General features: G+C 71.0%; 44 protein-coding genes (1 of these 44 running past the window's edge). 11 read left to right on the forward strand and 33 right to left on the reverse strand.

Annotated features, from left to right (window positions below; translation table 11 throughout):
* The 3 genes from WH07_RS04275 to WH07_RS04285 form a co-directional block, all read right to left on the reverse strand.
* Positions 1 to 1217: sensor histidine kinase (locus WH07_RS04275; protein WP_063775733.1), on the reverse strand; the 1217-nt coding region annotated here is incomplete at its 3' end.
* Complete coding sequence (locus WH07_RS04280; RefSeq protein ID WP_046495550.1) at positions 1214 to 1738, reverse strand: DUF1453 family protein; 525 nt, start codon at positions 1736 to 1738, stop codon at positions 1214 to 1216. The genes WH07_RS04280 and WH07_RS04275, both read right to left, overlap by 4 nt.
* A gap of 153 nt (positions 1739 to 1891) precedes the next feature.
* Positions 1892 to 4012, reverse strand: coding sequence for a DNA gyrase/topoisomerase IV subunit B (locus tag WH07_RS04285; RefSeq protein ID WP_046495430.1), 2121 nt, complete (start codon positions 4010 to 4012; stop codon positions 1892 to 1894).
* Positions 4013 to 4469: 457 nt separating this feature from the next.
* On the opposite strand from WH07_RS04285, the gene WH07_RS04290 reads away from it, so the two are divergent.
* Positions 4470 to 4700: a DUF7455 domain-containing protein gene (locus WH07_RS04290; protein WP_046495432.1), complete on the forward strand. Its 231-nt coding sequence runs from the start codon at positions 4470 to 4472 to the stop codon at positions 4698 to 4700.
* A gap of 111 nt (positions 4701 to 4811) precedes the next feature.
* On the opposite strand, the gene WH07_RS04295 is transcribed toward WH07_RS04290, so the two are convergent.
* The 7 genes from WH07_RS04295 to WH07_RS04325 all read right to left on the reverse strand — a co-directional run bounded on the left by WH07_RS04295 (position 4812) and on the right by WH07_RS04325 (position 15317).
* Positions 4812 to 5660 (reverse strand): serine protease, encoded by an 849-nt coding sequence (locus WH07_RS04295; protein ID WP_046495434.1) that lies wholly within the window; start codon positions 5658 to 5660, stop codon positions 4812 to 4814.
* Between the two features lie 211 nt (positions 5661 to 5871).
* Positions 5872 to 7422: an RNA polymerase sigma factor gene (locus tag WH07_RS04300; protein ID WP_046495437.1), complete on the reverse strand. Its 1551-nt coding sequence runs from the start codon at positions 7420 to 7422 to the stop codon at positions 5872 to 5874.
* Between the two features lie 341 nt (positions 7423 to 7763).
* Positions 7764 to 8705 (reverse strand): FadR/GntR family transcriptional regulator, encoded by a 942-nt coding sequence (locus tag WH07_RS04305; protein ID WP_269801346.1) that lies wholly within the window; start codon positions 8703 to 8705, stop codon positions 7764 to 7766.
* Between the two features lie 106 nt (positions 8706 to 8811).
* The gene (locus WH07_RS04310) at positions 8812 to 10761 is read right to left on the reverse strand and encodes an ABC transporter ATP-binding protein (protein ID WP_046495443.1); all 1950 of its coding nucleotides are present in this window, start codon (positions 10759 to 10761) and stop codon (positions 8812 to 8814) included.
* A gap of 239 nt (positions 10762 to 11000) precedes the next feature.
* Positions 11001 to 11765: an NUDIX hydrolase gene (locus WH07_RS04315; RefSeq protein WP_046495446.1), complete on the reverse strand. Its 765-nt coding sequence runs from the start codon at positions 11763 to 11765 to the stop codon at positions 11001 to 11003.
* A 119-nt stretch (positions 11766 to 11884) separates the two neighbouring features.
* Positions 11885 to 13912, reverse strand: coding sequence for a glycogen debranching N-terminal domain-containing protein (locus WH07_RS04320; protein ID WP_046495448.1), 2028 nt, complete (start codon positions 13910 to 13912; stop codon positions 11885 to 11887).
* Between the two features lie 115 nt (positions 13913 to 14027).
* Positions 14028 to 15317, reverse strand: a complete 1290-nt coding sequence (locus WH07_RS04325; protein ID WP_046495452.1) for a DUF4192 domain-containing protein — start codon at positions 15315 to 15317, stop codon at positions 14028 to 14030.
* Between the two features lie 110 nt (positions 15318 to 15427).
* Between WH07_RS04325 and WH07_RS04330 the strand changes: the two genes are divergently transcribed.
* The gene (locus WH07_RS04330; protein WP_046495455.1) at positions 15428 to 17599 is read left to right on the forward strand and encodes a RecQ family ATP-dependent DNA helicase; all 2172 of its coding nucleotides are present in this window, start codon (positions 15428 to 15430) and stop codon (positions 17597 to 17599) included.
* Between the two features lie 213 nt (positions 17600 to 17812).
* The gene (locus WH07_RS04335; protein ID WP_046495458.1) at positions 17813 to 18442 is read left to right on the forward strand and encodes a hypothetical protein; all 630 of its coding nucleotides are present in this window, start codon (positions 17813 to 17815) and stop codon (positions 18440 to 18442) included.
* A 224-nt stretch (positions 18443 to 18666) separates the two neighbouring features.
* Here WH07_RS04335 and WH07_RS04340 read toward each other — a convergent pair whose 3' ends face one another.
* The 3 genes from WH07_RS04340 to WH07_RS04350 all read right to left on the reverse strand — a co-directional run bounded on the left by WH07_RS04340 (position 18667) and on the right by WH07_RS04350 (position 20887).
* Positions 18667 to 19305, reverse strand: coding sequence for a hypothetical protein (locus WH07_RS04340; protein WP_046495460.1), 639 nt, complete (start codon positions 19303 to 19305; stop codon positions 18667 to 18669).
* 151 nt (positions 19306 to 19456) lie between these two features.
* Positions 19457 to 20167: a ribonuclease HII gene (locus tag WH07_RS04345; protein ID WP_046495463.1), complete on the reverse strand. Its 711-nt coding sequence runs from the start codon at positions 20165 to 20167 to the stop codon at positions 19457 to 19459.
* A 90-nt stretch (positions 20168 to 20257) separates the two neighbouring features.
* Positions 20258 to 20887: a TetR/AcrR family transcriptional regulator gene (locus WH07_RS04350; protein WP_046495465.1), complete on the reverse strand. Its 630-nt coding sequence runs from the start codon at positions 20885 to 20887 to the stop codon at positions 20258 to 20260.
* A gap of 137 nt (positions 20888 to 21024) precedes the next feature.
* Between WH07_RS04350 and WH07_RS04355 the strand changes: the two genes are divergently transcribed.
* Positions 21025 to 22581 (forward strand): MFS transporter, encoded by a 1557-nt coding sequence (locus tag WH07_RS04355; protein WP_046495468.1) that lies wholly within the window; start codon positions 21025 to 21027, stop codon positions 22579 to 22581.
* Between the two features lie 84 nt (positions 22582 to 22665).
* Here the strand turns inward: WH07_RS04355 and WH07_RS04360 are convergent, their stop codons facing one another.
* The 4 genes from WH07_RS04360 to WH07_RS04375 all read right to left on the reverse strand — a co-directional run bounded on the left by WH07_RS04360 (position 22666) and on the right by WH07_RS04375 (position 27034).
* Positions 22666 to 24498, reverse strand: a complete 1833-nt coding sequence (locus WH07_RS04360; RefSeq protein ID WP_063775734.1) for a DUF4153 domain-containing protein — start codon at positions 24496 to 24498, stop codon at positions 22666 to 22668.
* Positions 24499 to 24715: 217 nt separating this feature from the next.
* The gene (locus WH07_RS04365) at positions 24716 to 25657 is read right to left on the reverse strand and encodes an ADP-ribosylglycohydrolase family protein (RefSeq protein WP_046495470.1); all 942 of its coding nucleotides are present in this window, start codon (positions 25655 to 25657) and stop codon (positions 24716 to 24718) included.
* Positions 25658 to 25686: 29 nt separating this feature from the next.
* Positions 25687 to 26346 carry a histidine phosphatase family protein gene (locus WH07_RS04370; protein ID WP_046495473.1) on the reverse strand — a complete coding sequence of 220 codons (660 nt, stop codon included), beginning with the start codon at positions 26344 to 26346 and terminating at the stop codon, positions 25687 to 25689.
* An 82-nt stretch (positions 26347 to 26428) separates the two neighbouring features.
* Positions 26429 to 27034: a YdbC family protein gene (locus WH07_RS04375; RefSeq protein ID WP_046495476.1), complete on the reverse strand. Its 606-nt coding sequence runs from the start codon at positions 27032 to 27034 to the stop codon at positions 26429 to 26431.
* A gap of 215 nt (positions 27035 to 27249) precedes the next feature.
* On the opposite strand from WH07_RS04375, the gene WH07_RS04380 reads away from it, so the two are divergent.
* Together WH07_RS04380 and WH07_RS04385 are read left to right on the forward strand one after the other, a co-directional pair.
* Entirely contained in the window at positions 27250 to 27786 is a 537-nt protein-coding gene (locus WH07_RS04380; RefSeq protein ID WP_046495478.1) for a TerD family protein, read from the forward strand.
* Positions 27787 to 27814: 28 nt separating this feature from the next.
* Entirely contained in the window at positions 27815 to 28492 is a 678-nt protein-coding gene (locus WH07_RS04385; protein WP_079022941.1) for a 2-phosphosulfolactate phosphatase, read from the forward strand.
* A 130-nt stretch (positions 28493 to 28622) separates the two neighbouring features.
* Here the strand turns inward: WH07_RS04385 and WH07_RS04390 are convergent, their stop codons facing one another.
* The gene (locus tag WH07_RS04390) at positions 28623 to 31529 is read right to left on the reverse strand and encodes a vitamin B12-dependent ribonucleotide reductase (RefSeq protein ID WP_046495554.1); all 2907 of its coding nucleotides are present in this window, start codon (positions 31527 to 31529) and stop codon (positions 28623 to 28625) included.
* Positions 31530 to 31672: 143 nt separating this feature from the next.
* Positions 31673 to 32182: a transcriptional regulator NrdR gene (gene nrdR, locus WH07_RS04395; protein ID WP_046495486.1), complete on the reverse strand. Its 510-nt coding sequence runs from the start codon at positions 32180 to 32182 to the stop codon at positions 31673 to 31675.
* 499 nt (positions 32183 to 32681) lie between these two features.
* Here nrdR and lexA point away from each other — a divergent pair, with 499 nt between their 5' ends.
* A complete protein-coding gene (gene lexA / locus WH07_RS04400; protein ID WP_046495488.1) occupies positions 32682 to 33467 on the forward strand; it encodes a transcriptional repressor LexA in 786 nt (261 codons plus the stop codon).
* Between the two features lie 217 nt (positions 33468 to 33684).
* Here the strand turns inward: lexA and WH07_RS04405 are convergent, their stop codons facing one another.
* From WH07_RS04405 to WH07_RS04425, 5 genes are all read right to left on the reverse strand, one after another.
* Positions 33685 to 35655, reverse strand: a complete 1971-nt coding sequence (locus WH07_RS04405) for an ATP-dependent DNA helicase (RefSeq protein WP_046495490.1) — start codon at positions 35653 to 35655, stop codon at positions 33685 to 33687.
* 39 nt (positions 35656 to 35694) lie between these two features.
* Positions 35695 to 37587 carry an IucA/IucC family protein gene (locus tag WH07_RS04410; protein ID WP_079022942.1) on the reverse strand — a complete coding sequence of 631 codons (1893 nt, stop codon included), beginning with the start codon at positions 37585 to 37587 and terminating at the stop codon, positions 35695 to 35697.
* 115 nt (positions 37588 to 37702) lie between these two features.
* Positions 37703 to 38440, reverse strand: a complete 738-nt coding sequence (locus WH07_RS04415) for a GNAT family N-acetyltransferase (protein ID WP_046495493.1) — start codon at positions 38438 to 38440, stop codon at positions 37703 to 37705.
* A gap of 138 nt (positions 38441 to 38578) precedes the next feature.
* Complete coding sequence (locus WH07_RS04420; protein WP_046495496.1) at positions 38579 to 40492, reverse strand: IucA/IucC family protein; 1914 nt, start codon at positions 40490 to 40492, stop codon at positions 38579 to 38581.
* Between the two features lie 155 nt (positions 40493 to 40647).
* Complete coding sequence (locus WH07_RS04425; protein WP_046495499.1) at positions 40648 to 42012, reverse strand: diaminobutyrate--2-oxoglutarate transaminase family protein; 1365 nt, start codon at positions 42010 to 42012, stop codon at positions 40648 to 40650.
* Positions 42013 to 42347: 335 nt separating this feature from the next.
* Here WH07_RS04425 and WH07_RS04430 point away from each other — a divergent pair, with 335 nt between their 5' ends.
* Positions 42348 to 43559: a trypsin-like serine peptidase gene (locus WH07_RS04430; RefSeq protein WP_198533717.1), complete on the forward strand. Its 1212-nt coding sequence runs from the start codon at positions 42348 to 42350 to the stop codon at positions 43557 to 43559.
* A 103-nt stretch (positions 43560 to 43662) separates the two neighbouring features.
* Here the strand turns inward: WH07_RS04430 and hflX are convergent, their stop codons facing one another.
* From hflX to miaA, 6 genes are all read right to left on the reverse strand, one after another.
* A complete protein-coding gene (gene hflX / locus WH07_RS04435; protein ID WP_046495501.1) occupies positions 43663 to 45153 on the reverse strand; it encodes a GTPase HflX in 1491 nt (496 codons plus the stop codon).
* 158 nt (positions 45154 to 45311) lie between these two features.
* A complete protein-coding gene (locus tag WH07_RS04440; RefSeq protein ID WP_046495502.1) occupies positions 45312 to 46835 on the reverse strand; it encodes a M1 family metallopeptidase in 1524 nt (507 codons plus the stop codon).
* Positions 46836 to 46962: 127 nt separating this feature from the next.
* Positions 46963 to 49074, reverse strand: a complete 2112-nt coding sequence (locus WH07_RS04445) for a RelA/SpoT family protein (RefSeq protein ID WP_046495505.1) — start codon at positions 49072 to 49074, stop codon at positions 46963 to 46965.
* Between the two features lie 190 nt (positions 49075 to 49264).
* Positions 49265 to 50176 carry a diaminopimelate epimerase gene (gene dapF / locus WH07_RS04450; RefSeq protein ID WP_046495508.1) on the reverse strand — a complete coding sequence of 304 codons (912 nt, stop codon included), beginning with the start codon at positions 50174 to 50176 and terminating at the stop codon, positions 49265 to 49267.
* Positions 50177 to 50289: 113 nt separating this feature from the next.
* Positions 50290 to 50727: a hypothetical protein gene (locus WH07_RS04455; protein WP_046495512.1), complete on the reverse strand. Its 438-nt coding sequence runs from the start codon at positions 50725 to 50727 to the stop codon at positions 50290 to 50292.
* Between the two features lie 125 nt (positions 50728 to 50852).
* Positions 50853 to 51791 (reverse strand): tRNA (adenosine(37)-N6)-dimethylallyltransferase MiaA, encoded by a 939-nt coding sequence (gene miaA / locus WH07_RS04460; RefSeq protein WP_046495515.1) that lies wholly within the window; start codon positions 51789 to 51791, stop codon positions 50853 to 50855.
* Between the two features lie 225 nt (positions 51792 to 52016).
* On the opposite strand from miaA, the gene WH07_RS04465 reads away from it, so the two are divergent.
* Both WH07_RS04465 and WH07_RS04470 read left to right on the forward strand, forming a co-directional pair.
* A complete protein-coding gene (locus WH07_RS04465) occupies positions 52017 to 52256 on the forward strand; it encodes a gliding motility protein (protein WP_232788713.1) in 240 nt (79 codons plus the stop codon).
* A gap of 97 nt (positions 52257 to 52353) precedes the next feature.
* Positions 52354 to 52602, forward strand: a complete 249-nt coding sequence (locus tag WH07_RS04470; RefSeq protein WP_046495519.1) for an antitoxin — start codon at positions 52354 to 52356, stop codon at positions 52600 to 52602.
* Positions 52603 to 52896: 294 nt separating this feature from the next.
* Here the strand turns inward: WH07_RS04470 and WH07_RS04475 are convergent, their stop codons facing one another.
* Both WH07_RS04475 and miaB read right to left on the reverse strand, forming a co-directional pair.
* Positions 52897 to 53673 carry a class III extradiol dioxygenase subunit B-like domain-containing protein gene (locus WH07_RS04475; RefSeq protein WP_046495522.1) on the reverse strand — a complete coding sequence of 259 codons (777 nt, stop codon included), beginning with the start codon at positions 53671 to 53673 and terminating at the stop codon, positions 52897 to 52899.
* 41 nt (positions 53674 to 53714) lie between these two features.
* Positions 53715 to 55202 (reverse strand): tRNA (N6-isopentenyl adenosine(37)-C2)-methylthiotransferase MiaB, encoded by a 1488-nt coding sequence (gene miaB / locus WH07_RS04480; protein WP_046495561.1) that lies wholly within the window; start codon positions 55200 to 55202, stop codon positions 53715 to 53717.
* A 133-nt stretch (positions 55203 to 55335) separates the two neighbouring features.
* Between miaB and WH07_RS04485 the strand changes: the two genes are divergently transcribed.
* Positions 55336 to 56337, forward strand: a complete 1002-nt coding sequence (locus tag WH07_RS04485; RefSeq protein ID WP_046495524.1) for a TAXI family TRAP transporter solute-binding subunit — start codon at positions 55336 to 55338, stop codon at positions 56335 to 56337.
* Between the two features lie 88 nt (positions 56338 to 56425).
* Here the strand turns inward: WH07_RS04485 and WH07_RS04490 are convergent, their stop codons facing one another.
* Positions 56426 to 57671, reverse strand: the 3' portion of a protein-coding gene (locus WH07_RS04490; protein ID WP_046495528.1) for a sensor histidine kinase. Its footprint extends 146 nt past the window's final position; only the last 1246 of its 1392 coding nucleotides appear in the window; its start codon lies beyond the right edge, outside the window; the stop codon is at positions 56426 to 56428.

Genomic DNA, 57671 nt, shown 5'->3' on the forward strand with positions numbered 1-57671 from the left:
CGCCCGGAGCCCTCCGGTCCTTCCGGACCCTCCAGGTGCTCCGGCTCTCCCGCACCGCCCGCGTGCCCGGGCCCGGCACCCCGGAGGCCTCGCGGTCCGGCCTCCAGGCTCCCGCCGAGCAGTTCGGCGCGCTCCCTCATCCCCAGCAGACCGTACCCGGAGCCGGACGCCCCCAGCCCGGCCGGGCCCGCCCCCTTCCCGCCGGAGTCCCGTACGTCCAGCGTCACCTCGTCAGGACCGTACGTGAGCACCATCCGCACACGCGCCCCCGGCGCGTGTTTCCGTACGTTGGTGAGCGCCTCCTGCGCCACCCTCCGTACCGTCTGCGAGGCCTCCGCCGGCAGCGGCCTGGGTGTCCCCTCGACCACGGCCTCGGCACCGTCCACCGCGGCCAGCTCCCGCAGGTACTCGCCGAGCGGGGGCATCTCCCCGCGCAGCGCGGAGAGCGCCTGGCGGGTCTCGGCGAGCCCTTCGCGCGCCATGGAGCGCGCGGCCACCACCCGCTCCAGCATCTGGTCGCGGAACGCTCCCGGAGGCTCCTTCTCGATCCGCAGCCTGGCGGCCTCCAGGTGCACGAGCTGCGCGGAGAGGCTGTGTGCGAGGACGTCATGGATGTCGCGCGCGATCCTGGCCCGCTCGGCGAGGGCGGCCGACTCGGCCTCTGCGGCACGGGCGGCCCGCTCCTGGGCCAGCAGCCGCTGGGCGCTGCCGCGCGCCTCCGCGTCGAGCCGCAGCACATAGCCGCCGAGGAGCAGCCCAGCGGTGGTGATCGCCGCGCCCGGCCAGGACTCGTGGTTGACCGCGGTGTACCCGCCGAGGGCGGCGAAGGTGACGGGCAGAGCGGCGGCGAGCGGCAGCCGTTCCATGGCGGAGACGCCGCAGCCGCACCAGATCACGACCGCGGGAGCCTCGAACCCGGCCTGGTGCGAGGCGATGGCCCCGCCCATCAGCAGGACCAGCAGGCCGACCGACGGCCAGAGCTGATGCCGCAGGGTGGTGCGGAAGAAGGCCCAGGCACAGCCCACAGCGGTGAGCACGCCCGCCACGACCGCCGGCACCGTCCAGCCGTCCACATCGCGGCGGCCGAGGATCGCCCACAGCAGGCCCACCAGGGCGACGGTCCGTATCGTACGGGCCAGCCAGCGCCGGGCCTCAGTACGGCCCTGCCGGGAGAGGGCCTCCCGGGAGGGCCAGTTCGTCCAGACGTCGGCTGTCACACACGGTCCTTCCAGGGCTCGGTTCCCGCCGCGGCGGCGTCCGGGCCGTCACCGTACGGCGGACGGGCGGTACGCGCCCGCATCACCAGCATGCCCCTGCGGACCAGTACGGAGGCGGCGAGCGCGAGGAGCAGCGCTCCGGTCCCCTGGTGGACGTCGGCCAGTGCGCCGATGCCCACCAGGCCGACCCGCAGCGCGATCCCGCCGATCCACACCGCGATCGTGGCCTTGGTGCCCCGGCTCCAGAATGTGCCGTCCTGGCCGGTCCACAGCGTGCTGGTCCTGGCCCAGCCGACGCCCATCGCCAGGCCGACCAGCAGCTCGGCTCCGAGCAGCAGCACCGACAGCGACCGGTGGTGCTGGTCGAGGAGACCGGGCTCACGCAGCGCGACGACCACCAGGACGACCGGCAGGACCAGCCAGCGCCGCCCGTCGGCGGTGACCCGCTGCGGCCTGAGCTGGCGTGCGGCGATCAGTGCGACAGCGGCGATGATCACCAGGACATTGACAAGCGCGGACATGGAGTGCCTCCGGGGACGGGGAAGGCCGACATGGCAGGTCGGCGCCGTCGACAGTACGGAGAAAGCCCAGGCCGGAGCATCGGCGTACAGGTTGATCAGAGGTGGAGCCGTGGTCTCCACCCTGGGGTGGAGACCACGGCTCCGGACAGCACGTCAGGCGTCGATGCGCGAGCGGTCCAGCGTCGCCGCCGAGCTGGTGATGAACTCCTTGCGGGGCGCCACCTCATTGCCCATCAGCAGATCGAAGATCTGCTCGGACGACTCCAGGTCCCCGATGTTGATCCGCCGCAGCGTGCGGTGGCGCGGGTCCATCGTGGTCTCCGCGAGCTGGTCGGCGTCCATCTCGCCCAGGCCCTTGTAGCGCTGGATGGAGTCCTTGAACCGGATGTTCTTGCGCTGGTACTCCAGCAGCGTCTGGCGCAGCTCGTTGTCCGAGTACGTGTACACGTACTTGTCCTGGCCGCGCTTGGGCTGCACCAGCTCGATCCGGTGCAGCGGCGGTACGGCGGCGAAGACCCGGCCCGCCTCCACCATGGGCCGCATATAGCGCTGGAAGAGCGTGAGCAGCAGACAGCGGATATGGGCGCCGTCGACATCGGCGTCGACCAGCAGCACGATCTTGCCGTAGCGGGCCGCGTCGATATCGAACGTACGACCGGAGCCCGCTCCTATGACCTGGATGATCGCCCCGCACTCGGCGTTCTTGAGCATGTCCGAAACCGATGACTTCTGGACATTGAGGATCTTGCCGCGGATCGGCAGCAGCGCCTGGAACTCGCTGTTCCTGGCGAGCTTGGCCGTACCGAGCGCGGAGTCCCCCTCCACGATGAACAGCTCGCTGCGGTCCACGTCGTCACTGCGGCAGTCGGCGAGCTTGGCCGGCAGCGAGGAGGTCTCCAGCGCGGTCTTCCTGCGCTGCGCCTCCTTGTGCTGACGGGCCGCGATCCTCGTACGGGCCGCGGCCACGGCCTTCTCCAGCACGGCCCTGGCCTGCGCCTTGGCATCGCGCTTCGTGGAGGTCAGGAACTCCTTCAGCTCCTTGGCGACGACATTGGAGACGATCCGGTTGGCCGCCGACGTGCCGAGGACCTCCTTGGTCTGGCCCTCGAACTGCGGCTCCGCGAGCCGCACCGTGACCACGGCGGTCAGGCCCTCCAGGGCGTCGTCCTTGACGATGTCGTCCTCGGCGACGCGCAGCATCTTGGCCGAGCGCAGCGCCTCGTTGACCGTCCGGGTCAGGGAGCGCTCGAATCCGCTCACATGGGTGCCCCCCTTGGGCGTCGCGATGATGTTGACGAACGACCTGACCGTGGTCTCGTATCCGGTGCCCCAGCGCAGGGCGATGTCGACGCCCAGCTCGCGGGTGACCTCGGTGGGCGTCATGTGCCCGCGGTCGTCCAGGACCGGCACGGTCTCCTTGAAGGTGCCCTGCCCGGTCAGCCGCAGCACGTCGCAGACGGCCTTGTCCTGCGCCAGATATTCGCAGAATTCGCTGATCCCGCCGTCGAAGCGGAAGGTCTCCTCGGACGGACCCCCGCCCTCGGCGCCCGCGCGCTCGTCCCTGACGACGATGGTCAGCCCGGGCACCAGGAAGGCGGTCTGGCGGGCGCGCTGGTGGAGCGTCTCCAGGGAGAGCTTGGCGTCCTTGAGGAAGATCTGCCGGTCCGCCCAGTAGCGCACACGCGTGCCCGTACGGGTCCGGGGCACCCGCTTGCCCTTGATCAGCCCGTTCGCCGGATCGAAGGGGCTGTCCGGGCCCGGCTCGGTGAAGATGCCGGGGACCCCGCGCCGGAAGCTGATCGAGTGCGTCGCGCTGTTGCGGTCCACCTCGACATCGAGCCGGGCCGAGAGCGCGTTCACCACGGAGGCGCCCACGCCGTGCAGACCGCCGGAGGCCGCGTACGAGCCGCCGCCGAACTTTCCGCCGGCGTGCAGCTTGGTCATCACGACCTCGATGCCGGACAGGCCGGTCTTGGGCTCGACATCGACCGGGATGCCCCGGCCGTTGTCCTTGACCTCGACCGAGCCGTCCTCGTGGAGGATCACCTCGATGTGGTCGCAGTACCCGCCCAGGGCCTCGTCCACGGAGTTGTCGATGATCTCCCAGAGGCAGTGCATCAGGCCACGGCTGTCGGTCGAGCCGATATACATTCCGGGGCGCTTGCGGACCGCTTCGAGCCCCTCAAGGACGAGCAGGTGCCGCGCGGTGTAGTTGGAGCCGTCACGGTCTGCGGTCAGCAGCGCAGTGGACGGCACGGACGTCTCGGCGGTCACGCGGTTCGCTCCTCGCTGAATTTGAGATGTGGCCCCGTGGGGTAAAGGCCCGGCGTCTGTCACCGGTCAGAGGGTACAGAGGCCTGGTAGAGCCGTTGTCACGCTACCCTCGCGATTTCTCATGCTAGTCCAAGGTCGTATAGGTGTTCGATCCCTCGCGAGGGTGAAGCACACATCACGTTCCCTTCCAGGCATGAACCATTTAGGCTCCGGGCACGTCCTCATCAACAACCGGCAAGCCAGCCGGTGAGGGCGCTCCCCACTGACAAGCACTGTCAAGCGAAGCGAAACCCGTAGAGCGAAGCCCAGCCAGCAATACGGCTCATTCGCCGCCAACCACCAGCAGCCGACCAGCGCGGAAAGAAGTTTTCGAGGAAAAGCCGAGAGCGGGAACGTTTTCGGCCTGGTTGGATGTTGACCCTGGTACGACAGCTCGTCGAGCTAGAGAAGAGGCGACGTGACTACTGTTCTGACCCCCGCGAGCCCGCTGACCGCGGCTGACCGCTGCGACCGCTGCGGCGCGCAGGCCTATCTGCGCGTCGTCCTGATCAGCGGTGGTGAACTGCTCTTCTGCGCCCACCATGGACGTAAGTTCGAGCCGGAACTCAAGAAGATCGCCGCGGAAATACAGGATGAGACCGACCGGCTGACGGCTGTTCCGGCCGGCGGCGGTGAAGAGGAGCGCTGACACCTCGCATCCACGACGAGCCAGGGGCCGGCGTACACCGGCCGACGGGCGGCCATCCCGGTACTGCGGGATGGCCGCCCGTTCTCTTCAGCGCGGTACGGGCGGCCATCTTCAGCGGGACGCGGGCACTCCCACCGCGGCCGCGACCGACTTGTTCCCCGTGGTGATCCTGGTGTAGACGCCGGGACTGTCCTGGCGCCCGCAGCCGCTGCCCCACGAGACCAGCCCGATAAGCCGTCCCTGGGCCACCAGCGGCCCCCCGCTGTCCCCCTGGCACGCGTCGTGCCCGCCCTGGGGATCGCCCGCACAGAGCATCGTGGCGGGGTCGTAGCGGCCCCCTGAGCCGCCCGGGTACGCCTTCTCGCAGTTCGCGTCCGACAGCACCGTCACAGGCGCCGAGCGCAGCGTACTGGCATAGTCCCCGTTCCCCGAGGTGTCGCCCCAGCCGTAGACGGCCGCGGCCGTACCGGGAGTGGCGGCGGAATCCCGCGGCTCCGCGGGCCGGATGGCATACCGCCCCGGCAGCGACCGCTCCAGGGTCAGCACGGCCAGATCCGCCGCGTTGGTCGCCTGGTCGTACCCCGGATCCACCTGTACGGACCGTACGGACACGACATGCCCGCCCCTGCCGCGCAGCCGGTCCCGCCCCGCGATGACGCTCAGGTCGCGCACCCGTCCCGGAGGCCCTCCGAGCACATCCGGGCTCATACAGTGCGCGGCCGTCAGCACTTTCGTCGGAGCCACCACCACGCCTCCGCAGAACTGGCCCGCCCGCGTACCGCCGAAACGGTCACGGCTGGACACGGCCACGGCCCAGGGGCTGTCGGCGGCCCGTACCGGCTCGCCCCCGATGACCACACTCTCGGCGGCCGCGGGCAGGGGTGAGACGAGCAGCGGCAGCGCCCCCGCCGCGATCACGGTCACTCCTCCCGTCAGCACGCGGGCAAGGGAACGGCGCATACGGGCTCCTGACTCTCCGGTGAAGGTGTATCTACCCAGAGTCAGCCCCTGACGCGCCTCCCGCACCCCGCGCGCAGAGTGAAGGCCCGGATCCCTGGAGGCATCCGGGCCTTCGAACGCGCTTCAGTGCGCCCCTGAAAGTGACCTGATCGGGACCGGGCGGATCAAGTGCCGTCCGAGCACGCCAGGCGGATCAGGCTCCAGCGGCGAACTAGTCGAGATAGTCGCGCAGAACCTGCGAACGCGACGGGTGGCGCAGCTTCGACATGGTCTTCGACTCGATCTGCCGGATCCGCTCCCGCGTCACGCCGTAGACCTTGCCGATCTCGTCCAGCGTCTTGGGCTGGCCGTCCGTGAGGCCGAAGCGCATGGAGACCACGCCCGCCTCACGCTCGGAGAGGGTGTCGAGGACCGAGTGCAGCTGCTCCTGGAGAAGCGTGAAGCTCACCGCGTCGGCCGGGACGACCGCCTCGGAGTCCTCGATCAGGTCTCCGAACTCGCTGTCGCCGTCCTCGCCCAGCGGGGTGTGCAGCGAGATCGGCTCACGGCCGTACTTCTGGACCTCGATGACCTTCTCGGGGGTCATGTCGAGTTCCTTGGCCAGCTCCTCCGGGGTGGGCTCGCGACCCAGGTCCTGAAGCATCTGGCGCTGCACACGCGCGAGCTTGTTGATGACCTCGACCATGTGCACCGGGATACGGATGGTGCGCGCCTGGTCGGCCATGGCGCGGGTGATCGCCTGCCGGATCCACCAGGTGGCGTACGTGGAGAACTTGTAGCCCTTGGTGTAGTCGAACTTCTCGACCGCGCGGATCAGACCGAGGTTGCCCTCCTGGATCAGGTCCAGGAAGAGCATGCCGCGGCCGGTGTACCGCTTGGCCAGCGAGACCACGAGCCGGAGGTTGGCCTCCAGCAGATGGTTCTTGGCGCGGCGGCCGTCCTCGGCGATGATCTCCAGCTCACGCTTGAGCTTGGGCGCGAGCTTGTCTGAGTTGGCCAGCTTGTCCTCGGCGAAGAGCCCGGCCTCGATGCGCTTGGCGAGTTCGACCTCCTGCTCGGCGTTGAGGAGCGGGACCTTGCCGATCTGCTTCAGATAGTCCTTGACCGGGTCGGCGGTGGCACCGGCGACGGCGACCTGCTGGGCCGGCGCGTCGTCCTCGTCGTCGTCGGAGAGGACGAAGCCCTTGTTCTCGCCCTCGGTCTCCTCCTCCTCGACCTTGCCGCCCTGGATCTCATCGGTCGGCTCTTCGCCGTCCGGGGCCTCGTCGGCGTCCTTCTTGCCCGTGGCCTTCTTGGCGGTCGTCTTCTTGGCGGCGGTCTTCTTGACCGTCGCCTTCTTGGCCACGGTCTTCTTCGCGGCGGTCTTCTTCGCGGGTACGGCGGCCTCGTCGGCAGCCGTGTCCACGCTCTCCACCACGGGAGCGGCGGTGGCTGCCGCGACGGTCTTCGCCGTGGCCGTCTTGGTCGCGACAGTCTTGGTGGCGGTGCGCTTGACCGGGCTCTTCGCTGCGACGCTCTTACGGGTGCGCTTGGGCGACTCCGCGGCACTGACCATCAGCGTCACACCCTCTTCCTCGAGGATCTGGTTGAGGCTGCGCAGAACATTCTTCCACTGGGTTGGCGGAATCTGGTCGGCCTCGAAGGCCCGACGCACGTCATCGCCGGCGATCTGCCCATCAGCCTTTCCCCGCTCGATGAGCGCCATCACAGACTCGGACTCGGCGATCTCCGGCGGGAGCGTACGGGATGTGCTGGCCGACACGAACAACCTCTCGGAACGATGGAAACGGCTTCCGGCCCCGCCCAGGATCGGGCCGGAGCCGACGACCGTCGGCTGGGGATGTGCCGACGGCGCGGGCTAGGACCTCAGAGGGTGAATACAGCGCCACGCACGGCGGTCGTATTCCCTCCTCGGCTGTCACCTCTTAGGTCATCGCCCTGCCTCAAGGAGTGTTACGCCCATTCCACGTGGCCCGAGTCACACCCCATTTGCGACAAAGCACACAGAAGCGGGATCTAGGGCCTCACAATCGCGTCGCCGGACCCCCCGGGTCCGGCGACACACGATGCGTACATCCCCGTACGTCCTGGTCCTGGCGGCGGTCAGTGCTCGCGCGGCGCGGGCACGACGCGCTCCACATCCGGCTGGACCGTGAGCAGTTGGCGCATGGCCGACTCCGCGGCGTGCGCGTCGCCGGAGGCGAGGGCGTCGGTGATCCGGGCGTGGTGAGCGAGCGAAGCCTCGGTGGGACGGTCGCATCCGGTGACCGGACCGCCGGAGACCTGGAGGGCGGCGGAGACGATGCCGGAGAGGTGCTCCAGCATGCGGTTGCCGGCGAGCTGGATCAGCAGGGAGTGATATTCGGCGTCCGCGCGGGCGAAGGTGATCGAGTCGCCCTGGGCCAGGGAGTGGCCCATGATCTCGACCATCTCGGCGAGCCGCTGCTGCACCTCCGTCCGTCCGTGGCCGGCGGCCAGCCGCGCGGCGAGGGGCTCGATCGTCCAGCGCAGCTCGCTCAGCTCACGGCGCTGGTCGTCGCGCTGCGGCCCGAAGGCGCGCCACTCGATGATGTCGGGGTCCAGCAGATTCCAGTCGCTCACCGGGCGGACGCGCGTACCCACATTGGGCCGGGCGCTCACGAGGCCCTTGGCCTCGAGAACGCGCAGCGACTCCCGCACCACCGTGCGGGAGACCTCGAAGCGCTGGCCGATCTCCTCCGGTACGAGCGGCCGGTCGGCGCCCAGGTCTCCGGAGACGATCATCTGGCCGAGCTGCTGGACGAGTTGGCCGTGCAGTCCGCGGCCGCGGCTGCTCGCCGTACGCCGTCCCACCCGGCCCAGATCGGTGTCGGCGCCCTCCCAGACGGGAGCTGCCGCGCGGTCGGCGCCTGGCGCCTCCGCGAAGGGGTAGCGGTCGAGTTCACCCGGGTCGGCGAGGCCCGGCTCGACGGAACGGGCGGCGGTCATCATGGTGTGCGCAAGGGTACTCACGCATCCTTTGTCGGCGTTGCTTCCACGAGCCTTGAGGTCTTTGGTGAAAAGCACACGAAAGGGTGATCGGCGCTCGCCCCTCGATTGACGCCTTATCGGAAAGAAGCGGGCTTTCTCAGGGGAGTTGTGAGCAGGAAGGCACGCTCCGGTCGCTCCGCGATCACCAACGGGCCCTGCGGCGAAGGCCGGTGAGCAGATACGCGCAGAGAAGGACCGACACCGACAGGACCAGCGCGGCGGCGAGCGGCCGGGCGAGGAGCCCCGCCACGGCCGTCAGCCAGTGGTCGGCGCGGGTGGGCCACTGGAGCCACGCCAGTTCACGGAGCCTGGCCGGGAGTCCGGCCGTCGAACGCGCGGACGGGCCCGCGAACGCCGTCCGCAACAGCGGTACGGCCAGGGTCGGTACGGCAACGACGACGGCCACTCCGGCGACGGTGACGCGGAAGACCCCGGCGCCGAGGAGCCCGGCCCAGGCACAGCCGACGGCCAGCCCGGCCCACCCGGCACCCAGCGCGGGCCAGTTGTCCGGTACGGGCGCGGCGGCATGGCCGTACACGAGGCGCAGCGCGGCGCCGTCGACCGCCACCACCAGGAAGGCGAGGATCAGGGCCGAGGCGGCGGTCACCGCGAGCTTGGCGAGGAGCAGGGCGAGACGGCGGGGGACGGTGCCCCGGGCGCCGGCGAGCGCGGGATAGCGGAATTCGTCGCCGAAGGTGAGCGCGCCGAGCAGTCCGGCGCCGAGCACGGCGGGCGGCAGCGGCAGGATCGCGGGCCAGGCCACCAGCAGCCTGTGCGGCGGAGTCCCGCCGGCGCGGGCGAGGAACAGGGCGAGGAGAACGGACACGAGGACGACCGCGGCCACGATCAGGGGTGTCGTACGGATCCCGAACATGCGGTGGAGTTCGTAGCGCAACGGCCTGAGCGGACTGCGGACCGGACGCGGTGACAGCGGCGGCACCGGGCGTGGCAGGGGCCCCGGGCCGTCGGACGCGGGTCCGGGCGTGGACGTGGACGTGGACGTGGAGGCGGTCGCGGAGTTGGTGACGGGGTTGGTCCGGGGAGCGGCCCGGAGTTCGGCGGGCGGGGCGATCACCGCCCGGGTCGGTGCCGTGTCCGCCTCGGAGGCCGGAGCGGGAACGGTGCCACTGCCCTGGCCCGACGCGGGCAGCGAGACCGGCCGGGGAAGCGGAATGGGCGCGAGGGCGGCTGCGAGGGCGGGATGGTGAACGGGCTCCGGTCCGGTGTCCCCGAACTCGTCGGCGAGCTGATGGACGAGGACGCCGTGGCGGAAGGCGGTCTCACCGATCTCGGGGCAGCTGCTGCCGTAGACGGTGAGCCGGCTGCCCGCCTCGGCGACCACTTCGACCGAGCGCCGCTCCGCGCGGGCCTCGCGGCTCAGCGCGTCGGCGAGGCGCGCGGCGTGCGGTGTCCTGACCGCGACGCGCGGACGCAGTCTGGTACGCGCGAACTCCGCGCCGTCCTGGTCCGCGACCAGGCGGCCGTCGTCGATGGTGACGACATGATCGGCGGTACGGGCGGCCTCCTTGGGGTCGCTGGTCGTGTAGAGAACGGTGCCGCCCCGGGCCGCATGGGCGCGGAGCAGCCCGAACAGCCAGGTGCTCTCACGCAACGAGAGACCTGCGGACGGCGCGTCGAGCAGCAGCGCGTGCGGGTCGCCCAACAGCGCGGTGGCGAGCCCGAGTCTGCGGTCCATGCCGAGCGAGAGCGTGCCGAGCCGTTCGCCGCGCAGTCCGTCGAGGCCCACGGCACCGAGGAGTTCGTCGGCGCGCGCGGCGGGGACGCCCGCCGCGGCGCCGAGCATTCTGAGCTGACCTCTGACGGTCCGTCCGGGATGGCCGGGCACAGCACCGAGGAGCACCCCGACCTCGCGCGCCGGGTGGGCGACGCGATGGAGCGGCAGGCCGCGGAAGTAGGTGATCCCACGGCCGGGTTGGAGTTCGAGCATCAGCCTGAGGGCGGTGGTCTTGCCCGCGCCGGAGGCACCGAGCAGCGCGGTGACGGAGCCGGACCGGGCCTCGAAGGTCAGATCGTCCACGGCGGAGGTGAGGTCTCGACGGGGGGTGCTGGTCAGTCCGATGGCCTGGAGCATCGCTTCTCTCGCGGGGAGGTGAGACCGCTCGGCGGCAGGGGCTAGTACCGCAGCAAGATAACTCGACATGTCCGACTTGTGACGCATGAGGCGCACCCGGGTGTCCCGGTGTCCGCGCTTCGCGTCCAACCACGCGGCTTCCACCGGAACCTGAACTGACGGCCCGTCAGGCCGACGCGTGCCCGCTCTGCCTGTTCCGTCCGTTCTGTCTGGCGTGTCGGTGCCGCCCGTACCGCAGGTCAGACCTCGGGGCGCAGCATCGGCGGATTCAGTACGGTCGCCCCGCCAGCCCGGAAGAGCTGGGCCGGCCTGCCGCCCTGCCGGGTGGTGGTCCCCCCGGACGGGACCAGGAAGCCCGGGGTGCCCGTCACTTTGCGGTGGAAGTTACGGGGATCCAGCGCCACGCCCCACACCGCCTCGTACACCCTGCGCAGCTCGCCGACGGTGAACTCGGGCGGGCAGAACGCGGTGGCGAGCGAGGAGTACTCGATCTTGGAGCGGGCCCGCTCCACCCCGTCCGCGAGGATCCGGGCGTGGTCGAAGGCGAGCTGGGCGGGCTGTTCGTCCTCGCGGGCGAAACCACCCTCCTGGTTGAGCAGCTCCGCGACGGGAGCCCAGCGCGCGCTGTTGGCATCGCCGCCGGCCCTGGGCGCGGGAAGGTCGGGCGAGAGCGCGAGATGCGCCACGCTGACCACCCGCATCCGGGGGTCCCTCCCGGGCTCCCCATAGGTCGCGAGCTGTTCGAGATGAGCCCCGTTACCGGGCTCCGGGGAGAGTGGGTCGTGTGCGCAGAGCCCGGTCTCCTCGGACAGTTCCCGTGCCGCCGCCTCGGCCAGATCCTCGTCGCCCCGGACAAAGCCGCCGGGCAGCGCCCACCGCCCCTGGAAGGGCGGCTCCCCGCGCCGTACGACCAGCGCGCAGAGCGCGTGGCGCCGGACGGTGAGCACGACCAGGTCGACGGTGACAGCGAAAGCCGGGAAGGCCGACGGGTCGTAGGGCGACATGCGATGATCATAGTCGTCTGCTTGACGATAAACACTCCTTGTGTCATTAACCCAGGGGCACTTCTTTGCCCTTTCTCCGATCTTCGAGTTCACGGACCGGCGGGACCCGCCGAGCCGTCTCACACCCCGAGCTGGAGCCCGTCGGCCGCTTCCTCGACCATGCCGAGCCCGAGCCGGCTGACCCGTACGGAGAAGGGCTCCCCCGCGACCCGCAGGCCGCTGAGCTGGACCGCTCCGAGCGGGGCGGTGCGCATCGGGTGCAGCGCGACCGTGCCACCGGGGGCGTCGGGACGGATACCGACGAGCGCGGTGAGCACATGGATCCCCGCCGCCGCGGCCACCGCGGCGGGCCGGCACGCAGCGGGATGCGGCACGGGCGCACCCCCGGCGGTCCGCTGCTCCCCCGCGTACATCTCCGGCAGCCGGTGGCCGAAAGCCTCCGCCGCGTCCAGCAGCCCGCGCAGCAGCGAGACGGCTTCCTTCTCGTGCCCGGCCGCCGCCAGACCTCCGATCGCGACGGCCGTCTCATGCACCCGCACCGCCCCGGCCCGGTGGCCGAACGGGTTGTGGCCCGGCTCCTTGGCCGCGAGTCCGCGCAGCCCCCAGCCGGTGTCGAGCGCGGGACTGCCGAGCAGCCGGGCCACCTGTTCGGTCCTGGCGCCGTCGAGGAGACCCGGGGCCGCTCTCCCCTCGCCGAGCAGCCCGGTGTCCAGGAGATGCGCGGAGTTGGCGCTCGGATGCGGAAGGAGCCGTCCGTCGGAGAGACGCGCCGCGGCCGGCCGGCCCCCCGCCCGGTCGTCGAACCAGAACGTCTCGCCGAACCGCCGCCGCAGCGCCTCCGCCCACTCCCGCCAGCCGTCGGCCCCCGGCCGGCCGCAGGCGTCCAGCAGATCCGCCCCGAGCAGGGCCGCCCGGTGTGCGTGGGCCTGGGTCTCGACGCGCTGCGGCCCGGTGGGGCCCGGCTCCCCCAGCAGATCACCGTCGTCCGAGGCGGCACGCAGCCACTGGAGACAACGCTCCGCGGCCGGGAGCAGCTCGGCCAGCTCCTTTTCGGGGAGCCCCCAACGGCGTGCCTCCGCGAGGACGACGGGAAAGGCGAGGGTCGCCTCGACGCCGGTGCAGCTCGGCGGCAGATGAGGACCGGCGTCGCGCAGCGGTCCGCGGAGCCGCCCGAAGTCCCTTCCCTGCTCCCTGAACTGCGTGCGGGCGAGGGTACGGAGCGTCGCCGCGGCCAGCCGGGTGCCGAGCGGGAGCGCCATCCGTACAGCCCAGAGCGCTTCCGCAGCGGGCGGTCCGCAGCGCCAAGGCACGCCTGCCGCGGGATGGAGGTCCGCGGGGCCGCCGGGACCCCGGAGCAGCAGCCCCCGCAGATCGCCGAGGCTCGCGGCGAACAGCGGCCGCACCCGGAGGTCGTCCCCCTCGGCCGCCGCCGCGGGCAGGGGATCGCTCCCCGTCCGGCCCGTGGGCCGCACGGGCCGGTCGGAGCGGATCCGCAGTTCGATGGTGTGGGCGGCTCCGGGCCCCAGCTCCACTTCCCAGCGCAGCAGTCCCGCCGAGGCCAGCGAGTCCTGCGGGGCCGGGGACGCGGTGACGACGGCGTACCGGCCGTCCGGCGCCGACCAGCGAAGACCCGCCGCATGGACACCTGCGGGCAGTTCGGGGCCCGCCCGGCCGGCGCCGATCGCGGCCAGCTCCGCGAGATCGGTGCCGAAGGAGATCTCCACCGGAATCCTGCGCGGCCGCCGGGCGGAGCTGTGCAGGGTGATCCGCTCGGTGCCGTCGGCGTCCCGCAGCCGCTCGACACTGATCTCCGGATCGGGCCCGGCGTCCTCGGGGGTACGGACCACCGCCCGGAACCGCGCCCGGTCGGCGGCGACGAGCCTGCCCTGCAGCGGGATCGGGTCCCGTCCCGCGATCCGCAGCCGGCACCGGGAGAGCAGGCGCCGGCCCGACTGGTAGAAGCCCTCGATCCCCTCGCCGGTGAGCTGTCCGTGCTCGGCCGAGACCGCGAGGCAGGGCAGCGCGACGCACAGCAGAGCGTGGTGCACGACGGGCGGCCCTGCGGGCGGCGCGGCCCGCCTCCCCGCCGGCCCGGCGGGGGTGATACGCGGCGGCTCGCTGTTCGGGGAGGGGGCGGTGAGGGCCATGGGTGGTCAGTTCTGCCTTCTGTGCGCTCCGGAGGGCGGCCGTCGCCGCGGCGGTGCGGCTCGTACGGCTTCGCCACAGAGGTGAACGCCCGCCCGGCCGAACGGGTCACGGCCGTCATCGCCCGCTCCTTGTCCCGCGCCTGCCGTCGCGCCGGCCTGTCCGGCCCCGCGCCGCCGTCCTTTCGGGGCGCCGTGCGGCCTGGAGTGTTTTACGCCGCTCGGGCGGACGCGCGGAACGGGACGCATGCCGTCCGGCAGCCGCGCGTGGACCCGGCAGTGCTCGTGCGACACGCTGCTCGCGCAGACAGCGGCGCAGCGCCTCGGGGTCAAGTCCTTCGTTGCAGGCCTGGTGGAGCAACTGGGCGAAGACGTACTGCGGGTCGAGGCGCAGGGCCAGCCCGAGCGCGACCCGGGCGCCGGGTTCGTCACCGGTGGACCACGAGACCCAGCCGGCCAGGGTCAGCGGCGCGGTGGCGAATTCGTTGTAGGGGCCGACGCAGCGCCGGGCCAGGGCGCGCCAGAGCCTCAGGGCCAGCTCAGCCTGCGGACCTTCCATCCACTCGGCAGCCCGGTCCCGTGTCGTACGGTCCTGGAGTCCGAGGATGACGGCGGCCGCCTCCTGATGGCTGATGAGCCGGTCGTCCTCGGCGTCCATGGCCGTCTGTCCCGCCCGTGGCGCCTCCGCGAGCCGCTTCATCAGCTCGCGCGCCGCCCGCAAGGTCTCCGCACCGACCTTTTCCTGGCTCCGTTCGACCAGGATCCTGGGCACGAGGGCCGCGCTCGCCTCGTCGAGCGCGCGCTCCTGTTCCTTGGCGGCCGGTGTCCCCCAGGAGGTCAGGCGGGCCTCCATCTCCCTGAGCGACCCGCGGACATGCACACCGGCGTAGGCGGCGGCCGCGGCCATCACCGACGTACCGGGCAGGGCCAGTCCGGTGCCCTCGGGCGGACAGCAGCGCACATCGGGGCAGCAGTACGACCAGAAACGGCCGTCGGACACACAGAGCACCTCGTACACGGGCACATCGAGGCTCCCGCAGGCGGTGCGCAGCCGCTGCGCGAGGGGGCGGAGCCGCTCCATCACCTGCCGGCCAGTCTCCCCTTCCGCCGGGTCCTGGCAGAGAAAGGCGACAACTCCGTCCGGGCGGGCGCCCCGCCGTGCGCTTCCCTCGATCAGACAGTCGGCGAGCTGCTCGGCCACCGGCGGCCACTCCTTCGGCGAACTCGGGATGCCCAGCCTGAGCCGTCCGCCGAAACTTCCGTGCTCGCCGTGGAGCGCGACCATGACGACGGAATCGGTGGGGTGGAAGCCGAACAAGTACGGGAGGGCGTCGGCGAGTTCGGCGGCACTGCGCAGGGTCATCTGCTGCCGGCCGGTGGATGAGGTCGATTCGTGGTGGTTGTTCATGGCACGACCGTCCCGTGCCCGGCCGGATCCCGCGACCCCTGTGGATAACTTTGTCCACAGCCCGGCGGCCGTGTTCGCGCTCTGTCCGAGCCATCGGGTTGCATGGGTGCATGACCAACGCAGACCGCACGGCTCTCCGGGCCTCCGCCGATTCCGTTCTCGCCCGCCTCGTCGGTGACGCCACCGGCGCCGCCACGCTGCGCGAGGACCAGTGGCGGGCCATCGAGGCGCTTGTCGCCGACAAGCGCAGGGCGCTGGTCGTCCAGCGGACGGGGTGGGGCAAGTCCGCGGTGTATTTCGTGGCGACCTCACTGCTGCGGGAGCGCGGCGCGGGCCCGACCGTGATCGTCTCACCGCTGCTCGCGCTCATGCGCAATCAGGTGGAGGCCGCCGCGCGCGCCGGGATCCGCGCGCGGACGATCAATTCGTCGAACGTGGAGGAGTGGGACACGGTCCAGGACGAGGTGGCGGCGGGCGAGGTCGATGTCCTGCTGGTCAGTCCCGAGCGGTTGAACAATCCGGACTTCCGGGACCAGGTCCTGCCCCGGCTCGCCGCGGCCACCGGGCTGCTGGTGGTGGACGAGGCGCACTGCATCTCCGACTGGGGCCACGACTTCCGTCCCGACTACCGGCGGCTGCGCACGATGCTCGCGGAGTTGCCGTCGGGGGTCCCGGTTCTCGCCACCACGGCCACGGCCAATTCCCGGGTGACCGCCGATGTCGCCGAGCAGTTGGGCACGGGGGCGGGGACGGACGCGCTGGTGCTGCGCGGTCCGCTTGACCGGGAGAGTCTCAGTCTGCATGTGCTCCGGCTGCCGGACGCGGCACACCGGCTGGCGTGGCTGGCCGACCATCTCGGCGAGCTGCCCGGCTCCGGGATCATCTATACCCTGACGGTCGCCGCGGCCGAGGAGGTCACCGCGTATCTGCGGCAGTGCGGGCACACGGTCGCCTCGTACACGGGGCGCACGGAGAACGCGGACCGGCAGCAGGCCGAGGACGATCTCCTGGCGAACAGGGTGAAGGCGCTGGTCGCCACCTCCGCGCTGGGCATGGGCTTCGACAAGCCGGACCTGGGATTCGTGGTGCATCTCGGCTCGCCGTCCTCCCCCATCGCCTATTACCAGCAGGTGGGCCGAGCCGGCCGTGGGGTGGAGCACGCCGAGGTGCTGCTGCTGCCGGGCAGGGAGGACGAGGCCATCTGGCAGTACTTCGCATCGGTCGCCTTCCCGCCCGAGGAGCTGGTCCGGCGCACGCTCGATGTCCTGGGCCAGGCCGGGCGGCCGCTGTCGCTGCCCGCGCTGGAGCCCCTGGTCGAGCTGCGGCGTACGCGTCTGGAGACGATGCTCAAGGTCCTCGATGTGGACGGAGCGGTGCACCGGGTGAAGGGCGGCTGGACGTCGACGGGCCGCCCGTGGGTGTACGACACCGAGCGGTATGCCTGGGTGTCGCGGCAGCGTGAGGCCGAACAGCAGGCGATGCGGGACTACGCGTCGACGGCCGGCTGCCGGATGGAGTTCCTGCGGCGGCAGTTGGACGACGAGGAAGCCGCTCCGTGCGGGCGCTGCGACAACTGCGCGGGGGTGCGGTTCGAGGACAAGGTGACCGCCGCCGCCCTGGACGCCGCGCGCGGTGAGCTGGGCAGGCCGGGTGTGGAGGTGGAGCCGCGCCGGATGTGGCCGACCGGGCTCCCGGCGGTCGGTGTGGCACTGAAGGGGCGCATCCCACCCGGCGAACAGTCCTTCGCGGGGCGGGCGTTGGGGCGGCTGTCCGACATCGGCTGGGGCAACAGGCTGCGGCCGATGCTGGCATCACATGCCCCGGACGGCCCGGTGCCCGACGATGTGGTGACCGCTGTGGTGAGCGTGCTCGCCGACTGGGCCAAGGGGCCGGGCGGTTGGGCCTCCGGTGCCGCCGACGCGTCTCCCCGGCCAGTCGGGGTCGTCACCGTGGCCTCGCACAGCAGGCCCAGGCTCATCGGCTCGCTCGGCGGCCGCATCGCGCAGGCCGGCAGAATTCCGCTGCTCGGTACGGTCGAGTACGCGCCGGAGGCCGCCGACACCCGTATCTCCCGTACCAACAGCGCGCAGCGAGTGCGCGCGCTGCACGAGACGCTGACCGTACCCGCCGAACTGGCCGCGGCGCTCGCGTCGGCGGGCGGTCCCGTTCTGCTGGTCGACGGCCTCTCCGACAGCGGCTGGACTCTCGCGGTGGCCGCCCGGCTGCTGCGGAAAGCCGGAGCAGAGGGGGTGTTTCCGCTGGTCCTCGCCGTTCAGGCCTGATACAGGACACCGGCCGCACGGCTCTGGCCAGGGATATGACCGCCATACCTGCCCAAACCCGTCAACGGCGCCAATTGCTCGTTGCCGCGCGCCCCCGTGCCAGCGAGAATTGAACAACCCCGCACGATCCGCTCGCGGTTCGCGAGGGCCATGCCGTGGTACGCCCCCGTCCGCCCCTGCCCGCACTGTGGGCGCGTACGCGAAGGGAGGATCGTGACCTTCGGATTCGCTCCGTCCGCAGCCACTTCGCTCAGCAGACCGGCCGACTCCGCCAACCGCCCCGCCAGGATGCTCGAACTGGACGAATGGGCGGACGCGGGGATTCCGCTGCTCCGCAATCCCCGCGAGGTGGTGAGCGGTCTGCACAGCAGGCACCGGCCGAAACCGGCGACCGCGGTGGTGGCCGTCCTGGACCATGCGGAACGGCTGATCGCCAGCGCCTCGTTCACCCCGCGGGCGGCGCCGGTGGACGGCTGGGAGTTCCGCAACGCGCTGCTGGCCCATCTGCGGCGGGTCATCCCGCACGATCTGCGCCGTCGCACCCCCGTGCGTACCGCCGTACTGCTCTACTGCCGTGAGGGCGACGAGCGCTGGACGGAGGAGGACGGAGCCTGGATGTGGGGGCTGCGGGACGCCTGCACGCTGCACGGCCTGCGGTGCGGCGCGTACATCACCCTGACACACGGCGGCTGGCAGGTGCTGGGCGAGGGCCGTGGGGGCCGTCGGCCGAGCTCCGGGTCCCCGCCCGCCGATCTTTCGGAGACGGTGCTGGAGGCCGCCTCGTCCCTGGTGCGCGGCGGCGGTGGCGGCGTCGAGCCACTGCGGCACACGGCCGCCCGCTGAGCTGCCGGGACGGAGCGGCGCCGGACAGCGGCGAATCGAGCGGCCCCGACGGCTTCCGAGCACAGAGCACCACAGTGCGCAGAGCATCACAGGCGCGCATGGAGACCACAACGGCCCGGCCACCCCCTGAACGGGCAGCCGGGTCACGACCGGGTCGTACGGCGTACGACGGCGGGCGCACGTACCACGCCCGCGCATCCCGCGCCGTACGGCTGTCGTACGGCTCAGACCCCCGCGCCGAGCGCGGCGTTGATCCGTGCGGCGTCACCGCACACGACCAGCAGCGCGGTGGCACGCTGCCGGGCCAGCGGCAGGACCCGGGCGGCGACCTCGTCCCCGCCTCCGTTCACCGCCACGACCACAACGGGCCGGGACTCCGCACGGGTCACGGCGGCGGCGCCGGCGAAGAACACGTCTTCACGGGCGTCGTGCTGGGCCCAGTAGGAGGCTTCGCCGAAGGACAGCTCATGGGTGGCCCACGGATGCTGTTCCCCGGTGGTGAGGACGAGGATCTCGCCGGGCGCCCGGCCCGAGTCGAGCAGCAGGTCCACCGCCTCCTCGGCAGCGTCGAGCGCCCCGTCCTCCGGAGCCGGGATGAGCTGGATCTGAGGAGCGGAAGGAGTAGTGGGCCCGGACGCCTTGGGCTGCCCGGCGGAGCTGTGCGAGCGCTGCGCCGGCGGCGCGGGCTTCGCGGTACCGGGCCCCGGGCGACCGGGACGCGGCGTGGCCGCGGAGCGCGGCCCGGGAACGGGACGCGGACCGGGTACAGGACGAGGGGTCGGCGCCGTACGGCCGGTGGCCGGGGTGGCGCCAGAACCCTGGGCTCTCTCGTGAATCTGAGGCTCCTGAGGGATGAGAGGCATGGCTGGATGTCTATCAAACGCCGACGCCAGGGGCATCGGCGGGTGGGCGCATTCGCGCCCTGGCCCGCGGCCTGCGGGCGCGCGGGCGGGAGGTCACCGGGTGTTCCGGGAATCGAGCAGATCGGTCGTCGGACGTGCCGGGTTCGAACGGTCAGAAGTCGAAGCCGAGTTGGCCCCCGCTTTCCATGGCCGCGGCCTCCGCGGGGATCCGGATCTTCTTCAGGTGCCGCCACCGGGGCAGCGCGTCGAGATAGGACCACGAGAGCCGGTGGTGCGGTGTCGGCCCCCGCTCCTCCAGCGCCGCCTTGTGCACCGGCGAGGGATAGCCGGCGTTGGCGCCGAAGGCGAACGGTACGTACTCCTCGGAACCCGCGCCCAGTTCGGCCATCAGCGCGTCCCTGCGTACCTTGGCGATGACCGAGGCGGCCGCCACCGGGACACAGGTCTGGTCGCCCTTGATGACCGTACGCACCTGCCAGGCCCCTCCCAGATAGTCGTGCTTGCCGTCGAGGATCACCGCGTCGGGCCGTACCGGCAGCGCCTCAAGGGCGCGTACGGCGGCGAGCCTCAGCGCCGCGGTCATCCCCAGGGCGTCGATCTCCTCCGGAGAGGCGTGCCCGAGCGCGTGCGAGGTGACCCACTTCTCCAGCTCACCGGCCAGCTCCGTACGGCGCTTGGGGCTGATCAGCTTGGAGTCGGTGAGACCGGCCGGAGGTCTGCGCAGTCCGGTGATGGCCGCGCACACCGTGACCGGCCCGGCCCACGCTCCGCGTCCCACTTCGTCGACGCCTGCGACGACTCTGGCGTCGGTGGTGGCGCGCAGCGAGCGCTCAACGGTGTGCGTGGGTGGTTCGTACGGCATGGCACCTGCAAGGTTACGCCGCCGGAACGCCGTGCAACAGACCGGGTACCGGCCGTCCTCAACAGCCGTGTCCGGCCCGCGTCCCCGGGTTCACCGGGCCGTGGGCGGCCGGAGGAGCGGCACCAGGATCTGATCGATCATCTCGGCGATCTCGCCATCCTCCCATTCGCTCCCGCACACCTTGGTGCGGAACATCATCAGCGCCGGTATCACCTGGAGGACGAGTTCGCCGGTGGCGTCGGGCCGTACGTCACCTCGCTGGATTCCGCGGTCCACCACCTGGCCGAGGAGGCGGTTGGAGGGCTCGATGAAATTGCTGTTGATGAGTTCCTGGAAACGTTCGGCGCTGGCCGGGTCGCATTCGTGAAGGACCGCACGGAGTGCGAATCCGGGCTGCGAGAACATCGCGTCCCGCACGCTCCGGCAGAGCTGGTAAAGGTCCTCGCGGATGCTCCCGTGGTCGGCCGCCTCGTCGAACGGCGGCAGCCCCGCCAGGAGTGCGTCGGCGACCAGGTCCTCCTTGGACGGCCAGCGGCGGTACACCGCGGCCTTGCCCGTCTGGGCCCCGGCGGCGACGCCCTCCATGGTCAGGCCGTTCCAGCCGACCGTACTCAACTGCTCCAGCGCGGCGTCGAGGATGGCCCGTTCCAGTACGGGACCACGACGGCGCAGGGACGCCGACTGCGACCGAGCGGTGGCCGCGGAGCGCGAAGACATCATCGGTAACTCTCCATCGTTGGCTGACACTCCGGGGCGGCAGCGTTCAGTGAACGCTTGCGTTCACTGAAGGGGATTCACTACCGTGGACGCGACAGTGAACGGGTGCGTTCACTAATTCACTCGTGGGGGATCCAACAGTGACAACCTCTCAACTCGAAAAACAGAGCGGACCACGGGGCGCGGCCGGTCGCACAGGGCGCCCAGGGATCGCCCTCGCCGTCATCGCCGCCTGCCAGCTCATGGTCGTACTCGACGCGACGATTGTGAATATCGCGCTTCCACATATCCAGAACGCTCTCAGCTTCTCGACCACGGACCTCTCCTGGGTGCTGAGCGCGTACACGCTGACCTTCGGCGGTCTGCTGCTGCTCGGCGGCCGGGCCGGCGACATCCTGGGCCGCCGCCGGGTGTTCATGGCCGGCATCCTGATCTTCACCCTGGCATCCCTCCTCGGCGGCTTCGCCCAGGAGCCCTGGCAGTTGCTGGCCGCCCGGGTGCTCCAGGGAGTCGGCGGCGCGATCGCCTCGCCCACCTCGCTCGCCCTGATCACCACCACCTTCGCCGAGGGGCCCGAGCGGAACAGGGCATTCGGTGTCTTCGCCGCGGTCTCAGCGGGCGGTGGCGCCATAGGCCTGCTGGCGGGCGGCATGCTCACCGAGTGGCTCGACTGGCGCTGGGTGTTCTTCGTCAATGTACCGATCGGTGTGCTGATCGCGGTCCTCGCGCCGAGGTACATCAATGAGTCCGAGCGCCATCCGGGACGTTTCGACCTCGCCGGTGCCGCGACCTCCACGCTCGGTATGGCATCGCTGGTGTACGGATTCATCAGGGCCTCCGAGGAGGGCTGGCGGGACACACTGACCGTGTCGGCGTTCGTCGCGTCGGTGGTGCTGCTCGCGATGTTCGCGGTGATCGAGTCGCGGGCGAAGGAGCCCATCACTCCGCTCCGGATGTTCGCCGACCGGAACCGTTCGGGCACGTACGTCATCATGCTGAGCCTGGCCGCCGCGATGTTCGGGATGTTCTTCTTCATCGTACTTTTCGTACAGAACGTGCTCTCGTACAGCCCGATCAAGTCCGGTCTGGCCTTCCTTCCCGTGACGGTCGCGATCATCGTGGGCGCGGGGCTGTCCCAGCGGTTGCTGCCGGTGCTCGGGCCCAAGCCGTTCATGGTGACGGGTTCGGCCATCACCGGCGTCGGCCTGTTCTGGCTGACACTGATCAGCCCGGACAGCTCGTATCCGAGCGGGGTGCTCGGGCCGCTGCTGCTCTTCGGCTTCGGCATGGGGCTGAACTTCGTGACGCTCACCCTGACCGCGGTCTCCGGAGTCGCGCAGCACGAGGCGGGCGCGGCCTCCGGGCTGCTCAACGCGAGCCAGCAGGTGGGCGGTTCGCTGGGGCTCTCCATCCTGGTCACGGTGTTCGGTACGGCCAGCCGCAACGAGGCGGAGCGGCAACTGCCGTCCTTCATGGCGCAGGCGAGCCCGGAGCAGAAGGCGGAGCTGGCCAAGACCCAGGAACTGCCGGGGCGCTGGGGCCACGAGGTGCTGACCCAGGGCATCTCGACCGCTTTCGTCGCGGCGGTGGTCATGGTGGCGGTGGCGCTGCTGACGGCGGCGCTGGTGATCCGGGTGCGCAAGAGCGATCTGGAGGCGCTGAGCGGCAGGGCGGAGGCGGCGGGTCCGGTCGCCTAGTCAGGGCTGCGGCTGACCAGCACTGGGGCCTGGATCCGGGTCAGGGGCGGGGGGCCGGACCCGGATCCAGGCCGTACGAAAACGTCACAGCCCGTCGAAGCCACCGAGGTCGCTGTCCAGGTAGCCCCAGCCGGCGCAGATGACGGAGTGGTCGACCGGCCGCTCCGCCAGGATGTCGCGGGCCCGCCGTTCGGCCAGGCTCGTCGCGTACCAGGGCTGGTCGCCCTCCGACAGATTCCGGTCAATACCGGTCAGAGCGCAGGAGCGCAGCGGCTCGGGCAGCCGGTCCAGGGCGGGCACCGCATCGGCGGACAGTTCCTGGAAGTACTCGACGTCGATCTTCTCCGTACGTTCGTACCGCTGGACGTTCTGCTCGGCGACCAGCGTGTCCGGCGAGAGCAGCCCGTACACGAGGACGGCCGCGGCAGCGCTCGCGGCGACGGCGCGCGGCAGCCAGCGTCCGCCCACGGCCCCCGCCACCAGGATCAGAACGATCACCAGGGCGAGCCACAGCTCCATCGCCGCCACCGTGACACGCAGCCGTGTCAGTCCGTACGCCTCGACGTACAGGTCCATCCGGCGCAGCGCGGAGGCGGTCACGACCAGCGTCAGCGCACAGAGGACGCCGAGCACGGTACGGACCAGCGCGAGGTCGCGGGCACCGTCGCGCGGGGCCCAGCGACGGGCCAGCCCGATGACGAGCAGGACGAGGACGGTGACCCACAGAAGCTGCCAGAAGCCCTGCCGCGCGTACTCGGAACGCGTGAGTCCGGTCTGCTCGAAGACCTTACGGTAACCGCCGAAGAGCACGGCGAGCTGGACGGCGATGAAAGCCGCGAACAGAAGGTTCAGGACGATCAGCGGAAGCGCCCATTCCATCCGGGCGCGGGCCTTGCCGGGCCGAACGGTGATGCGGTCCCAGCGCAGCGGCGCGGCGGCGGTGTGCGCGGCGGCGAGGGCGCCGAGGAGTCCGACGCCGAACAACAGGAAGCGCCAGGGCCCGTCCTCGACCGACACCTCGGGGGTCAGACCGCCGAGCAGATCGGCGAACGCCGCGTCGGCGCCCGCGAAGAGCGAACCGAACACCACCAGCAGCACGACCGCGACGACGAGCGCGCGGATCACGGGCAGCCAGTGCCGCGGCGACTGTCCGGCGCGCTCGCGCAGACCGCGCAGGCCCCAGGCCATGGCGGTGCCGATCGACCCGAGCAGGCCGAACGGGCCGAACACCACGCCCGGCCACGTGCGGGCCCCGTGCAGTGCCAGCGACCCCAGCGCCATCGCAGTGGTGATCGCGAGGAAGGTGGGCAGACCGGCGTCGCTCAGGGCGGGGACGACCAGCAGTGCCACACCGCCGAGGGCCCAGACCAGCGTCCAGGGGCGCGGGCGGCGGCCTGCCGCCTGCGCGGCGAAGTAGGCGCCGAGGGCGGCGGGGACCGTCACGATCAGCAGATTCAGCCCGGCTCCCTCGCCCAGCAGCAGGGCGCTGAGCAGGGCGGTCGCCAGGACCGACCAGAGTGTGGCGACGCGGATGCGGGCCGGGGCGGCGGGACTGATCGCGGTGAGCCAGGCGGGCGGCTCGGGGCGCTGCGGCTGCCACTGCTGCCAGTCGGGCGCAGGCGGCGGGCCCTGGGGCTGCTTGCGGTACGGGGACGAGGCGGCGGATGCCCGCGCTGCCGCGCGCGGCAGGGCGGCTTCGGATGCAGCGCTCGCCGCCTCGGGTTTCGGTGCGACGCTCGCTGCCCCGGGTTTCGCCGCGGTGGCCGCAGCCGCGGGTTCCGAGGCACTGGCCGCAGCCGCGGATTTCGGACCGACGCCCGCGGCCTCGGCTTTCGGCGCGGCGCTCTGGGCGACCAGGTCTCGCGGCTCCTGTTCGCTGCCCGCGGTCCGCCGGTCGTCCGGCTCCTCGGCCGGCATGGGTATGGACGGTGAATCTGTCACGGGACCCCCTCCCGACCGGGCCCCGTCGCGGTGGAGTGGTGCGTACGACCCGGTGTCTCGTCGGCATGCGCCCGTCGAAGATCATCAAGGCGGCGTGGCGGACAGAGTAACCACGTACCCGAGAGGGTCCCGTACTCCTCAGGGTCGCCTGTGGCAGGACCGTGACAAACGCATGCCCCGGGTGGTCGCCCGGTTACGCCCGAGGACCGTCAGTCATGCCCGAGGACAGCCAGCCGGGAAGCTCTTCCGTACGCTCCCGCCAGAGCTCGGGCGGCGCCCCTGCGGTGCTCGCGGCGATCACTCCCCCGACGATGGCGCAGTTCGTATCGACATCTCCGCCCACCTGGGCCGTTGCCCAGAAGCCCCGTTCGAAATCGCCGAGGGCGCGCGCCGCCGACCAGAGGGCGAACGGCACGGTGTCCTGCGCGCTGGTGCGCCGTCCGCAGCCGAGGACGGCGGCGACGGTGCCCGCGTCGTCGTAGTCGAGCATGTCCCGCGCCCTGCGCAGCCCCGCCCCCACCGCGCTGCGCGGTACGAGTGCCACCACACCGTCGAGCAGGGCCTCCGGCGAGGGCGGTCCCGCGGGGTCGGCGGCGAGGGCGGCGGCGGCCGCCACCGCCATGGCGCCCGCCACCGCCTCGCGGTGCTGATGTGTGGTGTACGCGGAGATCTCGGCCTGGTGCGTGGCCTGTTCCGGATCGTCCGCGTACCAGGCGCCGAGCGGCGCGATGCGCATGGCGGCTCCGTTGCCCCACGAGCCCTGCCCGTTGAAGAGCCCGGCGGCCAGCTCGCGCCAGTCGCCGCCCTCCCGGACCAGCCGGAGCATCCGGTTGACGGCGGGCCCGTAACCCCGGTCGAAGTCATGCCGCTCGGCGAAGGAGCGTGCGAGCGTGTCCTGATCTATACGGCCGAGCGCGGCGAGTACGGCAACGACCGACGCGCCCATTTCGGTGTCATCGGTCCACTGCCAGAGTCCGGGCGGCAGCTCCCGTAGCTTCAGCAGGGGATAGTTGGACGGTACGAAGAACTGGGAACCGAGGGCGTCGCCCACGGAGAGTCCGCGCAGGCTGGCCAGGGCACGTTCGAGACGCCCCTCGGGTGTGGAGTCACCCGCGAGTGTGAAGTCAGCGGTCATCGCGCTGACACTTTAATCGCACGGTCGCGCTAGCCGATATGGCCGTACGGTTCCGGGGTCCGCCACTGCTCGAACGGCCGGTCCAGCGTGTATCTGCCGTCCGCGCCGAGCAGCAGCATCCGGGTCTCCGCGTTGCAGGGGTTCGACAGTGACTCGAACTCGGCGACCGACCAGTGGAACCACCGCATACAGAAGAGCCGCATCGTCAACCCGTGGGTGACGAGCAGCACATTCTTCGGAGAGTCGGGCGCTTCGAAGCTCCGGTGGAGGGACTCCAGGAACGAGCCGACCCGGTCGTACACATCCGCGCCGGACTCCCCCTGTGCGAAGCGGTAGAAAAAGTGCCCGTACGCGTCGCGGTAGGCCTTCTGGAGCTGTACGTCGTCGTGGTCCTGCCAGTTGCCCCAGTCCTGCTCGCGCAGCCGCGGCTCCTCCCGTATCCGTATCTGTTCCGGATCGAAGCCGAAGGCCTGGAACGTCTCGTGCGTACGGCGGTACGGGGAGACATAGACGCTGACCTGCTCCCGGCCGAAGAGCTCGCGCAGCCGTACGCCGGTCTCCTCGGCCTGCTGTCTCCCCTTCTCGGTGAGCCTCAGGGCGTGGTCGGGCCGACGTTCGTACACCGAGTCATCTGCGTTGCCTTCCGACTCTCCGTGCCGGACAAGGACAATGCGCCGCGGTCGTGCCATGCCATGACCCTAGAGCGGCCCGGAATCCGGGTGCCGCTCGGGGCGTACCACCGGGGCGCGCGCACCGTCGGCGCGCGCGGGGTCACACCGTCCAGCCCGGTTCGAGATCGACGACATCCCCGGCCAGCGCCGCCACATCCGCGGCCGTCTGCGCGCGCAGGGTCAGCCGCTCGACGCGTTCGACCCGGTACTTTCCGTGCTCGGCCGCGGACTGCCACATCGACAGCACGATGAACTCGTGGCCGGGGGCCTCGCCGAACAGCCCGCGCACCATCCCGGGCGATCCGGCCATCGCCGGGTTCCACACCTTCTCCTGCATCAGCGCGAAGTGCTCGACACGGTCCTCGTGGACCTTGCAGTGCGCGACCCGGACCACATCCGCGTCGGTGAACCGTGGCTCGAAGCCGGTCTTCACATCGAAGCGGTAATCGAATAGTTTCGCCTGGACGTCCCGGTACGTCCCCGACTGCGCGGCGGCCAGCCGGTCGTGCGAGCGGGCCATGAAGGAGTCGTAGAACGCGCGGCTCTCCCAGAACGCGAAGACATGGGCGACGCCCGGCTTCGTCCGGCTCCATCCCCCGCTCTGCCCCCGGAACCCCGGCTCACCGAGCAACCCCGCCCATTTGCGCTGCCCGCGTTCAAACCCTCGTCGGTCGACCACGGTGCAGCGCGTCCACTTGACCAGCACCGCGCCATCGTACGGGGCGGAGCGTGGCGCGGGTCACTCTCCGGAAGAGTGCGTGCCACCCGGCCCGGCGGTACGCACACGGGTACGAGGCGAGTATCGGCCAACGTGGCGTCAACCGGACTGATCGCGGCGCCTGTTGTCAGTGTCCCGGTCTAGCCTTGCAGTATGTGGGCCTCAGACCGGCCCGGTTCCGATGAGGACGAGGGGGAGGACCAGTGAGCAGCAGTCTCAACCGAGGGGTGGCGAAGATCGAGGTCACGCTGAAGTGGGACCCCAGTCCCCTGGGCGCGCCCCCGCACGATCTCGACCTCGTCGCCGCGACCTACACGGCGAAGGACCCGAACGGGAAGCCTGCCTATCTCGTCTACTTCGGAAGCCGCTCACCGGACGGCACGATCACTCTGGACCGGGAGAGCAGGACCGGCCAGGGCTTCGGCGCCGACGAGGAGATGACGCTGGAGCTGGACCGGCTGTCGCCCGCGTACCACCGGGTGGTGGTGGGGGTGGCCATCCAACAGCGCGACGGGCGGCGGACGTTCGGCGACATAACCAATACCAAGGCGCGTGTCCTGGAGGGATACACCGAGCTGGCCGAGCACGACTTCACAGGCGTCCCCTCCGCCACTGCGGCCACCTTCGCGGAGTTCACCCGGGACGCCTCGGGCGCATGGCAGTTCAGTACAGCCGTCCGTGGTTTTGACACCGACCCCCAGTCCTTCGGCACCCTGATGGGCACCACCGGCACCGTCTGACACCCCGGCACGCGCGAACATGATCGGCATGAACGCTCGTTTCCTTGGCATCGCCGAGCTGGGCGAAGCCCCGGCCGTGGCGGTCGTGATCGACGTCATGCGTGCCTTCACGGTGGCTGCCTGGGCCTTTGCCCAGGGGGCGGAAAAGATCGTTCTTGCTGAGTCGCTGGACGAAGCCCTGGCGCTCAAGGCTCGGCATCCGGATTGGGTGGCGCTCAAGGACGGTCCGCCGGCGCCCGGGTTCGACATGGTCAACTCGCCGGGGCTGCTGCGGTCTGTTGACCTTCGCGGGCGGACCGTTGTGCAGAAGATCACGGCAGGGACGGTCGGCGCCCTCGCGGTCCAGGAGGCGTCGCTGGTGCTGTGCGCCGGCTTCGTGGTGGCGGAGGCAACGGCTCGGCTCTTGCGGACACGCGGGTGTGACGATGTCACGTTCGTGGTCACCGGCGAAGACGGTCACGCCGATGAAGATCTGGCGTGCGCCCAGTACATCGCTCGGAGGGCCACCGAGGCCGAGACGGATGCCGCTGAGTTCCTCCGCCGTGCCGGCGAGTCCCGTGCCGCCGCCGAGTTGGCGGAGGGTGTGCGTCAAGGCGTCCATCCTGATGATGTCGCACTCTGCCTTGAGCTGGACCGGTTTACTTTTGGCATGGTGGCGGCCTTGGAGGACTCGCTCATGGTCCTTCGTCCGTGCGCCGTGCCTTAACTGACGCACAAAGCCTCGATCTGATCGCCGTCTCCGCAGACTCAGCACGCCGGAGAGGGTGCCGGCCCACGGCCGGCACCCTCTCTCAAACGCGGATCAGCGTCCTCAGCAGCCGCAATTCCGCCCCGTTTTAGCTGCAGCCGCTCGTCGATCCGCAGCCCTCGCAGATGTAGCAGGACCCCGCCCGCTGCATCTTCGTACCGCAGGAGAAGCACAGCGGCGCGTCGGCGCTGATGCCGAGCTGCATCTCGACCAGTTCGGCGGAGGTGTGCGCCTCCTTGGGGGCCGGGATCGCGGCCGGGCCCGCGACATCGGCGGCGGAGACCGCGGAGACCGCCTTCAGCGTCTCCGCCGGACGCGGAGTGGACTGGACGAGACTCTCGGTGTCCAGGGTGTCCTCGTCCAGGGACGGCTCGTACGAACCGGTGTCCAGGTGGCGCTGGCGCTCCTCCGCGGAGTGGATCCCGAGGGCCGAGCGGGTCTCGAAGGGCAGGAAGTCCAGGGCGAGCCGGCGGAAGATGTAGTCGACGATCGACTGCGCCATCCGGACATCCGGGTCGTCCGTCATCCCGGCCGGCTCGAACCGCATATTGGTGAACTTGGAGACATAGGTCTCCAGCGGCACGCCGTACTGAAGTCCGACCGAGACGGCGATGGAGAAGGCGTCCATCATGCCCGCGAGGGTCGAGCCCTGCTTGGACATCTTCAGGAAGACCTCACCGAGACCGTCGTCGGGGTAGGAGTTGGCGGTCATATAGCCCTCGGCGCCACCCACCGTGAAGGAAGTGGTCAGACCGGGACGGCCCTTGGGAAGGCGCTTGCGGACCGGGCGGTACTCGATGACCTTCTCCACCGCCTGGCGGATGGTCTCCTCGGCCTTCTCGGCGACCTTCTCCTCCTCCTTCTTCTTGGCGGAGAGGGGCTGGCCGACCTTGCAGTTGTCGCGGTAGATGGCGAGGGCCTTGACGCCCATCTTCCACGCCTCGAAGTAGACCTCTTCGACGTCCTCGACGGTGGCGCTCTCCGGCAGGTTCACCGTCTTGGACAGCGCGCCGCTGATCCACGGCTGGATGGCCGCCATCATCCGGACATGGCCCATGGCGGAGATGGAGCGCTCGCCCATCGCGCAGTCGAAGACCTCGTAGTGCTCGGGCTTCAGTCCGGGCGCGTCGATCACATTGCCGTGCTCGGCGATGTGGGCGACGATCGCCTCCGCCTGCTCGGGCTGGTAGCCGAGGCGGCGCAGCGCCTGCGGCACCGTGCCGTTGACGATCTGCATCGAGCCGCCGCCGACCAGCTTCTTGAACTTGACCAGGGCGAGGTCGGGCTCCAGACCGGTGGTGTCGCAGGACATCGCGAGACCGATGGTGCCGGTGGGAGCGATGACCGAGGCCTGGGCGTTGCGGAAGCCGTTCTTCTCACCGAGGCGCAGGACGTCCTGCCAGGCCTCCGTGGCGGCGGCCCAGACCGGGGTGTCCAGGTCGTCCATGCGGACGGCCGTGGCGTTGGCGTCGGAGTGCTGCCGCATGACGCGCTTGTGCGGCTCGGCATTGCGGGCGTAGCCCTCGTACGGACCGACGACCGCGGCCAGTTCGGCCGAGCGGCGGTACGCGGTGCCGGTCATCAGTGACGTGATGGCGCCGGCCAGCGCGCGGCCGCCGTCGGAGTCGTAGGCGTGGCCCGTGGCCATCAGCAGGGCACCGAGGTTGGCGTAGCCGATGCCGAGCTGGCGGAAGGCGCGGGTGTTCTCACCGATCTTCCGGGTCGGGAAGTCCGCGAAGCAGATGGAGATGTCCATCGCGGTGATGACCAGCTCGACGACTTTGGCGAAGCGCTCGGACTCGAAGGACTGGTTGCCCTGGCTGTCGTCCTTCAGGAACTTCATCAGGTTCAGGGAGGCCAGGTTGCACGAGGTGTTGTCCAGGTGCATGTACTCGCTGCACGGGTTCGAGCCGTTGATCCGGCCGGACTCGGGGCAGGTGTGCCAGCGGTTGATCGTGTCGTCGTACTGGATGCCCGGGTCGGCGCAGGCCCAGGCCGCCTCGGCCATCTTGCGGAAGAGGGACTTGGCCTCGACCTCTTCGATGACATCGCCGGTCATCCGGGCCCGCAGCCCGAACTTGCCGCCGTTCTCGACGGCCTTCATGAACTCGTCGTTCACCCGGACCGAGTTGTTGGCGTTCTGGTACTGGACGGAGGTGATGTCGTCACCGCCCAGGTCCATGTCGAAGCCCGCGTCGCGCAGGGCGCGGATCTTCTCCTCCTCCTTGACCTTGGTCTGGATGAAGTCCTCGATGTCCGGGTGGTCGACATCGAGGATGACCATCTTGGCCGCGCGGCGGGTGGCGCCACCGGACTTGATCGTTCCTGCGGACGCGTCGGCGCCGCGCATGAAGGAGACCGGGCCCGAGGCATTGCCCCCGGAGGAGAGCAGTTCCTTGGAGGAGCGGATACGGGAGAGGTTCAGACCGGCGCCGGAGCCGCCCTTGAAGATCATCCCCTCTTCCTTGTACCAGTCCAGGATCGAGTCCATGGAGTCGTCGACGGAGAGGATGAAGCAGGCCGAGACCTGCTGCGGCTGCGGGGTGCCGACGTTGAACCACACGGGCGAGTTGAAGCTGAAGATCTGGTGCAGGAGGGCGTACGCCAGCTCGTGCTCGAAGATCTCGGCGTCGGCGGGCGAGGAGAAGTAGTGATAGTCCTCGCCGGCCTTGCGGTACGTCTTCACGATCCGGTCGATGAGCTGCTTGAGCCCGGTCTCGCGCTGCGGGGTGCCGACGGCCCCGCGGAAGTACTTGCTGGTGACGATGTTGACCGCGTTCAGCGACCAGAAGTCGGGGAACTCGACGCCACGCTGCTCGAAATTGACCGAGCCGTCGCGCCAATTGGTCATGACGACGTCACGGCGCTCCCAGACCACCTCGTCGTACGGATGCACGCCGGGTGTCGTGTGGATCCGCTCGATACGCAGCCCCTTGCCGGCCTTGGTCCCCTTGGTTCGGGAACCACGTGCCGGGCCGCTCGTCGTCTCTGTCATGCCGCCTCCCATATACGTACAAAAACACCCTGAAGTGCCATGCTCTTCCCGTGGCACGGGGTCTGTGTCCAAAAGCCCCGGGAACGCCTGAGGCGCCCGTGACAGGTCCTGGTTGCCGCGGAGCGGCCGGGTGCGGCCGGCCCTCAGTCCGCGGCGGTGGCGGGCACGGGGACCTCGTGGGTCCCGTCGGCACCGCACTCCTCTACGGGAGGCCGCTCACGCAGTTCCGCGATGGCGGCCTCGAAGTCTTCGAGCGAATCGAACGCCCGGTAGACGGATGCGAAGCGCAGGTACGCGACAAGGTCGAGTTCCCGCAGTGGGCCGAGTATGGCCAGCCCCACGTCGTGGGTGGTCAGCTCGGCGCTCCCGGTCGCGCGCACCGCCTCCTCGACCCGTTGGCCGAGCTGGGCGAGGGCGTCCTCGGTGACCGGCCGTCCCTGGCACGCCTTGCGCACACCGGAGATGACCTTGGTACGGCTGAAGGGCTCGGTCACACCGCTGCGCTTGATCACCATCAGTGAGGCGGTCTCCACCGTCGTGAAACGGCGGGAGCAGTCGGGGCACTGGCGCCGACGCCGGATCGACGTCCCGTCGTCGGTGGTGCGGCTGTCGACGACACGGCTGTCGGGGTGCCTGCAGAAGGGGCAGTGCATGGCTCCGAACCCTCCTTCACGGCGCGACTGAATAGCCTCGTGAGGGCCCGGAAAGAGCCCCTCGAAGCAGTCCCCAGCATAGGCGATGCCCTCGGCCCCGAACGACCGGGACCACAACTTCTGGGCGGTTGTGACAATCCAACCACTACATCTGGGGCCGGACGGCATCCTAAGCCCCGGAGCGTGTCGCCCGCTGAGGCGGGTGCGGCGGTCCCGCGCGGGCCGGCCATGAGCGTACGGGAAGGGCCCGGCGGCCAGGATCCGGGACCGCCGGAGTCCTACACGCCGGACGGACGCGACCGCGCCCTGGGCCCCGGCGCCATGGTCCCGGGCGGTACCGTGACGACGGGCCGCCCACGGCCACAAGCCGGGCCCATACACCGAGTCCGTCACTTACGGCAGTCACTCTTCGATTTTTCACTCGAACGTGTGTTTGGCGCAACCTTTCGAAAGCTACTACCGTTGTCCAGCTAGGGAGAACATTTCGAGAGGGGCCGACGTGACCACCACCGCAGACAGTGCCACCATCACTGCCCAGGACCGCTCCCAGAGCCGACTCGAGCCGGTGCATGCCATGAATGACGGGATCATGAACCCGGAGGGGCCCAAGCCCGCCCGTTCGCTGCCCGGACGACCTCCAGGAATCAGGGCGGACAGCTCGGGGCTCACCGACCGGCAGCGCAGGGTCATCGAAGTGATCCGGGACTCCGTGCAGCGGCGTGGATACCCGCCTTCGATGCGGGAGATCGGCCAGGCCGTGGGGCTCTCCAGCACCTCGTCGGTGGCCCATCAGCTCATGGCCCTGGAGCGCAAGGGCTTCCTGCGCCGCGACCCGCACCGGCCCAGGGCCTATGAGGTGCGCGGCTCTGACCAGCCGAGCACCCAGCCGACGGACACGACCGGCAAGCCCGCCGCGTCCTATGTCCCGCTGGTCGGCCGGATCGCCGCCGGCGGACCGATCCTCGCCGAGGAGTCGGTCGAGGACGTCTTCCCGCTTCCCCGCCAGTTGGTCGGCGACGGAGAGCTGTTCGTCCTCAAGGTCGTCGGTGACTCGATGATCGAAGCCGCGATCTGTGACGGGGACTGGGTGACGGTCCGCCGCCAGCCGGTCGCGGAGAACGGGGACATCGTCGCCGCGATGCTGGACGGCGAGGCGACGGTCAAGCGCTTCCGCCGCGAGGACGGCCATGTCTGGCTGCTGCCGCACAATGTGGCGTATCAACCGATCCCCGGTGACGAGGCGACGATCCTCGGCAAGGTGGTCGCGGTCCTGCGCCGGGTGTGACACCTCCACCGGCTCCGACCGGGCCCCGGGACCCTCTGCGCCGGTCCCGGGGCCTGCTGTTTGCCCCGGAACCACGCCCCCGCCGCCCCGGCTGAGGAGCGGCGGCGGAGGCGGTCACTCTCCGGTCGCCATGCCCTGAAACACCCGGTCCCGGATCATCACGCCCCGGATCATCACGCTCCAAATCACCGGGCCCCGGATCACCGGGCTCGGATCGTCACGCCCCGGCGGCCTGCGCCGCGGCATCGATCGCCGCGAGGGACCTCCGTACCGTCTGGCCGTCCGTCGTGTACCAGAAATCGGGCAGTGAGGCGCGCAGGAAGCTGCCGTACCGCGCGTTGGCCAGCCTCGGGTCCAGTACGGCCACGACGCCGCGGTCCCCGCTCGCCCGTACGAGCCGCCCGGCGCCCTGGGCCATCAGCAGGGCGGCATGCGTCGCGGCCACCGCCATGAACCCATTGCCGCCGCCCTCCTCCACCGCCTTCTGCCGAGCGCTCATCAGCGGATCGTCCGGGCGCGGGAAGGGAATCCGGTCCATCACCACAAGCTGGGAGCTGGGCCCCGGCACGTCGACGCCCTGCCACAGCGACAGCGTGCCGAACAGACAGGTCTTCGGATCGGCGGCGAAGGCCTTGATCAGCTCACCCAGTGTCTCCTCGCCCTGGAGCAGGATCGGCGCGTCCAGCCTGCCGCGCAGCTCCTCGGCGGCGGCCTGGGCCGCCCGCATCGAGGAGAACAGGCCGAGCGTACGGCCACCGGCCGCCTCCACCAGGCCCGCCAGCTCATCCATCATGTCGCCGCGCGACCCCTCACGCCCCGGGGTGGCGAGATGGCGGGCGACATAGAGGATGCCCTGCTTGCGGTAGTCGAAGGGCGAGCCGACATCGATGCCCTTCCACTGCGGGATGTCGTCCCCCTCCGTCCCCTCCGGCGCCAGCCCCAGCGAGGCGCCCACTCCGTTGAAGTCACCGCCGAGCTTGAGCGTGGCGGAGGTGAGGACGACGGAGCGGTCGGCGAAGAGCTTCTCCCTCAGCAGCCCGGACACCGAGAGCGGAGCCACCCGCAGCGAGGCCCCGAAGCGGTCGTGCCGCTCGTACCAGACGACGTCGTACTCGGCCCCGTTGGCGATCCGCTCCGCCACGGCGTGTACGGACTCGACCGACGCCAGCGCCTGCTTCCGTACGACGTCCTCGTCCTGCACGGACTTGTCCCGGGTCGAGCCCAGCGCCGAGATCACCGTACGGGCCGCGTCGCGCAGCGCCATCAGGGCATAGCCGAGATCCTCGGGGACCTCTTCGAGCCGCCCGGGCAGGGCCAGCTCCATCAGCCGCTCGAAGCCCTCGGCCGCCGTCTGGAGGGCGTCCGCCGCCTTCTCGTTCACCAGCTTCGCCGAGCGGCGCACGGCGCGGTTCACCTGCCCCGGAGTCAGCTCGCCGGTGGCCGCGCCGGTGACCCGGGAGACCAGCTCATGGGCCTCGTCGACGATCAGCACCTCGTGCTGCGGAAGCACCGGCGCGCCTTCTATGGCGTCGATCGCGAGCAGGGCGTGGTTGGTCACGACGACCTCGGCGACCTTGGCCCGCTCCCGCGCGAGTTCCGCGAAGCACTCCGCGCCATAGGCGCACTTCGTCGCGCCCAGGCACTCCCGCGACGAGACCGACACCTGCGACCAGGCGCGGTCCGAGACGCCGGGCGTCAGATCGTCCCGGTCGCCCGTCTCGGTCTCGTCCGCCCAGTCCCGCATCCGCAGCAGGTCCATGCCCAGCTTGCTGGACGGCGCGGCGGCCTCGAACTGGTCGAAGAGCCCGTCCTCCTCGTCCTGCGGCACCCCCTCGCGCAGCCGGTGCAGACAGAGGTAGTTGGACCGGCCCTTGAGCATGGCGAACTCGGGCCGTCTGCGCAGCAGCGGATGCAGCGCCTCGACCGTGCGCGGAAGGTCGCGCTCCACGAGCTGGCGCTGGAGCGCGAGGGTCGCGGTGGCCACCACGACCCGCTCTCCGTGCGCCAGGGCGGGCACGAGATAACCGAGTGACTTTCCGGTGCCGGTGCCCGCCTGGACCAGCAGGTGGGACGAGGTGTCGATGGCCTCGGCGACGGCTTCGGCCATGGTGACCTGGCCGGGCCGTTCCACGCCGCCGACGGAGCTGACGGCGGCGTGGAGGAGTTCGGGGAGTGATGGCTTCGTCATAGCCCGACCCACCCTACGGCTCACCACTGACAACAGCGATCACTCGCGGCGGCTCCCGGCCGCCAGCGGATTGGGGACCGTACCGTGCACGGCGGCGTGCGGCCGCTCGGACCGGTCGCGGTATCCGTCGAGGTGGAGGCGGTTGCGGTTGAGGCAGAGCCGCTCGATACGCGGGGTGAGCAGGTCGAACGTGGCGAAGCGCTCCTTCAGCTCCGGGAACCGCGTGTGGTGCCGCAGGATCTCCGCCCGTACGAGGGACCAGAACTCGCCCTCGGGCACCCCTAGTTGCTCCTCGCACAGGGGTGCCAGATAGCGGAAGACCCCGACGAAGAGCCCTGAATGGATGAACTGGGTGAGGAAGCTCGGCTCCTCGGTCAGCAGGATGTCCTTCACGTCGCGGGGCATCGTGTCGTGCTCGGGCAGCGGCTGCGCGCTGATGTTCACATCGTCCACGAAATCCTTGATCGCCAGCCGTACGGGGACGTCCTGGCCATCGAAGACGACGATGGCGTTCTCGCCGTGCGGGGAGAAAACGGTTCCGTAGCGGTAGAGGAAGTGCAGCAGCGGCGGGAGCAGCGCCGCGAAGAGCCGCTGGAGCCAGTCCTCGGGCGTGAGACCGGAGCGGGAAACGAGTTCGGCGGTGAACGCCCTTCCCTCCGGATCCGTATGGATGAGGGAGGCAAGCGTACGGGCACGCTCCCCGGGGGCGAGCCGGGTCTCCAGGGGCTCGCGCCAGATCGCGCCGAGCAGTTCCTTGTACTGGTAGGGGACTTCCGGGAGCTGGTCGTACAGCGGGTGCTCGACCGTCACCGAGGCGACCTCGCCCAGCAGGATCACCCCGCATTCGTCGCGCAGGAACGGGTCGGCGTCATGGATGCCGTGGACCCACGCGGTGACGGCGGGCGCGGCGAGAGTGCGCTCGGTGGGCAGTCCGCGCCAGACCAGGGTGTTGAGGATGGACAGGGGCAGTTTGACGGTGTGCCGGTCGGGCCGTCCGATGTTGAGGAACGTACGGATGGACTGCTGCGGCAGGCGGAGATCACCGTCGGTCGGGAGCGGGACGATCGCTCCCCCGGCTATGGCGGGCGCGTAGAGCGGGAGCAGGACCTCGTCCCACTGCCAGGGGTGTACGGGCAGATAGAGATAGGCGGCCGGGTCCAGGCCCCGGTCCCGGAGGACGGTGTCGAAGCGCTCGCGGACCGCCGCGTCAAGTTCCCCGGCGTAGAGCAGGTCGGGGCTGTCCAGGGCCGGGACTCCCCGGTAGGCGGCAAGGGCGGTGCTGACCGCGATCCAGGGCAGGGGCGCCGGTCTGCGGGCCTCGGGCGCCCAGCGCGCCGCATCGGTGGCGGAGAAGCCGACGCGGCCCTTGTTGAGGACGAGCCAGGGGTGGCCGGTCTGGTGTCCTTCGAGGTCGGCGTAGCCGAGATCGGCGAGGCGTGCCGCGGAGAGGGCGGTGTGGCCGAGCCGGGCGTCCGCGGCGAGGGTCGTGGTGAGTTCGCGGACGAGATGGCCGAGGGTCTCGCCGTCGAGCCCGAGCACCCGGCGGGCGAGCGGCAGAAAGCCCAGCGGATCGGTGAACGGCTGGTTCCGGTAGCGGATGGAGCCGGGGTCGACGCGCCAGTCGCCATAGGCACCGCGGGTGGCACGGAAGAGGAGCGATTCTCCGGCGTCGAGGGTGAGGGCGTAGTGGCCGGCGGCACCGGGGACGGGCACCGGTTCGACGATCTCCTCGTACGCGAATTCCCCGAGCAGTTTGGCGAGAAGCCGGCCGGCGGCCCGGTCCCAGGCCCGGGGGTTCAGCTCCGGTGGGGAGAACAAGGGCGCGGTGGAGCCGGGCGGGGCGGTGGAGTCACCGGCGGCCGTGGAGTTGTGGACAGGAGCGGTGGAGTCGTGGCTGACAGGGGAGTCGTGGGTGGCAGGGGACTTCGGCACGAGGACTCCTCGGGACGGAACCGGTGTGGATCGAGCGGTGTATCCACAGCCGCCGGAAGCGGCTGAGAGCGAGGGCGGGCGGCGGCAGGCGCAGACGGGCCGGGCCGAGGACGGTTCAGAGCCGGTCGCGCAGGGCGCGGTCGCGCACCATGAGGGCGGCTCGTTTGCCGGGCAGATCGACCTCCGAGAAGAAGCGGAAGCCGGCGCTCAGGAAGGCGGAGACGGACGGGGTGTTGCGCAGGTCGGGTTCGGCGATGACGCGCCCGCAGCGGGGCCGGTGGTCGAGGATGAGATCGGAGACGGCTCTGAGCAGGACGGTCCCGACCCCGCGCCCGCGGTCGGCGACGCCCCCGAGCAGGAGATGGATCCCGGTGTCGTGCGGACGGGCAGGGTAGTGGCGGGCGAGCGGGTCCAGGTCCGCGCGGTAGATCTCCCAGTAGCTCATCGGAATCCCGCCCAGAACACCGAGGCACGGGACGCTTCGGCCGTCGCCGTCGAGCTGGGGACGCAGATGGGCGGCGGTCACGGATTCCGGCCCCGCCAGCTCCCAGAAAGCGGCCACGGCGGGATCGTTCATCCAGCGGCTGACCAGCGACAGATCGCGCTCGATACACACGGGTACGAGCCGGAAGACACCGGCGGACGTGGGGGTGGCACCCCAGCCGCCCGGCGTGTCGAGCAGATCACCGGCCACCGCGGCGGGGGCGGCCTGCGGCGGTACGACCGCCTGCCCGCCCCCTCCGAACAGTGCGGTCAGCTCATCGAGCCGTAGGTCGACGGTGTCCTCGGTGCCCCCGCCGTGGTGCGGGGTGGGGCCGGCTCCACTGCCGGTGCTCGCGTCGGCGGGAGGCATGGGGCGCTCTCCTCTCAGCAGTTCGGACGGGTCGCGCTCCTTCGGCGCCGGACCGGTGACGGATCAATGGCGGATCAGCCGCGGATCAATGGCGAGTCGGTCGCGTACGAAGCACATGTCGGTGGCATACGAAGAACATCATTGGCGCAGTGGGTTCGTGATGGTGACATACACGGACTGGGTATCAACAGGCCCCACCAGTTCGTCGAGACCGTGCAGCCGGGTCAGCAGATTGGCCTTGCAGCGCAGAGTGGCGGGCTCCAGCAGCCGTCCGGGCAGCGGCGAGCCCAGCTCCGCCGCTCCGGCCAGAAACTGCCTGAAGGCGGCGAGAAGGACACGCTCGTCGGCGAGCCCCTGCGCACCGAACGCGCCGATCAGGCCGAAGACGTTGTTGATGCCGAGGTAGTAGGCGAAGCGCTCGTCGGTGACCTCGTCGGAGACGAAGGTGTCGCTGGCGGAGCCGATCCCGGGAAGGCGGCGCTCCAGCGAGGCGCGGTGGGACTCGCGGAAGTAGTAGCCCTGGTTGTCGCGGTAGCGGCCCCCGGTGGGCCAGCCGTCCGTGTCGAGGAGCACCAGGGTGTTCTGCTGATGGGCCTCCAGGGCGATCCCTGCCGTACCGTCCAGCCAGAGCACCGGGCGTACGACCTGGTCCAGATAGCGCAGAAACCACTCGGCGGACACGGCGGCACGCGACCGGCCGGTGCGGGCCGCCAGTGTACGGACGATCTCCGCGAGCCGCGAGTGGGTGCCCGCACGCCCGGGATACGGGCGCGGAGCGGTCAGCCCGGCGATACAGACGGCGTCGTCCCCGGGCGCGAACGGATTGTGGCGCACCATCACATCGAGCCCGCCGACCGGTTCCCCCTCCGGGGTGTCGACGGCGAGCCAGGCGGGGTCCCGGACGATGTCGAAGCCGGGGTGCGCGGCCTGCCACTCCTTGCCGAGCCCGCTGCGGAGCAGCCGGTGCACCTCGACGCCCCGGTGGAGTTCCTTGCGAAGGTTCTCACGGCGCGAGTTGGTGATCCGTACGCCGAGCGAGAGCTTGAGCATGGTGGGAACGCCGGACCGGTGGACCGTACGGATCGAGGAGGTGGGGTGCCAGGGCGCACCATGGGGTCCCAGGTCGTGCAGGAGGCCGGCGTCCAGGAGCGCGGCCACCGCGGGCCGGTGCTTCAACTCGCGTGCCTGCCAGGGGTGGAGGGGCAGCGGGACGGTGTCGCCGGGCAGGGGTACGTCCCCGATGAGGCGGGTGGTGAGCAGTTCCGCGGGGATGACGCGGCCCTGTTCGGTCCAGGCCGAGCCGGTGGCGAGTACGGACCGGTGGACGGCCATCCAGTGCAGCGGGAAGGAGCCGCGCAACTCGGGTGAGTAGAGGCGGGCTTCGGCCTCGGAGAGTCCTTCGCGGCTCTTGGGTGTGGGGTGCAGGGGGTGGCCGAGGATGAGCGACTGCTCGGCGGTGAGGAAGAGATCCGCACTGGCGGGGGCGCCGGGGTCCTGGCGCCGGTCGGCGATGAACTCGGCGGTGTGGCCAAGAGAGTTGGCGACCCGGCCGACCAGGTCGGCGCCCTGGTGGCGGCCCCCCTCCCGGCCGAGGAGCGCGGCGACGGTGACGGCCTCGGCGGCCGGGGCGTCCTGGGGCGCGTTCTCCAGGAAGGGCATGCCGAAGCGGTGCCAGCCCGTGGCGGACCAGTACCGGACGGGGACGAGCAGGGCGGTGCCGCTGGCGGTGAGCGGGATCCGCAGCACGGTGCCGTCGGGGCGGGGCAGCCCGGTCTCCCTGACCCAGCAGCGCAGCAGATTCTCGGTGGCCGCCGCGTCGGCTGCCTTGAGCGGGTCGGGGTGGTCGAGTTGGTCGGCCGCCGGAGGGCCGGCGAACGGGCCCGCCGGAGTGGCGGGTTCGCCGTCGAAGCCGCCCTCGGACTGCCGTGGCACCGTCGGGGATCCCGCGGTACGGGCGGCCCGCGCGGGGGCCTGCCCTCCCTGGTGTCCTCGGGGGTGGTCGGTGGAACGGGCGTCGGCCTCGGGCACTTCGGGTGAGGGTGTGGGGTTCACGCGGGCTTCCTTGTGAGGGTGTCCGGGATGTCCTGGATGGCCGGGGGGTGCGGCGGATCCATGTCCTGAGGATCCGGCGGATACGGCGGATCCGGGACGTCCCGGGTGGCCGGCGTGTCCGGGGCGTCCCGGGCCGGCGTCGGCGGTGTCCTGGGTCATGGGCACGGGTCCGCTCCGCTCCGGCGCGGCGCGGTACGTTCGGCGGCGGCGAGGGCGTCGGCGAAGCGGTCGAGGACCGCGGCGGCCTGTTCGTCGGTGAGCGTGAGCGGAGGGAGCAGCCGCACGACGGATGAACGGCGGCCGCCCAGTTCGACGATGAGGCCACGGCTCAGGCACTCGCGCTGGACGGCGGCGGCGAGTACGGGGTCCGGCGGCGCGGGGTCGCCGGGGGCCGGAGCGACGAGTTCCACACCGATCATGAGACCACGCCCGCGTACGTCTCCGACACAGTGGTGGGTCGCGGCCAGGCCCTGGAGCTGTCCCAGCATCCGCGCGCCGAGGACCGCGGCGCGGCCGGCCAGCCCGTTCTCCCGTACGTACTTGAGGGTCGCGGCGCCCGCCGCCATCGCGAGCTGATTGCCCCGGAAGGTGCCCGCGGGGGTTCCGGGCGGCCAGCAGTCGAGGTCCGCGTGGTGGACGATCAGAGCCAGCGGGAGGGAGCCGCCGATCGCCCTGGAGAGCACCATCACATCGGGGACGATCCCGCTGTGCTCCACGGCCCAGAAGGCACCGGTACGCCCCACCCCGGTCTGCACCTCGTCCGCGATGAGCGGAATGGACCGCTCCGCCGTCAGTTCGCGCATTCTTCGCAGCCAGGTGTCCGGCGCCGGGATCACTCCGCCCTCGCCCTGGACGGGTTCCAGGATCATTCCGGCGGGGACCGGCGCCGCTCCTCTGGGGTCGTCGAGCAGATCCTCGGTCCAGCGCGCGGCGAGTTCCGCGCCGCGTTCGCCGCCGACACCGAAGGGGCAGCGGTAGTCGTACGGAAAGGGCAGCCGGACCACCCGCGCGTCCTGAGCACCGGCGGAGGCCGCGAGGGCCCCGGCCGTCAGCCCATGGCTCGCTCCGGTGAAGGCGAGCAGGGTGTCGCGGCCGGTGGCGGTACGGACGAGGGTCAGGGCGGCCTCGACGGCATCGCTGCCCGCGGGGCCGCAGAACCGCACCCGGGCGTTCTCGGCGAACCGCCGTGGCAGGGTCGCCAGCAGCTCCGTGGTGAACGCGTCCTTGACCGGGGTCGCGAGGTCGGGGACATGTAAGGGAGCGCCCGAGTCGAGGACTTTCCTGATCGCTTCGAGGACGACCGGATGGTTGTGCCCGAGGGCGAGGGCGCCCGCTCCGGAGCCGCAGTCCAGATACCGCCGCCCGTCCGCCCCTTCGATCGTGATCCCCCGGGCCCGCACCGGCACGATGGGCAGCGACCGCGCGTAGGTACGGGCCGCCGTTTCGCGCAGGGGCTGGCGCCGGAGAATGCCCTCGTGCGCGACGGTGGGCGCCGCCGGAGCTGGTTCGGTCACGGCCACGACTGTCGGTCCTCCCGCTGTCACGGTTCGGTCACATGTCAGTACGGCGCTCGTCCGGCGAATGTTCGACGGTGAAGCCTGCCCCGTCCCTCGTATGTACCAACGACGCGGAATGCCCCGGATCACGGGCTGTCCAAAGATCCTTGGCACCGGAAACCGGTCAGGGATCAGGCCGGAAACCGCTCTCGGAACCGCAGCCCTGCCGTACGCCGTCCCCATCGGCACGCGGCATAGTGGAGGGTCTTGTCCTGACCCCAACACCGAGGCCGGGACACGTCATTCGCTGTCCGTACGAACTGTTCCGAACTGTTCCGAAGTCCCAGGGGGATCACGCCATGCGACCCATTCGCCCGACGCTCGCCGCACGCCGTGGAAGGAGCACCCGGCGCGGATTCCCCGCCCTGGCCGCGGTCTCGGTCGCCGCGACGCTCGCGCTGACGGCCACCGCCTGCGGGCCGGGCGAGGAGAACGCCGCGTCCGAGCCGAGCGCCGCGGCCGACGGCCAGATCACGATTCCGGACGATCTCAAGGACCGGCTCAAGGAGCACGGGATCGATCTGGACAAGTGGCGCAACGGCGAGTGGAAGAACTGGGACAAGGACAAGTGGCTCCGTGAGGCCAGGGACTTCGTCAACCCGATCATCGAGGACCTCTGGGACCCGGACAGGATGCGGGACGCGGAGCAGCCGCCGGAGCAGCCCGTCAAGGAGCAGGACATCTCCGGCGACGCGGGAGTCACCGACCCGACTCCGCAGCCCGTCACCGCGCAGGAGGTGAACACGCCGTACGGGGAGAACGCGGCCGAGTCGGGCAAGCTGTTCTTCGACGGGCCCGAGGGATCGATGGTCTGCTCGGCGACCGTGGTCCAGGACCCGGCCCACCCCGGCAAGTCCAACATGGTCTGGACGGCGGGCCATTGTGTGCACGCGGGCAAGGCCGGCGGCTGGTACCGCAACCTCGCCTTCGTCCCCTCGTACAACAACGAGGGCCTGTCGATGGCGGAGTCGGAGAACGCCCCCCACGAGCAGATCGCACCGTACGGAGTGTGGTGGGCGGACTGGGCGCAGACCTCCGAGCAGTGGATAGCCCAGGGTGCGTCGTCCGGCGGTCAGGGCGCTCCGTACGACTTCGCGGTGATCCATGTCACCCCGGAGAAGGGCAGCACCGCCACCTCGCTGGAGGAGACGGTCGGTTCGGCCCTTCCGGTGGACTTCAACGCCCCGGCCACGCCGCAGATCGCGAGCATGACGGCGACCGGCTACCCGGCGGCGCCGCCGTACGACGGCCAGAAGCTCTTCCAGTGCGAGGACAAGCCGGGCCGGCTGTCGCTGAACGCCGAGGACCCGACGATGTACCGCGTCGGCTGCACCATGACGGGCGGTTCGTCCGGCGGCGGCTGGGTGGCGGCGGGCCGGGACGGCAAGCCCGCTCTGGTCTCCAACACCTCCATAGGCCCGGTCACCGCGGGCTGGCTGGCCGGACCGCGCCTCGGCGATGTCGCCAAGGGCATCTACGACGGCGTCAGCGAGAAGTTCGCGGACCAGTAGGGCCGCACCAAGTCTCGTATCCCGTAAGGCCGATGGCCCGCCCCCTCGCGGTGAGGGGGCGGGCCATCGGTCCATGTGTGTACGGGACGCACGGTCCGTACGGTCAGCGTGCCACCGGCACATACGGCGCGAGCGCCGCCGCCAGTTCCTCATGGACCCGGGCCTTGAGCACCGTGCCCTCGGGGGTGTGCTCCTCGGAGAGCACCTCGCCCTCGGCATGCACCCGCGAGACCAGTCCGCCCTCCGTGTACGGCAGGAGGACCTCCACCTCGACCTCGGGCCGGGGCAGTTCGGCGTCGATCAGCGCGAGCAGCTCGCCGATTCCGGTGCCCGTACGCGCGGAGACGGCGATCGCGTGCCGCTCCATGCGCATCAGACGCTGGAGGACCAGCGGATCGGCCGCATCGGCCTTGTTGATCACCACGACCTCGCGTACGTTCACGGCGCCCACATCGCGGATCACCTCGCGCACGGCCGCGATCTGCTCCTCCGGCGCCGGGTGCGAGCCGTCCACCACATGCAGGATCAGATCGGAGTCACCGACCTCCTCCATGGTGGAGCGGAACGCCTCGACGAGGTGGTGCGGCAGATGCCGGACGAATCCGACGGTGTCGGCCAGCGTGTAGATCCGGCCGCTGGGGGTCTCGGCCCGGCGCACGGTCGGGTCGAGGGTCGCGAACAGCGCGTTCTCCACGAGCACGCCGGCACCGGTGAGCCGGTTGAGCAGCGAGGACTTGCCCGCGTTGGTGTATCCGGCGATGGCGACCGACGGCACCCGGTGGCGCCGCCGCTCCTGGCGCTTGATCTCGCGGCCGGTCTTCATCTCCGCGATCTCCCGGCGCATCTTCGCCATCTTCTCGCGGATCCGCCGCCGGTCCGTCTCGATCTTGGTCTCACCGGGGCCTCGGGTGGCCATACCGCCACCGCCACCGCCACCCATCTGCCGGGACAGCGACTGGCCCCAGCCGCGCAGCCTCGGCAGCATGTACTGCATCTGGGCCAGCGCGACCTGTGCCTTGCCCTCACGGGACTTGGCGTGCTGGGCGAAGATGTCCAGGATCAGGGCCGTACGGTCGACGACCTTGACCTTGACGACGTCTTCGAGGTGGATGAGCTGGCCGGGGCTCAGCTCTCCGTCGCACACGACGGTGTCTGCGCCGCTGTCCAGCACCAGGTCCCGCAGCTCCTGGGCCTTGCCCGAGCCGATATAGGTGGCCGGATCGGGCTTGTCCCGCCGCTGGATGACTCCGTCGAGCACCAGCGCGCCCGCCGTCTCGGCCAGGGCCGCCAGCTCGGCGAGGGAGTTCTCCGCCTCCCCCACGGTGCCCGAGGTCCACACGCCGACCAGCACGACCCGCTCGAGGCGGAGCTGCCGGTACTCGACCTCGGTGACGTCCTCCAGCTCGGTGGAGAGACCCGCCACACGCCGTAGCGCGGCGCGGTCGGAGCGGTCGAACTGGTCGCCGTCCCGCTCGCCGTCGATCTCGAAGCTCCAGGCGACATCCTCTTCCATCAGGGCATCGGCCCGGAGGCTGTCCGTGCGGTGGTTCGCGAAGCTCTGCGTGTCCTGGGAAGGGGAAGAAGAGGAGGTCATTGGATCCTTACGTCGCGTGGGAAGGCCGTCGAATGCCGACCGCTGTAGTCACAACGCGTGACGATCGGGAATGATTCCCGGCGCCGCCGACATCTCGATGGTGACACGGTTCCGCCCGGCCGTCACTCGTGTTTGCGCCCCGGCTCTCCCGCCTGCTCTCACGCTCCGTCGCGGGACCGCGCCACACCGGGCGGCACGGCGGCGGCTCCGGGGCGGTGCCGCGCGTCCCGTGCCGGGTCACGGTCACCGGGGTCGGTCCGCCAGTCCGGGTGACCCGGCATCGGCGGGGTCGTCCGCCCGTACAGCCACTCCCTGAAGAATCCCGAGAGATCGCGCCCCGAGATCCGTGAGGCCAGCGAGGTGAAGTCCGCGGTGGTGGCCGTCCCGTCCCGGTGGATCCGTACCCAGTCCCGTTCCAGCCGCTGGAAGGCGTCGACGCCGATCCGCTGCCGCAGCGCGTACAGGACCAGGGCGCTGCCGTCGTACACGACCGGCCGGAAGAGACTGATCGGCCGGCCCGGGGTCGGCGGTTCCGGGGCGGCGGGAGGTCCGCCGGCCGCCCGCCAGCGGTCGGAGTTGCGGTACGCGTTGCGCATCCGCGTCTCCAGTGACTTCTTGGCGTGCTCCTCCGCGTACCGCGCCTCGTACCAGGTCGCGTGGCCCTCGTTGAGCCAGAGGTCCGACCAGGTGCGCGGCGAGACGCTGTTCCCGAACCAGTGGTGGGCCAGCTCATGGACCATGATCGAGTCGACGTACCACTCGGGGTACTCCGGACGGGTGAACAGGGAACGCTCGAACAGCGTGAGGGTCTGTGTCTCCAGCTCGAAGCCCGTGTCCGCGCCGGCGATCAGCATGCCGTACGTCTCGAAGGGGTACGGCCCCACCTCCCGCTCCATCCACCGCAGGTGGTCGGGCGTCTTGGCGAGCCAGCGCTCCAGTTTCGCGCGGTCGGCGGCCGGCACCACGTCCCGTACGGGCAGTCCGTGCGGCCCCTTGCGATGGACCACGGCCGAGTTCCCGATCGAGACCTGTGCGAGTTCCGTGGCCATGGGGTGGTGGGTGCGGTAGGTCCAGAGCACGGTTCCGGCATGGCGGGTCTTCGCCACGGGAAGTCCGTTGGCCACCGCGGTCAGCCGCTCGGGCGTGGTGATGCGGAAGGTGAAGTAGGCCTTGTCGGCGGGGTGGTCGTTGCTCGGGAACACTCGGCGCGCGGCATCGGCCTGGTTGGCCATCGCCAGTCCGTCGGTGGTGCGCAGCCAGCCGCCGTCCTTGCCGTCCGTCTCACTGGTGTGATGAACGGTGATCCGCATCCGCGTGCCGGTGTCGATCGCGCCACGCGGAGTGACCACCAGGTCCTCTCCGGCTTTCGCGAACCTCGCGGGGGTGCCGTTGACCTCGACCGAGCGGACTCTGCCCTGGGTGAAGTCGAGGTTGACGCGCTCCAGCCGCTCGGTCGTCAGGGCGTCGATCCTGGTGACGGCGTCGAGCGGCTTGGTGTTGTCGCCGCTGTAGGTGAAGGCGAGGTCATAGGCGGTGACGTCGTAACCGGGGTTGCCGAGGTACGGGAAGAGGGGGTCGCCGATACCGAGGGGCTCGGGCGGGGGCAGTGTCGCGGCGACAAGGGTGGCCGAGGCAGCGGCGGCCAGCAGGGCGGCGCGCAGTCGGCGATTGGTGAACGGCATGATGTACGGCTATCAGCGCCTGCCCTCACCCGTCCGGCGGCGCGCTCCGTACCCACCCGAAAGGGGCAGGTCGGAGCGCGGAAGCCCGCCGGATGCCGTTCTGTCACGCGGTTGACGGGGTCCCGCTTCAGGCTGTCGCCGGGTGCTGGGCGCGGCTCACGTCGTACACCCCCGGTACATCGCGCATCGCGCGCATCAGGGCGGACAGGCCCGCCGCGTCGGGCAGTTCGAGGGTATAGGTGTGCCGTACGCGCTGTTCGCTGGGCGGCTCGACGGTGGCCGAGACGATCGCCGCGCCCGCCGTGGCAATCGTCTCCGTGAGGTCGGCGAGCAGCCGGGGCCGCCCGAAGGACGCGACGTACAGCGTGACCACGCACTCCGAGGCGTCCCCCCAGCTCACCGCGACCGGCTCGCGGTCCAGCGCCCGCATCCGGTCCACCGCCCGGCACTCCTGCCGGTGGACCCTGACCACACCGCCGCGGACCGGGAAGCCGGTGACGGCGTCGGGCGGTACGGGGGTGCAGCAGCCGGCCAGCCGTACGGTCGCTCCCGGCAGGTCCACCACGGCGTTGGCGGTGGAGCGGCGGTCCGCGGTGGGGGCGTGGGAGGCGCGGGGCGTGGCATCGGGCGGCCCCACCGCTTCGGGGTGCGCGGCCAGCCATCCGGTGATGGCGATCCTGGCGGCGGCCGTACGGGCATGGTCCAGCCACTCGGGAGAGGGTCCGGAGGACGCGTCCTGGGCCAGCAGGAGCTGGACCGTGTCGCCGTCGCTCAGGACCGTACTCAGCGGCGTCAGACGCCCGTTGACCCTGGCCCCCAGGCAGCGGTGCGCGGCCTCGCCGTACTGCGCGTACGCGGCGTCCACACAGGTCGCCCCGGCCGACAGCCCCAGGAGCCCGCCCTCGGCACGGAAGACCGTGATCTCCCGGTCCTGGGCGAGGTCCGCGCGGAGCGTCGTCCAGAAGGTGTCCGGGTCGGGTGCGGCCTGCTGCCACTCCAGGAGCCGGGAGAGCCAGCCGGGCCTGGTCGGGTCGGTCCGCTCGCCGTCCTGGATCTCCGCGCCCGCCCCGGGCCCGGTGCCGTCCGCCGGTCCCGGACCGTCGACCGACGCGTACGGATTGCCGAGCGCGACGACTCCGGCCTCGGCGACCTTGTGCATCTGGTGCGTGCGGATGAGGACTTCGGCGACGGCGCCGTCCGGGCCCGCCACGGCCGTGTGGAGCGACTGGTACAGATTGAACTTGGGCGCGGCGATGAAGTCCTTGAACTCGGAGATCACCGGCGTGAAGCAGGTGTGCAGCTCGCCCAGCACCGCGTAACAGTCCGCGTCCTCACCGACCAGCACGAGCAGCCTGCCGAAGTCCGTGCCGCGCAGCTCGCCGCGTTTGAGCCTGGACCGGTGTACGGAGACGAAGTGCCGTGGCCGTACGAGCACTTCGGCGGCGATGCCCGCCTCCCGCAGCACGCGTCTGACGTCCTCGGAGATGGCCGCGAGGGCATCGCCCGTGGTGGCGTTCTCCGCGATCAGGGCGCGGGTGTGGGCGTACTCCTCGGGATGGAGGATCGCGAAGACCAGATCCTCCAGCTCGGTCTTGAGCGCCTGGACGCCGAGGCGTTCGGCGAGCGGAATGAGGACGTCCCGGGTGACCTTGGCGATCCGGGCCTGCTTCTCCGGGCGCATCACCCCGAGGGTGCGCATGTTGTGCAGCCGGTCGGCGAGCTTGATCGACATCACCCGGACATCGTTGCCAGTGGCGACGAGCATCTTCCGGAAGGTCTCCGGCTCGGCGGCGGCGCCGTAGTCGACCTTCTCCAGCTTGGTCACGCCGTCGACCAGATAGCAGACCTCGTCGCCGAACTCGGCGCGCACCTGATCGAGCGTCACCTCGGTGTCCTCGACGGTGTCGTGGAGGAGCGAGGCGGTCAACGTCGTGGTCTCGGCCCCCAGTTCGGCGAGGATCAGGGTCACGGCCAGCGGATGCGTGATGTAGGGCTCGCCGCTCTTGCGGAACTGTCCGCGGTGCGAACTCTCCGCGAGGACATACGCCTTGCGCAGTACGGAGAGGTCGGCGTCCGGGTGGTGCGCACGGTGCGCGTCCGCGACATGGCCCATGGCGTCCGGCAGCCGGTCCCTGGAGGCGGGGCCCAGCAACGCGGCCCTGCCGAGCCGACGGAGGTCGATCCGGGGAAGGCCGCGTCTGCGACTGTGGGCACCAGGGCTGGTGGCCTCTGCACTCATGGGCGCCTCCGGGCAGCTTCGACCGGCGGTGCGAAGAACGGGAACGCCCTCCGGGCCGGTGCTTGATGCTACCGAGCCCACCACGTGGAGCAGTCCCGCTCCCGCCCGGCGTGAAACGGATCACCCATTCGAGCGAAGCCCCGGCGAACCTCACGGACGCCCCGAACAGCAGAAGCTCCGGGTCGAAGCCCTAGGCCTGGGCGTTCGCGAGCCAGTGCGGGTCGATGTGCCCCTCCGCGACGATCACGGCCGGCCCGGTCATCTCGATCCCGCCGTCGGGCCGTTCCGTGATGAGCAGCCGGCCGCCGGGGAGATCCACGGTGTACGTGACGGGGGCACCGGTCACGGCCGGGTCGGCGCCGTCCCTCCGGGCGGCGGCCACGGCCACGGCGCACGCGCCCGTACCGCAGGAGCGGGTCTCGCCCGAGCCGCGTTCGTGCACCCGCATGGCGACGTGGCGCGGGCCCCGGGAGACGACGAATTCGACATTGACGCCGTCCGGGTAGACGGACGAGGGGCTGACCGGCGGCTCGGTGAGCAGCGCGCCCGCGTGCGCGAGGTCGTCGACGAACGCGACCGCGTGCGGATTGCCCATGTTGACGTTACGTGCCGGCCAGGCGCGGCCGCCAACGGTGACCGTGGCGCCCTGCTCGGGGAGCGCGGCGCGCCCCATGTGGACCGTGATGTCGCCCTCCCTCGCGGGACCTCCGGCCGGGCCCGTGCTCTTGGCGAGGTGCGCCCGCTTCACTCCGGCGCGGGTCGCCACGGCCAGATCGCCCGCCTCCACCAGTCCCGCGCGCTGGAGATAGCGGGCGAAGACCCGGACGCCGTTGCCGCACATCTCGGCGACCGATCCGTCGGCGTTGCGGTAGTCCATGAACCACTCGGCCTCGGCTGCCATGTCGTGTGCCTCGGGGTGCGCGGCGGACCGTACGACATGGAGCAGCCCGTCGGCACCTATTCCGGCCCGGCGGTCGCACAGGGCGGCGACGGCCCTGGCGGGCAGGTCGACGGTGTTGTCCGGGTCGGGGACGATCACGAAGTCGTTCTCGGTCCCATGGCCCTTGAGGAAGGCGATCGGAGTGGTCTGCGAGGTGCTCACGGGCCCATCGTACGAGCAGCCACCGACAAGGGCCGCCGCTCCGAGGCCGACCGGATCTCCCGCGTCCTCGCCCCGGCCCCGCGCCCCGCGGCCCCGCCGGTCGTGCGCCGTGGTCAGCGCAGCCGGGCGACCCGCCAGACGGCGAGGGCGACCAGTGCGGCGGCCATGGTCACGTACAGGGCGATGACCCGCCAGTCGGGCCGTTCCCCGGAGGCACGCGACGGCAGCCCCGGCCAGGTGTGGCCGACCCGGCTGGCGGCCATCATGCCCCAGCCCGCGGCGCAGCAACTGATCAGGAGTCCCAGCATGGCGACGACCGCCCCGCCGTCCCCGGTGCCGAAGGCGAGGGGGAAGGCGAACATCAGGGAACCGATCGCCGCGAGCCCCACGATGGGCGCGAGCTGCCAGATCCGCAGTCGGCGCTGGGGCCGCAGCTCGACCTCGACCTCGGGGGTCACGGTCTGCTCTTCCGGCCCGTCGGGACTCAGTCCCGGAGCGTCGTTCCGCGTGTCCGGTACGGTTGGTTCTCTGTCACGAGGGCCGGCCTCCATCGCCACGCGCCCTCCCCATTCGGACTCCACTGGCCGATCGATGCCCGATGGTCGATCGATGCTCGATGATGGCACGCCCGGAGGGACCGCACGCACGAGCGGAGCGTCCCGATGCCATCACGTGATCAGGCTGTGACCGCTCGTTCGACCAACGCCAGCGCCCGGTGCGGGAGTTCCTCCCGCTGCTCCGTTCCACCGCCCAGCCAGTGCACCCGTGAGTCGCGGCGGAACCATGAATCCTGGCGGCGCGCGAAGCGTTTGGTGGCGCGTACGGTCTCGGCGCGCGCCTCTTCGTCGGTGCACTCCCCCGCGAGCGCCGCGAGCACCTGCTGATAGCCGAGCGCACGCGAGGCGGTACGGCCCCGGCGCAGCCCCTGGCGCTCCAGGGTGCGCACCTCGTCCACGAGTCCGGCCTCCCACATCCGGTCCACCCGCTGTGCGATGCGGATGTCCAGCTCGGGCCGGGCGACATCGACCCCGATCTGGACGGTGTCGTAGACGGCGTCATGGCCGGGGAGATTGGCGGTGAAGGGCTTGCCGGTGATCTCGATGACCTCCAGCGCCCGGACGATACGGCGGCCGTTGCTGGGCAGGATCGCGCGGCCGGCCTGGGGGTCGGCGGCGGACAGCCGGGCGTGCAGGGCGCCCGAGCCGCGCGTGGTCAGCTCCTTCTCCAGCCTGGCGCGCACCTCGGGGTCGGTGCCGGGGAAGTCGAGGGCGTCGATGGCCCCCCGTACGTACAGCCCCGAGCCGCCCACCAGGACGGGGGTACGGCCCGCCGCCAGCAGCCGGTCGATCTCGGCCCTGGCCAGCCTCTGGTACTCGGCGACGCTGGCCGTCTCGGTGACGTCCCAGATGTCCAGGAGGTGGTGCGGGATACCGGCGCGTTCGCCCGCCGTCAGCTTGGCGGTTCCGATGTCCATTCCGCGGTAGAGCTGCATGGAGTCGGCGTTGACGACCTCACCGTCGAGTTGCCGGGCGAGATGGACGCCCAGATCGGACTTGCCGGCCGCGGTGGGACCGACGACGGCGATGACCCGCGGTGCGGTAGCTGCGCTTCTCACCGCCCCAGTCTTGCAAACTCGCAGGCCCGTACCCGAACGAGTTACGTGACGGCGTGCGGCCGGGTTCGTTGCCTGTTGCGAGGGTTCCGTCGCCGGTGTTCCGTACGGCGCTCCCGCGTGCGGGACGGCGCACCCGAGCGGCGCGGAATTTCACCCTCACGAGTATTCTATGGAGAAGATATGGGTGTGTTTTCACGGCTTCGCCGGAAGTCAGCAGCCGCGTCCGTGGCGTCAACCGAGGAAGCAGAGGCCGCCACTGCGACGGCCGATGCGGCCGGTTTCACGGGTCGGGACGCCGCGCGGGACGGGGCCGAGGTCGGGGCGAAGGAGACCGGAGCGGCGGGGGCCGGGCCGGCCGAGAGCGACAGGACCGAGGCGCCGGCCGCGGAGGGCGTGGAGATCCCCAAGCAGCAGTCGGCGGAGGCAGCGGCGGACAACGAGGCCGGGAAGAGCACCCGCGGCTAGGGTCTTTCGTTTGGATCCGGCTGTACCAGGGCACGCGACCCAGCAAGATCCAAACGAGCGGCCCCAGGTCGTTGTCTCCTCCGAGGGAAGGTGGGCCATGGGCTTCATGGATACGTTGAAGGCCAGAATCGCTCCGGCCAAGGACAAGGTCTCGGACTTCGCGCAGCAGCACGGAGGCAAGATCGAACACGGGCTGGAGAAGGCCGCCCGTACGGTCGATCAGAAAACCAAGGGCAAGTACAGCGACAAGATCGACGCGGGGACGGGCAAGGCGAAGGATGCCCTGGGCCGGTTCACCCACAAGGACGACGGCAGCACTCCGCCGCCGCCACCGCCCGCCTCCTGATCCTCGGCAACGGCTGTGGACGGCCGCGCGGCGCCTCCGGGCACCGCGCGGCCGCCGCGTTTCCGGGCCTGCTCGGCACCAGCCCGAGCACCAGCCGCGCCTATGCAGCAGCCGGGCCCAGGCCGTGTCTGACGCATAGCGTCGTCCGCCCGCAGGGCGGGGCGCGCGGCGGCTGGTGCGTGCGATCGCAAGGCGGAGGACCGCCCGCGTACTGGACGTACTCGGGCGACTCCGACAACGCCGCGAGCGTGCGTGCCAGGCGTCGCGCGCCAGACGGGATGTGGCAGACACGGCCTAGGTCCAGGCCGCGACGAAGTATCCGACGCCGTAGGGGGCGGCCTCGTACAGCAGCTCACCGCTCAGAGCCACGTCGTCGGCGGCACCGGCAAGAAGCTGCCAGGGCGCGCGGCCCGCGGCCTTGAGGTCGTACGCCAGCTCCGCGTCCAGCGCCTTCAGCGCCGCCGCGTCGGCCGCCGCCAGGGCCCGTGCCACGGCTTCGTCGAAGCCGGCCGCACGCTCGTCCAGATATCCGGGCGCCTTGAGCGTGCGGCAGGCGCTGCCGTCGCCCATCACCAGCAGGGCCACGCGGTCGGAGCGGGCCGCGATCTCCTTGCCCGCCTGGACACACCGGTCAGTGGCGAGAGGTTCGCCGACGCCGAGCCCCCAGACCGGGGCGGCGGACCAGCGGACACGCTCCAGGAGCCAGGCCGCGACCGCGAGCGAGGCCGGCAGCTCGCGCTGGGCGTTGCCGCCCTCGGAGCGCCCGGCGCCCGCTCCGGCGTGCGCCGCCGTGTCCGTCCGTATATCCGCTCCGGCGCGCGCCCCGCCCAGTACGACATCGCGGGCCACCCCGAACCCCCGGAACGAGCCGGTCGCGCCCTCCGGGTACTCCCCCCGGCCCTCCTGCCCCGTGGGCCCCACGACGACCAGCAGATCGGGCCGAGCCGCCGCCAGCACCCCCAGCGCGTCTTCGCACGCCGCACGCGCCTCGTCCAGTTCCGGAGCCGCCGACGCGGCCACCTCCGGCACGAGCAGCGGTGGGCAGGGGCAGACGGCAGCGGCGACCAGCATGATCGAACCCTAACGCGGGCGCCGCGCCCCGGGGCCGGCCGTCAGCCGGCGGCGCATCCGCCGGTCGCCGCGGGCAGCGGAGCCGGTACACCGACCGTGGGCAGCCCCAGCAGCACCCCCGCCGGCTTCGCGGCCTCGGCGGCGTTACGCCGCTCCCAGGCGTCCCCGGCGCGGGTGCGCCGTACCTCCCGGGTCGGCCCCTCGGCGAGCAGATGGTGCGGGGCGGCGTAGGTGATCCCGACGGTCACCACATCGCCGGGGCGCACTTCCCCGTCCGGCTTGGTGAAGTGCACGAGCCGGTTGTCGCGGGCGCGTCCGGAGAGCCGGTGGGTGGCGCCGTCCTTGCGCCCCTCGCCCTCGGCGACCATGACCTCCAGCGTCCTGCCGACCTGCTTCTTGTTCTCCTCCCAGGAGATCTCCTCCTGGAGGGCGGACAGTCGCATATAGCGGTCCTGGACCACGTCCTTGGGGATCTGTCCGTCCATCTCGGCGGCCGGGGTCCCGGGGCGCTTCGAGTACTGGAAGGTGAAGGCCTGCGCGAAGCGCGCCTCGCGCACCACCCGCATGGTCTGCTCGAAGTCGTCCTCGGTCTCGCCGGGGAAGCCCACGATGATGTCGGTGGAGATGGCGGCGTGCGGGATGGCGGCGCGCACCTTGCCGATGATGCCGAGGTAACGGTCCTGCCGGTACGAGCGGCGCATCGCCCGCAGCACGGTGTCCGAGCCGGACTGGAGCGGCATATGGAGCTGCGGCATCACATTGGGCGTCTCGGCCATCGCCGCGATCACGTCGTCCGTGAAGTCGCGCGGATGCGGTGACGTGAAGCGGACCCGCTCCAGGCCTTCGACGGCCCCGCAGGCCCGCAGCAGCTTCGAGAACGCCTCGCGGTCGCCGATGTCGGAACCGTACGCGTTGACGTTCTGGCCGAGCAGCGTGATCTCGGAGACGCCCTCGGAGACCAGTGCCTCGATCTCGGCCAGGATGTCGCCGGGGCGGCGGTCCTTCTCCTTGCCGCGCAGCGCCGGGACGATGCAGAAGGTGCAGGTGTTGTTGCAGCCCACGGAGATGGAGACCCACGCGGCATAGGCGGACTCGCGGCGGGTCGGCAGCGTGGAGGGGAACGCCTCCAGCGACTCGGCGATCTCGACCTGCGCCTCTTCCTGGATCCGCGCGCGCTCCAGGAGGACGGGCAGCTTGCCGATGTTGTGCGTCCCGAAGACGACATCGACCCAGGGCGCCCGCCGCACGATGGTGTCGCGGTCCTTCTGCGCCAGACAGCCGCCGACGGCGATCTGCATCCCGGGCCGCTTGGTCTTCATGGGGGCGAGCCGGCCGAGATTGCCGTACAGCTTGTTGTCGGCGTTCTCCCGCACCGCGCAGGTGTTGAAGACGACGACATCGGCGTCCCCGTCGGAGCCCTCGGGCGCCCGGACGTACCCGGCTCCCTCCAGCAGGCCCGACAGCCGCTCGGAGTCGTGGACATTCATCTGGCACCCGTAGGTGCGCACCTCGTAGGTCTTCGCGCTCATCTCGCCCACCAGAGTACGGGGTCCCTCCGGACCGGCGCCCCTGGCTTGTGCGCGACAGCGGCCGGGCGACGGCCCGGGCCGCGGCGACAACCGGGCCTGGTCTTCGCGGGTGGTGAGCTGGCAGGATCGCGGCATGTTCGCGGCGCTGTCCCGTATCGGCCGTGGCCGGGTCCTCCAGGGCGCCGCCGCGTTGGTGGTGTTCGGGCTGCTGGTGTGGTGGCTGGTGCCCTTCGGGCCGGCGTCGCCCAAGGGGTCGGTCACCTTCAGTACGGGCGTGCCGAGCGGGGTCTACCAGCGGTACGGAACGCTCCTCAAGGAGGACCTCGGCCGCGATCTGCCGGATGTCTCGATACAGCTCAAGACCAGCGAGGGCTCGCAGCAGAACCTCGCGTGGGTGGCGACCGGCAAGGCCGATTTCACCGTGGCCACCGCCGATGCCGTCGCCAAGTACCAGGAGGACCGGAAGCCGTTCGCGGACCGGCTGCGCGGGTGCGCGCGGCTGTACGACGACTATGTGCAGCTCGTCGTCGCCAAGGACTCGCCGATCCGCTCCGTCGCGGGGCTGCGCGGCAGGACGGTGGGCGTGGGGCAGCAGGGCTCCGGGGTACGGCTGATAGCCGACCGGATCATGACGGCCGCGCACCTCGACCCTCAGCGGGACATCACCCCGGTGCCGGCCGGCATAGACACCATGCCGGACCTGCTCGAACACCACCGTCTGGATGCGTTCTTCTGGTCGGGCGGGCTGCCCACCGCGGCCGTGGACGTGCTGTCGAAGCGCTTCGACATCCGGCTGATCCCCCTGGAGCCGGAGCTCATCGCCGGACTCCACGCTTCGGGCGAGGCGGCCTCCCGCTACTACCGCTCCGCGGCGATACCGGCCGACGCCTATGGCGAGGTGCGGAACGACGGTGCGGCCGTGCCGACGGTGGCGGTGGCGAATCTGCTGGTCACCACGGACCGCATGGGCGCCGGGCTGACGGAGGGCTTCACCCGTACGGTGATCGACAGCCGGGACCGGATCGGCAAGCAGGTCCACCCGGCGCAGCTCGTCGACCTGAGGACGGCCATCTACACGGCGCCGCTGGAGCTGCACGAGGGCGCGATGCGCTACTACCACTCGGTCAAGCCCTAGGGCGTATCACGTCAGGCCCTGGTCCGTATGCCAGATCCCAGCCCGTATCGCGTCAGGCCCCGGTCCGTATCGGGCCGGAGCCGGCACCTCAGGGTATCGGCGACGACCGTGGAACACTCAGCGTCACCCGCAGCCCGCGCGGCTCGCCGTGCGCGTAGGTGATCGAGCCGCCGCCCGCCGCCAGCAGCGCCCGGGAGATGGACAGGCCGAGACCCGACCCCTTGATGTTCTGGTGACGGTTGCTGCGCCAGAACCGGTCGCCTATCCGGGCGATCTCGTCGTCCGTGAGCCCCGGCCCGCCGTCATTGATCGAGATCGTGGACGTTTCACCATTACGGGCGACCGTCACCGTGACCTCTTCACCCGCCGGAGTGAACTTCAGGGCATTGTCGATGACCGCGTCCAAGGCGCTGGAGAGCGCGGTCGGGTCGGCCCAGGCGGTGACCGCGGCGGGGTGCTCGGTCAGTCTCACGCCCTTCTCCTCGGCCAGTGCCCGCCATGCCGCGACCCGTTCCGTCGTCAGTTCCCCGATGTCCGTGAGCCGAAGATCGGCGGGGGCGTGCTCCGCCAGCGCCAGGTCCAGCAGATCGTCCAGGACCTGCGCGAGGCGCCTGCCCTCCGTCCGTACGGAGGCGATCTCCTCGTTCCCCTTGGGCAGTTCCAGCGCGAGCAGCTCGATGCGGAGCAGCAGGGCGGAGAGCGGATTGCGCAACTGGTGGGAGGCGTCGGCGACAAAGGCGCGCTGCTGCTCCAGCACCTCTTCGACGTTGTCGGCCATCTCGTTGAACGAGCCGGCCAGCCGCCGCAGTTCGGGCGGTCCCCCGGCCGCCGCCACCCGCGAGTTCATCCGGCCGGTGGCGATGTCGTGCGTCACGGCGTCGAGTACGCGTACGGGCCTGAGCACCCAGCCCGTCAGCCGGATCGCGGCTCCAACGGCCAGCAGCATGGCCAGCGCCTCACCCGCGGCGATCAACAGCCAGCCCTTCAGGATGCGCCAACGCATCTGCCCGGTGGGCGAGTCGGTCACCACGACCGCGACCACGTCGCCGTCCCGTACCACCGGCGAGTCCACGATGAGCCTGCTGTTCTGCCAGGGCCAGACCTGCTCGGGATCGTCGCTGCGGCGGCCCAGCAGGGCCTCCTGGAAGGACTGCCGCCCCTCCCCCTCCGCGGGCACCGTCCAGTCCTTGGGGGCGCGGGCCATGTAGTCGTTGTCACGGTAGAAGACGCCGACCTTGATCCCGTAGACCTCGTGGTAGCGGGTGAGTTCCTCCTCCAGCAGCGCGCGCCGCTCGTCGGCGCCCGCCCGGCCCTCGGCGACGAACTGCGCGAGG

Origin of the sequence: Streptomyces odonnellii (genome assembly GCF_000981895.1) — a bacterium.
Lineage (GTDB): Bacteria > Actinomycetota > Actinomycetes > Streptomycetales > Streptomycetaceae > Streptomyces > Streptomyces odonnellii.

Coding starts and splice junctions, on each gene's coding strand:
- WH07_RS04445 (WP_046495505.1), bottom strand. CDS start 49,074: ATGAGTGCAGAGGCCACCAGCCCTGGTGCCCACAGTCGCAGACGCGGC.
- WH07_RS04415 (WP_046495493.1), bottom strand. CDS start 38,440: ATGCCTCCCGCCGACGCGAGCACCGGCAGTGGAGCCGGCCCCACCCCG.
- WH07_RS04310 (WP_046495443.1), bottom strand. CDS start 10,761: ATGCTCCAGGCCATCGGACTGACCAGCACCCCCCGTCGAGACCTCACC.
- WH07_RS04370 (WP_046495473.1), bottom strand. CDS start 26,346: ATGGCACGACCGCGGCGCATTGTCCTTGTCCGGCACGGAGAGTCGGAA.
- WH07_RS04280 (WP_046495550.1), bottom strand. CDS start 1,738: ATGTCCGCGCTTGTCAATGTCCTGGTGATCATCGCCGCTGTCGCACTG.
- WH07_RS04390 (WP_046495554.1), bottom strand. CDS start 31,529: ATGACAGAGACGACGAGCGGCCCGGCACGTGGTTCCCGAACCAAGGGG.
- WH07_RS04345 (WP_046495463.1), bottom strand. CDS start 20,167: ATGCCGTACGAACCACCCACGCACACCGTTGAGCGCTCGCTGCGCGCC.
- WH07_RS04325 (WP_046495452.1), bottom strand. CDS start 15,317: ATGAACAACCACCACGAATCGACCTCATCCACCGGCCGGCAGCAGATG.
- WH07_RS04455 (WP_046495512.1), bottom strand. CDS start 50,727: ATGGAGGCCGGCCCTCGTGACAGAGAACCAACCGTACCGGACACGCGG.
- WH07_RS04315 (WP_046495446.1), bottom strand. CDS start 11,765: ATGTCGCCCTACGACCCGTCGGCCTTCCCGGCTTTCGCTGTCACCGTC.
- WH07_RS04295 (WP_046495434.1), bottom strand. CDS start 5,660: ATGCGCCGTTCCCTTGCCCGCGTGCTGACGGGAGGAGTGACCGTGATC.
- miaB (WP_046495561.1), bottom strand. CDS start 55,202: ATGAGCGCGAAGACCTACGAGGTGCGCACCTACGGGTGCCAGATGAAT.
- WH07_RS04405 (WP_046495490.1), bottom strand. CDS start 35,655: ATGACGAAGCCATCACTCCCCGAACTCCTCCACGCCGCCGTCAGCTCC.
- WH07_RS04430 (WP_198533717.1), top strand. CDS start 42,348: ATGCGACCCATTCGCCCGACGCTCGCCGCACGCCGTGGAAGGAGCACC.
- WH07_RS04475 (WP_046495522.1), bottom strand. CDS start 53,673: ATGCTGGTCGCCGCTGCCGTCTGCCCCTGCCCACCGCTGCTCGTGCCG.
- WH07_RS04440 (WP_046495502.1), bottom strand. CDS start 46,835: ATGCCGTTCACCAATCGCCGACTGCGCGCCGCCCTGCTGGCCGCCGCT.
- nrdR (WP_046495486.1), bottom strand. CDS start 32,182: ATGCACTGCCCCTTCTGCAGGCACCCCGACAGCCGTGTCGTCGACAGC.
- WH07_RS04340 (WP_046495460.1), bottom strand. CDS start 19,305: ATGCCTCTCATCCCTCAGGAGCCTCAGATTCACGAGAGAGCCCAGGGT.
- WH07_RS04385 (WP_079022941.1), top strand. CDS start 27,815: ATGAACGCTCGTTTCCTTGGCATCGCCGAGCTGGGCGAAGCCCCGGCC.
- WH07_RS04470 (WP_046495519.1), top strand. CDS start 52,354: ATGGGCTTCATGGATACGTTGAAGGCCAGAATCGCTCCGGCCAAGGAC.
- hflX (WP_046495501.1), bottom strand. CDS start 45,153: ATGACCTCCTCTTCTTCCCCTTCCCAGGACACGCAGAGCTTCGCGAAC.
- WH07_RS04350 (WP_046495465.1), bottom strand. CDS start 20,887: ATGATGTCTTCGCGCTCCGCGGCCACCGCTCGGTCGCAGTCGGCGTCC.
- WH07_RS04320 (WP_046495448.1), bottom strand. CDS start 13,912: ATGGCCCTCACCGCCCCCTCCCCGAACAGCGAGCCGCCGCGTATCACC.
- WH07_RS04485 (WP_046495524.1), top strand. CDS start 55,336: ATGTTCGCGGCGCTGTCCCGTATCGGCCGTGGCCGGGTCCTCCAGGGC.
- WH07_RS04365 (WP_046495470.1), bottom strand. CDS start 25,657: ATGACCGCTGACTTCACACTCGCGGGTGACTCCACACCCGAGGGGCGT.
- WH07_RS04330 (WP_046495455.1), top strand. CDS start 15,428: ATGACCAACGCAGACCGCACGGCTCTCCGGGCCTCCGCCGATTCCGTT.
- WH07_RS04360 (WP_063775734.1), bottom strand. CDS start 24,498: ATGCCGGCCGAGGAGCCGGACGACCGGCGGACCGCGGGCAGCGAACAG.